Origin of the sequence: Cedecea sp. (assembly GCF_036500665.1) — a bacterium.
Taxonomy (GTDB): Bacteria; Pseudomonadota; Gammaproteobacteria; order Enterobacterales; family Enterobacteriaceae; genus Cedecea.
Genome location: NZ_DASYBS010000083.1, coordinates 57,672 through 111,448, shown reverse-complemented (window position 1 = coordinate 111,448; position 53,777 = coordinate 57,672). Strand labels below are relative to the sequence as shown.

Annotated in this window: 65 protein-coding genes (1 of these 65 only partly in view); 46 read left to right on the top strand and 19 right to left on the bottom strand. The window is 54.7% G+C overall.

Annotated elements, in window-relative coordinates; all coding sequences use genetic code 11:
* Positions 1-14 precede the first annotated feature (14 nt).
* The gene (gene opgB / locus VGM55_RS13320; RefSeq protein WP_331635734.1) at positions 15-2,303 is read right to left on the bottom strand and encodes a phosphatidylglycerol--membrane-oligosaccharide glycerophosphotransferase; all 2,289 of its coding nucleotides are present in this window, start codon (positions 2,301-2,303) and stop codon (positions 15-17) included.
* Between the two features lie 433 nt (positions 2,304-2,736).
* On the opposite strand from opgB, the gene ahpC reads away from it, so the two are divergent.
* Both ahpC and ahpF read left to right on the top strand, forming a co-directional pair.
* Positions 2,737-3,300 carry an alkyl hydroperoxide reductase subunit C gene (gene ahpC / locus VGM55_RS13315; RefSeq protein WP_331635713.1) on the top strand — a complete coding sequence of 188 codons (564 nt, stop codon included), beginning with the start codon at positions 2,737-2,739 and terminating at the stop codon, positions 3,298-3,300.
* Positions 3,301-3,380: 80 nt separating this feature from the next.
* Positions 3,381-4,949, top strand: a complete 1,569-nt coding sequence (ahpF, locus tag VGM55_RS13310; RefSeq protein WP_331635712.1) for an alkyl hydroperoxide reductase subunit F — start codon at positions 3,381-3,383, stop codon at positions 4,947-4,949.
* 246 nt (positions 4,950-5,195) lie between these two features.
* On the opposite strand, the gene cysS is transcribed toward ahpF, so the two are convergent.
* Positions 5,196-6,581 carry a cysteine--tRNA ligase gene (cysS, locus tag VGM55_RS13305; protein ID WP_154187817.1) on the bottom strand — a complete coding sequence of 462 codons (1,386 nt, stop codon included), beginning with the start codon at positions 6,579-6,581 and terminating at the stop codon, positions 5,196-5,198.
* Between the two features lie 175 nt (positions 6,582-6,756).
* On the opposite strand from cysS, the gene ppiB reads away from it, so the two are divergent.
* From ppiB to mnmH, 5 genes are all read left to right on the top strand, one after another.
* A complete protein-coding gene (gene ppiB / locus VGM55_RS13300) occupies positions 6,757-7,251 on the top strand; it encodes a peptidylprolyl isomerase B (RefSeq protein ID WP_038480312.1) in 495 nt (164 codons plus the stop codon).
* Positions 7,251-7,973, top strand: a complete 723-nt coding sequence (gene lpxH, locus VGM55_RS13295; RefSeq protein WP_331635711.1) for a UDP-2,3-diacylglucosamine diphosphatase — start codon at positions 7,251-7,253, stop codon at positions 7,971-7,973. The genes ppiB and lpxH overlap by 1 nt, the downstream gene beginning before the upstream one ends.
* A 139-nt stretch (positions 7,974-8,112) precedes the next feature.
* Positions 8,113-8,622: a 5-(carboxyamino)imidazole ribonucleotide mutase gene (gene purE, locus VGM55_RS13290; protein ID WP_038480306.1), complete on the top strand. Its 510-nt coding sequence runs from the start codon at positions 8,113-8,115 to the stop codon at positions 8,620-8,622.
* Positions 8,619-9,689 carry a 5-(carboxyamino)imidazole ribonucleotide synthase gene (purK, locus tag VGM55_RS13285; protein ID WP_331635710.1) on the top strand — a complete coding sequence of 357 codons (1,071 nt, stop codon included), beginning with the start codon at positions 8,619-8,621 and terminating at the stop codon, positions 9,687-9,689. Before purE ends, purK begins: the two co-directional genes overlap by 4 nt.
* Positions 9,690-9,816: 127 nt before the next feature.
* Entirely contained in the window at positions 9,817-10,914 is a 1,098-nt protein-coding gene (gene mnmH / locus VGM55_RS13280) for a tRNA 2-selenouridine(34) synthase MnmH (protein WP_331635709.1), read from the top strand.
* Here the strand turns inward: mnmH and VGM55_RS13275 are convergent.
* Positions 10,904-12,109: an MFS transporter gene (locus tag VGM55_RS13275; RefSeq protein ID WP_331635708.1), complete on the bottom strand. Its 1,206-nt coding sequence runs from the start codon at positions 12,107-12,109 to the stop codon at positions 10,904-10,906. The genes mnmH and VGM55_RS13275 overlap by 11 nt on opposite strands.
* Before the next feature lie 389 nt (positions 12,110-12,498).
* Here VGM55_RS13275 and VGM55_RS13270 point away from each other — a divergent pair, with 389 nt between their 5' ends.
* Both VGM55_RS13270 and VGM55_RS13265 read left to right on the top strand, forming a co-directional pair.
* Positions 12,499-12,969: a hypothetical protein gene (locus VGM55_RS13270; RefSeq protein ID WP_331635707.1), complete on the top strand. Its 471-nt coding sequence runs from the start codon at positions 12,499-12,501 to the stop codon at positions 12,967-12,969.
* Between the two features lie 158 nt (positions 12,970-13,127).
* Entirely contained in the window at positions 13,128-13,646 is a 519-nt protein-coding gene (locus tag VGM55_RS13265; RefSeq protein ID WP_227318778.1) for a CbrC family protein, read from the top strand.
* A 143-nt stretch (positions 13,647-13,789) separates the two neighbouring features.
* Here the strand turns inward: VGM55_RS13265 and VGM55_RS13260 are convergent, their stop codons facing one another.
* On the bottom strand, positions 13,790-14,323 hold the full coding sequence (locus VGM55_RS13260; protein ID WP_331635705.1) for a hypothetical protein: 534 nt from the start codon (positions 14,321-14,323) through the stop codon (positions 13,790-13,792).
* A 628-nt stretch (positions 14,324-14,951) separates the two neighbouring features.
* On the opposite strand from VGM55_RS13260, the gene VGM55_RS13255 reads away from it, so the two are divergent.
* Positions 14,952-16,655, top strand: a complete 1,704-nt coding sequence (locus VGM55_RS13255; protein WP_331635704.1) for an S-type pyocin domain-containing protein — start codon at positions 14,952-14,954, stop codon at positions 16,653-16,655.
* Positions 16,652-17,119: a DUF6392 family protein gene (locus VGM55_RS13250; protein WP_265439380.1), complete on the top strand. Its 468-nt coding sequence runs from the start codon at positions 16,652-16,654 to the stop codon at positions 17,117-17,119. Before VGM55_RS13255 ends, VGM55_RS13250 begins: the two co-directional genes overlap by 4 nt.
* Before the next feature lie 135 nt (positions 17,120-17,254).
* On the opposite strand, the gene VGM55_RS13245 is transcribed toward VGM55_RS13250, so the two are convergent.
* From VGM55_RS13245 to ybbA, 7 genes are all read right to left on the bottom strand, one after another.
* Complete coding sequence (locus VGM55_RS13245; protein ID WP_331635703.1) at positions 17,255-17,914, bottom strand: methionine ABC transporter permease; 660 nt, start codon at positions 17,912-17,914, stop codon at positions 17,255-17,257.
* On the bottom strand, positions 17,907-18,923 hold the full coding sequence (sfbB, locus tag VGM55_RS13240) for a virulence-associated ABC transporter ATP-binding protein SfbB (RefSeq protein WP_331635702.1): 1,017 nt from the start codon (positions 18,921-18,923) through the stop codon (positions 17,907-17,909). The genes VGM55_RS13245 and sfbB overlap by 8 nt, the downstream gene beginning before the upstream one ends.
* Positions 18,924-18,979: 56 nt before the next feature.
* Positions 18,980-19,816, bottom strand: a complete 837-nt coding sequence (locus VGM55_RS13235) for a MetQ/NlpA family ABC transporter substrate-binding protein (protein ID WP_061275251.1) — start codon at positions 19,814-19,816, stop codon at positions 18,980-18,982.
* Between the two features lie 50 nt (positions 19,817-19,866).
* Positions 19,867-20,094, bottom strand: coding sequence for a hypothetical protein (locus VGM55_RS13230; RefSeq protein ID WP_154187825.1), 228 nt, complete (start codon positions 20,092-20,094; stop codon positions 19,867-19,869).
* Positions 20,095-20,202: 108 nt separating this feature from the next.
* Entirely contained in the window at positions 20,203-21,354 is a 1,152-nt protein-coding gene (locus tag VGM55_RS13225; RefSeq protein ID WP_039295931.1) for a porin, read from the bottom strand.
* 220 nt (positions 21,355-21,574) lie between these two features.
* Positions 21,575-23,989, bottom strand: coding sequence for a putative ABC transporter permease subunit YbbP (gene ybbP, locus VGM55_RS13220; protein WP_154187827.1), 2,415 nt, complete (start codon positions 23,987-23,989; stop codon positions 21,575-21,577).
* Complete coding sequence (gene ybbA, locus VGM55_RS13215) at positions 23,986-24,672, bottom strand: putative ABC transporter ATP-binding protein YbbA (protein WP_154187828.1); 687 nt, start codon at positions 24,670-24,672, stop codon at positions 23,986-23,988. Before ybbA ends, ybbP begins: the two co-directional genes overlap by 4 nt.
* On the opposite strand from ybbA, the gene tesA reads away from it, so the two are divergent.
* The 3 genes from tesA (at position 24,640) to VGM55_RS13200 (ending at position 27,024) form a co-directional block, all read left to right on the top strand.
* Positions 24,640-25,263 carry a multifunctional acyl-CoA thioesterase I/protease I/lysophospholipase L1 gene (gene tesA, locus VGM55_RS13210; protein WP_061275339.1) on the top strand — a complete coding sequence of 208 codons (624 nt, stop codon included), beginning with the start codon at positions 24,640-24,642 and terminating at the stop codon, positions 25,261-25,263. The two genes, ybbA and tesA, sit on opposite strands and share 33 nt — an antisense overlap.
* A gap of 77 nt (positions 25,264-25,340) precedes the next feature.
* Positions 25,341-26,111, top strand: coding sequence for an SDR family oxidoreductase (locus VGM55_RS13205; protein ID WP_038480260.1), 771 nt, complete (start codon positions 25,341-25,343; stop codon positions 26,109-26,111).
* 58 nt (positions 26,112-26,169) lie between these two features.
* Positions 26,170-27,024, top strand: coding sequence for a co-chaperone YbbN (locus VGM55_RS13200; RefSeq protein WP_331635701.1), 855 nt, complete (start codon positions 26,170-26,172; stop codon positions 27,022-27,024).
* A 38-nt stretch (positions 27,025-27,062) separates the two neighbouring features.
* Here VGM55_RS13200 and cfa read toward each other — a convergent pair whose 3' ends face one another.
* Positions 27,063-28,214: a cyclopropane fatty acyl phospholipid synthase gene (gene cfa / locus VGM55_RS13195; RefSeq protein ID WP_331635733.1), complete on the bottom strand. Its 1,152-nt coding sequence runs from the start codon at positions 28,212-28,214 to the stop codon at positions 27,063-27,065.
* 243 nt (positions 28,215-28,457) lie between these two features.
* Between cfa and VGM55_RS13190 the strand changes: the two genes are divergently transcribed.
* Positions 28,458-29,372, top strand: coding sequence for an SPFH domain-containing protein (locus VGM55_RS13190; protein ID WP_061275269.1), 915 nt, complete (start codon positions 28,458-28,460; stop codon positions 29,370-29,372).
* Positions 29,369-29,815: an NfeD family protein gene (locus tag VGM55_RS13185; protein WP_331635700.1), complete on the top strand. Its 447-nt coding sequence runs from the start codon at positions 29,369-29,371 to the stop codon at positions 29,813-29,815. The genes VGM55_RS13190 and VGM55_RS13185 overlap by 4 nt, the downstream gene beginning before the upstream one ends.
* Here VGM55_RS13185 and cueR read toward each other — a convergent pair.
* The 3 genes from cueR to VGM55_RS13170 all read right to left on the bottom strand — a co-directional run bounded on the left by cueR (position 29,812) and on the right by VGM55_RS13170 (position 31,700).
* Positions 29,812-30,222, bottom strand: coding sequence for a Cu(I)-responsive transcriptional regulator (gene cueR, locus VGM55_RS13180; RefSeq protein WP_038480251.1), 411 nt, complete (start codon positions 30,220-30,222; stop codon positions 29,812-29,814). The genes VGM55_RS13185 and cueR overlap by 4 nt on opposite strands.
* A gap of 86 nt (positions 30,223-30,308) precedes the next feature.
* Positions 30,309-31,331, bottom strand: a complete 1,023-nt coding sequence (locus tag VGM55_RS13175; RefSeq protein ID WP_331635699.1) for a phage integrase — start codon at positions 31,329-31,331, stop codon at positions 30,309-30,311.
* A 69-nt stretch (positions 31,332-31,400) separates the two neighbouring features.
* Positions 31,401-31,700, bottom strand: a complete 300-nt coding sequence (locus VGM55_RS13170; protein WP_331635698.1) for a helix-turn-helix transcriptional regulator — start codon at positions 31,698-31,700, stop codon at positions 31,401-31,403.
* A gap of 101 nt (positions 31,701-31,801) precedes the next feature.
* Here VGM55_RS13170 and VGM55_RS13165 point away from each other — a divergent pair, with 101 nt between their 5' ends.
* The 14 genes from VGM55_RS13165 to VGM55_RS13100 all read left to right on the top strand — a co-directional run bounded on the left by VGM55_RS13165 (position 31,802) and on the right by VGM55_RS13100 (position 39,402).
* Positions 31,802-32,266 (top strand): hypothetical protein, encoded by a 465-nt coding sequence (locus VGM55_RS13165; RefSeq protein ID WP_331635697.1) that lies wholly within the window; start codon positions 31,802-31,804, stop codon positions 32,264-32,266.
* Between the two features lie 12 nt (positions 32,267-32,278).
* Entirely contained in the window at positions 32,279-32,539 is a 261-nt protein-coding gene (locus tag VGM55_RS13160) for a hypothetical protein (RefSeq protein WP_331635696.1), read from the top strand.
* Positions 32,529-32,702, top strand: coding sequence for a hypothetical protein (locus VGM55_RS13155; RefSeq protein WP_331635695.1), 174 nt, complete (start codon positions 32,529-32,531; stop codon positions 32,700-32,702). The genes VGM55_RS13160 and VGM55_RS13155 overlap by 11 nt, the downstream gene beginning before the upstream one ends.
* Positions 32,703-32,714: 12 nt before the next feature.
* Positions 32,715-32,942, top strand: coding sequence for a phage filamentation protein Fil family protein (locus VGM55_RS13150; protein ID WP_006117874.1), 228 nt, complete (start codon positions 32,715-32,717; stop codon positions 32,940-32,942).
* 86 nt (positions 32,943-33,028) lie between these two features.
* Positions 33,029-33,238 carry a hypothetical protein gene (locus tag VGM55_RS13145; RefSeq protein WP_331635694.1) on the top strand — a complete coding sequence of 70 codons (210 nt, stop codon included), beginning with the start codon at positions 33,029-33,031 and terminating at the stop codon, positions 33,236-33,238.
* An 87-nt stretch (positions 33,239-33,325) separates the two neighbouring features.
* Entirely contained in the window at positions 33,326-33,718 is a 393-nt protein-coding gene (locus VGM55_RS13140; RefSeq protein ID WP_202216853.1) for a hypothetical protein, read from the top strand.
* Positions 33,719-33,787: 69 nt separating this feature from the next.
* Positions 33,788-34,729 carry a Dam family site-specific DNA-(adenine-N6)-methyltransferase gene (locus VGM55_RS13135; protein WP_331635693.1) on the top strand — a complete coding sequence of 314 codons (942 nt, stop codon included), beginning with the start codon at positions 33,788-33,790 and terminating at the stop codon, positions 34,727-34,729.
* A complete protein-coding gene (locus VGM55_RS13130; RefSeq protein WP_331635692.1) occupies positions 34,729-34,971 on the top strand; it encodes a hypothetical protein in 243 nt (80 codons plus the stop codon). The genes VGM55_RS13135 and VGM55_RS13130 overlap by 1 nt, the downstream gene beginning before the upstream one ends.
* Positions 34,968-35,177 carry a hypothetical protein gene (locus VGM55_RS13125; protein WP_331635691.1) on the top strand — a complete coding sequence of 70 codons (210 nt, stop codon included), beginning with the start codon at positions 34,968-34,970 and terminating at the stop codon, positions 35,175-35,177. Before VGM55_RS13130 ends, VGM55_RS13125 begins: the two co-directional genes overlap by 4 nt.
* Positions 35,177-35,485: a DUF4406 domain-containing protein gene (locus VGM55_RS13120; protein ID WP_331635690.1), complete on the top strand. Its 309-nt coding sequence runs from the start codon at positions 35,177-35,179 to the stop codon at positions 35,483-35,485. The genes VGM55_RS13125 and VGM55_RS13120 overlap by 1 nt, the downstream gene beginning before the upstream one ends.
* Positions 35,482-38,091 (top strand): replication endonuclease, encoded by a 2,610-nt coding sequence (locus VGM55_RS13115; protein ID WP_331635689.1) that lies wholly within the window; start codon positions 35,482-35,484, stop codon positions 38,089-38,091. Before VGM55_RS13120 ends, VGM55_RS13115 begins: the two co-directional genes overlap by 4 nt.
* Positions 38,058-38,567, top strand: a complete 510-nt coding sequence (locus VGM55_RS13110) for a hypothetical protein (RefSeq protein ID WP_331635688.1) — start codon at positions 38,058-38,060, stop codon at positions 38,565-38,567. Before VGM55_RS13115 ends, VGM55_RS13110 begins: the two co-directional genes overlap by 34 nt.
* A gap of 227 nt (positions 38,568-38,794) precedes the next feature.
* On the top strand, positions 38,795-39,016 hold the full coding sequence (locus VGM55_RS13105; RefSeq protein ID WP_006117881.1) for a type II toxin-antitoxin system Phd/YefM family antitoxin: 222 nt from the start codon (positions 38,795-38,797) through the stop codon (positions 39,014-39,016).
* Positions 39,013-39,402 carry a type II toxin-antitoxin system death-on-curing family toxin gene (locus VGM55_RS13100; protein WP_331635687.1) on the top strand — a complete coding sequence of 130 codons (390 nt, stop codon included), beginning with the start codon at positions 39,013-39,015 and terminating at the stop codon, positions 39,400-39,402. Before VGM55_RS13105 ends, VGM55_RS13100 begins: the two co-directional genes overlap by 4 nt.
* Positions 39,403-39,849: 447 nt before the next feature.
* Here the strand turns inward: VGM55_RS13100 and VGM55_RS13095 are convergent, their stop codons facing one another.
* Together VGM55_RS13095 and VGM55_RS13090 are read right to left on the bottom strand one after the other, a co-directional pair.
* Positions 39,850-40,908 carry a phage portal protein gene (locus VGM55_RS13095; RefSeq protein WP_078001914.1) on the bottom strand — a complete coding sequence of 353 codons (1,059 nt, stop codon included), beginning with the start codon at positions 40,906-40,908 and terminating at the stop codon, positions 39,850-39,852.
* Positions 40,908-42,638 (bottom strand): terminase large subunit domain-containing protein, encoded by a 1,731-nt coding sequence (locus VGM55_RS13090; RefSeq protein ID WP_331635686.1) that lies wholly within the window; start codon positions 42,636-42,638, stop codon positions 40,908-40,910. Before VGM55_RS13090 ends, VGM55_RS13095 begins: the two co-directional genes overlap by 1 nt.
* A gap of 159 nt (positions 42,639-42,797) precedes the next feature.
* Here VGM55_RS13090 and VGM55_RS13085 point away from each other — a divergent pair, with 159 nt between their 5' ends.
* The 16 genes from VGM55_RS13085 to VGM55_RS13010 all read left to right on the top strand — a co-directional run bounded on the left by VGM55_RS13085 (position 42,798) and on the right by VGM55_RS13010 (position 52,837).
* Positions 42,798-43,634, top strand: a complete 837-nt coding sequence (locus VGM55_RS13085; protein ID WP_331635685.1) for a GPO family capsid scaffolding protein — start codon at positions 42,798-42,800, stop codon at positions 43,632-43,634.
* Between the two features lie 23 nt (positions 43,635-43,657).
* Positions 43,658-44,707, top strand: a complete 1,050-nt coding sequence (locus VGM55_RS13080) for a phage major capsid protein, P2 family (protein ID WP_063857867.1) — start codon at positions 43,658-43,660, stop codon at positions 44,705-44,707.
* A 45-nt stretch (positions 44,708-44,752) separates the two neighbouring features.
* Positions 44,753-45,610 (top strand): phage terminase small subunit, encoded by an 858-nt coding sequence (gene gpM, locus VGM55_RS13075; protein WP_331635684.1) that lies wholly within the window; start codon positions 44,753-44,755, stop codon positions 45,608-45,610.
* Between the two features lie 98 nt (positions 45,611-45,708).
* Entirely contained in the window at positions 45,709-46,233 is a 525-nt protein-coding gene (locus tag VGM55_RS13070) for a head completion/stabilization protein (RefSeq protein WP_331635683.1), read from the top strand.
* Positions 46,233-46,433 (top strand): tail protein X, encoded by a 201-nt coding sequence (locus VGM55_RS13065; RefSeq protein WP_058651652.1) that lies wholly within the window; start codon positions 46,233-46,235, stop codon positions 46,431-46,433. The genes VGM55_RS13070 and VGM55_RS13065 overlap by 1 nt, the downstream gene beginning before the upstream one ends.
* 9 nt (positions 46,434-46,442) lie before the next feature.
* Positions 46,443-46,772, top strand: a complete 330-nt coding sequence (locus VGM55_RS13060; RefSeq protein WP_001514729.1) for a phage holin, lambda family — start codon at positions 46,443-46,445, stop codon at positions 46,770-46,772.
* Positions 46,765-47,154 (top strand): M15 family metallopeptidase, encoded by a 390-nt coding sequence (locus tag VGM55_RS13055; RefSeq protein ID WP_109536486.1) that lies wholly within the window; start codon positions 46,765-46,767, stop codon positions 47,152-47,154. Before VGM55_RS13060 ends, VGM55_RS13055 begins: the two co-directional genes overlap by 8 nt.
* Entirely contained in the window at positions 47,151-47,681 is a 531-nt protein-coding gene (locus tag VGM55_RS13050; RefSeq protein ID WP_331635682.1) for a DUF2514 family protein, read from the top strand. Before VGM55_RS13055 ends, VGM55_RS13050 begins: the two co-directional genes overlap by 4 nt.
* Positions 47,682-47,685: 4 nt before the next feature.
* Entirely contained in the window at positions 47,686-48,156 is a 471-nt protein-coding gene (locus tag VGM55_RS13045) for a phage tail protein (protein WP_135495387.1), read from the top strand.
* A complete protein-coding gene (locus tag VGM55_RS13040) occupies positions 48,149-48,787 on the top strand; it encodes a phage virion morphogenesis protein (RefSeq protein WP_135495386.1) in 639 nt (212 codons plus the stop codon). The genes VGM55_RS13045 and VGM55_RS13040 overlap by 8 nt, the downstream gene beginning before the upstream one ends.
* The gene (locus tag VGM55_RS13035) at positions 48,784-49,377 is read left to right on the top strand and encodes a phage baseplate assembly protein V (RefSeq protein WP_331635681.1); all 594 of its coding nucleotides are present in this window, start codon (positions 48,784-48,786) and stop codon (positions 49,375-49,377) included. Before VGM55_RS13040 ends, VGM55_RS13035 begins: the two co-directional genes overlap by 4 nt.
* Entirely contained in the window at positions 49,374-49,742 is a 369-nt protein-coding gene (locus VGM55_RS13030) for a GPW/gp25 family protein (RefSeq protein ID WP_021312601.1), read from the top strand. The genes VGM55_RS13035 and VGM55_RS13030 overlap by 4 nt, the downstream gene beginning before the upstream one ends.
* Positions 49,729-50,625 (top strand): baseplate assembly protein, encoded by an 897-nt coding sequence (locus VGM55_RS13025; protein ID WP_331635680.1) that lies wholly within the window; start codon positions 49,729-49,731, stop codon positions 50,623-50,625. Before VGM55_RS13030 ends, VGM55_RS13025 begins: the two co-directional genes overlap by 14 nt.
* Positions 50,618-51,232 (top strand): phage tail protein I, encoded by a 615-nt coding sequence (locus VGM55_RS13020; RefSeq protein ID WP_331635679.1) that lies wholly within the window; start codon positions 50,618-50,620, stop codon positions 51,230-51,232. The genes VGM55_RS13025 and VGM55_RS13020 overlap by 8 nt, the downstream gene beginning before the upstream one ends.
* Positions 51,222-52,241, top strand: a complete 1,020-nt coding sequence (locus VGM55_RS13015; protein WP_331635678.1) for a phage tail protein — start codon at positions 51,222-51,224, stop codon at positions 52,239-52,241. Before VGM55_RS13020 ends, VGM55_RS13015 begins: the two co-directional genes overlap by 11 nt.
* A complete protein-coding gene (locus VGM55_RS13010) occupies positions 52,241-52,837 on the top strand; it encodes a tail fiber assembly protein (protein ID WP_331635677.1) in 597 nt (198 codons plus the stop codon). Before VGM55_RS13015 ends, VGM55_RS13010 begins: the two co-directional genes overlap by 1 nt.
* Positions 52,838-52,991: 154 nt before the next feature.
* On the opposite strand, the gene VGM55_RS13005 is transcribed toward VGM55_RS13010, so the two are convergent.
* Positions 52,992-53,480, bottom strand: a complete 489-nt coding sequence (locus VGM55_RS13005; protein WP_014072465.1) for a phage tail protein — start codon at positions 53,478-53,480, stop codon at positions 52,992-52,994.
* Between the two features lie 14 nt (positions 53,481-53,494).
* Positions 53,495-53,777: the final stretch of a phage tail tape measure protein gene (locus VGM55_RS13000; RefSeq protein ID WP_331635676.1), read on the bottom strand. Its footprint extends 2,684 nt past the window's final position; only the last 283 of its 2,967 coding nucleotides appear in the window; its start codon lies off the right edge, out of view; its stop codon occupies positions 53,495-53,497.

Below are 53,777 nucleotides of genomic sequence, written 5' to 3'. Positions count from 1 at the left end.
CTTCCGGGAGCGGGTTAGCCGCTCACCGGCACAATTTTCAGCTCAGCTAATCCCACGCCAAGCTTACGCGGATCGTGCCCCAGAATATTGCCCTCGTTGGACAGCTGCGGCTTCGGTGGCTCAATGGTCAGCACCCTGTTGCCTTCAGGGTTATCAAAGCGCAGCGTGACGGTAGAGAGCTGGTCGCCAAAGGTGATGGTCTGCTCTTCATCACCGACCTTCACCGAAACCGGCTCGCCGACGTTCGGGCCAAAGGCTTTCGCCACCAGCACCAGATCGAACGTTGTCGGCAGCGGATCCTGATACTCAATCGTTACCAAAGGTGCCATGTTGGCGTTTGACCAGCGGCCCCAGGCTTCCGGGCGCGAAATACCGCTGAACTGCTTCACGCTCTGCGGCGCGCCGGCCACGTTGAAGATAAAGCTGTCCGCCTGGTAGCGAATGCTGTTTTCATCCGCCTTCAGCAAGGCAACGTTGTTTTTAAAACGCGCATTGCTCAGCGTTTGCCCGTCAAACTGCACGTTGTATTCATCCAGCGGCTTGTCCACCAGCCGCACCGTGGGCTCGCCGCCAAGCTGCCCCTGCGCCACGCACAGCCCGGTGGAAAGCGCGAGCTGTGGCTCCCACAGGCGCGCCATTTTGTAGCAGCGGTCGGCCCAGATAAACCTATCGTCGCTTTTAAAATCGGCCAGCTGATAGCGCAGCGGCGCGGAATATTCGCTTTCCGGCAGCGGCTCAATTTTGCCTTTGCCGATTTTCAACAGCAGCGGCAGCTTGAAGTGGGCGCCCGAATAGCTGAACGTATTCTTCTTCTGGTCAATACTGTAGCGGCTGATGGTTTTCGGGAAGTTCCACAGGTCGATAACGTCCGGCTTCCACTCGGTGACCTTATCCTTCAGGTTGGTGAAGACCATCGACAGCGACTCGCCGGACAGGCTGCTGCGCCCCAGCCCGATGTAGTTTCCACCGCCGAGAATATCCAGCACCGTGGCACCGTTATCCATCGTGTTGCGCTTCACGGCTTTTATTTCCGCCTGCGGTTTGTCGCCGCGAATCACAAAGAACAGGTTCTGCCTGTCCTGCTTCGTCAGGTATTTATACGCCGTATTGTTCATCGCCAGATGGTCGGAAGAGACCACGATCACCGTGTTACGGAAATACGGCGAGGCTTTGATTTTGTCTATTAACGCCGCGATATGCTCCTGGCTACACGAAACGGCGCTAAATGAGCGGTTTTCTTTGCCATCGTAGCTGTAGCTGCGGCGGTTACATGTTCGCGAAATAAAGCCGTCCGGGTGATGAGTATCGACCGTCAGGGTAAACAGCGAGAAACGCTTCCCGGCCTTAGAAAGCTCGATAAACTTGTCATAAGCTTCGTCCAGCACCGTATCATCGTAAAAACCCCAGTTATTCTTGTAATTCGGATCGGCCACCATCCCCTTCAGCTCCTGCGCGCCGTACATATGCTCGAAGCCGTGGGACTGCAGGAAGATATCTTTGCCGGCAAAGCGCAGATCAGCGCCCTGAATAAAGTAGTTTTGATAGCCGGATGCCTTAAGAATATCGCCGAGGCAGATGTTCTTCGGGAAGAAGCTCGACATCGACGCCGAAGAGTTCCCCTCAAAAGGCGCAAACAGCGGGACACCGCACTGCGAAGCCACAATACCCGCGATGGTGTAGTCCATGCCCGCCATCTGCCCGGTGTGGCTGAAATCTATCGCCTGGCTTTTCAAAGCGTTCAGCTCGGGCGCTAAGTCGGGAAACGCCTGCTCATCAAAATAGGTGCGTTCCAGGCTTTCGCCGTAGATATAAACCAGGTTCAGCTTTGGCTGTTTAATGATGCCTTCCGGCACTTTATACCAGTCGGCAAAGTCAGACGTGCCGGTACGGGTCTGGGATTTAATCAGCGACACCACCTGCTGATACGCAGGCGTTGTTTTTATCGAAAACAGCGCCAGGAACAGCGCCAGGGCGCTGTAGCCCAAATGGTGAGGATGGTTCTTTCGGCGTAAAATCCAGGTCAGACCGCCAAAAATGGCAATCAACCCGACGGCCAGACCCAGCCCGGGCAGAATGTATTTACCGACGCCTGCGCCGGTCATACTGCTGGTGAGCGTATAGAGCACCGCATCGTTAATGCCTTCGCCGGTAAAATAGTTACTGGCCAGCAACGTGACGTTGAGCACGATAAACAGGCCGAGCATCAGCAGGATGATCGTCAGCCACCAGATATTTCGACCGCCTTTTACCGCATACACGGCAATAGCCGCCAAAAACAGCACCACAGAAAGCAATTCGGACAACGCCAGTACCTCAGCCATCGCGCACCTGGCGCGATTATTCATGCAGAAAAATAACAGCCGGTAATTTAACCTTGCCGTCATATTGCTGCAATTCTCCTGACACTACTTTGCGCACGGCATCGACTTTTCAGAATTTCCCCTCAAATTTAGGACTAACGGCCTTTAATAGCTTCTAACTATTACAACCATCGCTACTACAACGGACCGGGGAATTGACCTTTTTGGCGCTTAGATGCTGTAATTTCGCTGCTGTTATAATTTTTTAAAGTGGAATTGTAACGCGCAACACCGGCCACCCTCGCAACGGGTGGCCTTTTTTATGCCCGCAGAAAACGCTGTTAGGTATTACCTCTTGATTCAATAAAACCTACCCATTAGAGCCCCGGGCTAAAATTCGTTACCTTTCTCTCATCGCAAAACGGAGGAAGTTTAGATGTCTTTAATTAATACCAAAATCAAACCATTCAAAAATCAGGCTTTTAAAAACGGCGAATTCGTTGAAGTCACGGAAAAAGATACCGAAGGCCGCTGGAGCGTTTTCTTCTTCTACCCGGCTGACTTTACTTTCGTTTGCCCGACCGAACTGGGCGACGTGGCTGACCATTACGAAGAACTGCAGAAGCTGGGCGTAGACGTGTATTCCGTTTCTACCGACACCCACTTCACCCACAAAGCGTGGCACGGCAGCTCTGAAACCATCGCTAAAATCAAATACGCGATGATCGGCGACCCAACCGGGCTGCTTACCCGTAACTTCGAAAACATGCGTGAAGACGAAGGTCTGGCAGACCGCGCCACCTTCGTTGTTGACCCACAGGGCATCATCCAGGCAATCGAAGTGACCGCCGAAGGTATCGGCCGTGACGCTTCTGACCTGCTGCGCAAAGTGAAAGCGGCTCAGTACGTCGCTTCTCACCCAGGCGAAGTTTGCCCGGCTAAATGGAAAGAAGGCGAAGCGACTGTGGCTCCATCTCTGGACCTGGTCGGCAAAATCTAAGTTTTACCCGCGTTACCCTCTTTTATTTTACGGCTACTCCTTTTGGTAGCCGTTTTTTCTCGCCACCAGGGAGACTGACCATGCTCGACACAACAATGAAAACCCAGCTCAAAGCCTATCTTGAGAGACTAACCAAACCTGTTGAGTTGATTGCCACGCTGGACGACGGCGCGAAATCATCTGAAGTAAAAGAACTGCTGGCAGAAATAGCTGAGTTATCTGACAAAGTTTCTTTCACCATTAATAACGACCTGCCGGTGCGCAAGCCGTCGTTTTTAATCACCAACCCAGGCTCAAACCAGGGCCCGCGCTTTGCCGGCTCCCCGCTGGGTCACGAATTCACTTCCCTGGTGCTGGCCTTGCTCCAGGTCGGCGGTCACCCGTCCAAAGAGTCTCAGGATCTGCTGGCGCAAATCCGTGAGATCGACGGTGACTTCCACTTTGAAACCTATTATTCCCTCTCCTGCCACAACTGCCCGGACGTTGTGCAGGCGCTGAACCTGATGAGCGTGCTGAACCCGCGCATCACCCACACCGCTATCGACGGCGGCGTTTACCAGAATGAAATTCAGGCACGCAACGTGATGGGCGTGCCTGCCGTATATCTTAACGGCAAAGAGTTTGGCCAGGGCCGCATGACGCTGGCTGAAATCGTGGGCAAAATTGACACCGGCGCAGAAAAACGCGCGGCACAAGCGCTGAACCAGCGCGAAGCTTATGACGTGCTGATCGTCGGCAGCGGCCCTGCGGGCGCGGCGGCGGCGGTGTATGCGGCGCGTAAAGGCATCCGTACCGGTCTGATGGGCGAACGCTTCGGCGGCCAGGTGCTGGATACCGTGGATATCGAAAACTACATTTCCGTGCCAAAAACCGAAGGCCAGAAGCTGGCGGGCGCGCTGAAAGCCCACGTGGACGACTACGACGTGGACGTGATCGACACCCAAAGCGCCAGCAAGCTGATCCCGGCGAAAACCGAAGGCGGCCTGCATCAGATTCAAACCGCATCCGGCGCAACCCTGAAAGCGCGCAGTATTATCGTGGCCACCGGCGCCAAATGGCGCAACATGAACGTGCCGGGCGAAGATCAGTACCGTACCAAAGGCGTGACCTACTGCCCGCACTGCGACGGCCCGCTGTTTAAAGGCAAGCGCGTGGCGGTGATCGGCGGCGGGAACTCCGGCGTGGAAGCGGCCATTGACCTGGCAGGCATCGTCGAGCACGTTACCCTGCTGGAATTTGCCCCAGAAATGAAAGCCGACCAGGTGCTGCAGAACAAAGTTCGCAGCCTGAAAAACGTCGACATCGTACTGAACGCCCAGACGCTGGAAGTGAAAGGCGACGGCAGCAAAGTGACCGGCCTGCAGTACAAAGACCGCGTGACCGAAAGCGTGCATGACGTTGCCCTGGCCGGCATCTTCGTGCAAATCGGCCTGCTGCCGAACACCACCTGGCTGGAAGGCAGCGTGGAGCGCAACCGCATGGGTGAAATCATCATCGACGCGAAATGCGAAACCACCGTCAAAGGCGTATTCGCCGCGGGCGACTGCACCACCGTGCCTTACAAACAGATAATCATCGCCACCGGCGAAGGCGCTAAAGCTTCCCTGAGCGCGTTTGATTACCTGATTCGCACTTCAGCACCTGAATAAAGCACCTGCAAATAAGGCCGCGCTACAGCGGCCAGCCATAAAAAAAGCGGCTCATTGAGCCGCTTCATCGTGTCGAGAGATCCCAGACAACAGAATGATTGTCATAGGATTTAATTTCAGTAAATAAGGAAAATCAATTGATTGATTTTCGGCTGATAACCACAAAGAGGGAAAAACCACGCTTTTTCCCTCTTTGTTATCAACAAAAGCGGCTCATTGAGCCGCTTTCTCACATCTAAAATAAACTTACTTACGACGCCAGGTCGTGCCGGCCGCGCCGTCTTCCAGCACAATGCCCATCTCGTTCAGACGGTCACGCGCCTGGTCCGCCAGCGCCCAGTCTTTCGACTGACGTGCATCGTTACGCTGCTTGATCAGCGCTTCGATCTCCGCCACTTCGCCGTCGTCCGCCTGCGCGCCGCCCTGCAGGAACTGCTCCGGATCCTGCTCCAGCAGGCCCAGAATTGCGGAGAGCTTACGCAGCGCCGCCGCCAGTCCGTTGGCCGCCGCAGGATCTTCCGCTTTCAGGCGGTTCACTTCACGGGCCATATCAAACAGCACGGAGTAGGCTTCCGGGGTGTTGAAGTCGTCGTCCATCGCTTCGCGGAAGCGGGCTTCAAAGGCTTCGCCGCCAGCAGGAGCAACGCTGCTGTCGGTCCCGCGTAGCGCGGTGTAAAGACGCTCCAGCGCCGAGCGAGCCTGTTTCAGATTCTCTTCGCTGTAGTTGAGCTGGCTGCGGTAGTGGCCGGACATCAGGAAGTAACGCACGGTTTCCGCATCGTAATATTTCAGCACGTCACGCACGGTAAAGAAGTTGCCCAGCGATTTGGACATCTTCTCGCGGTCAACCATCACCATCCCGGAGTGCATCCAGGTGTTGACGTACTCGCCGTCGTGGGCACAGGTAGACTGCGCGATTTCGTTCTCGTGGTGCGGGAACATCAGGTCGGAGCCGCCGCCGTGAATGTCAAAGTGGTTGCCCAGCTCTTTGCAGTTCATGGCGGAACATTCGATGTGCCAGCCCGGGCGGCCTTCGCCCCACGGAGAAGTCCATGCAGGCTCGCCCGGCTTGGACATTTTCCACAGCACGAAGTCCATCGGGTTGCGCTTCACGTCAACCACGTCAACGCGCGCCCCGGCCTGGAGCTGATCCAGATCCTGGCGAGACAGCAGGCCGTAATTCGGGTCGGTCAGCACCGAGAACATCACGTCGCCGTTTTCCGCCACATAGGCGTGATCGCGGGCCAGAAGCTGTTCAACAATTTCGATGATTTCCGGGATATGTTGGGTCGCACGCGGCTCGCTGTTCGGGCGGGAAATGTTCAGCGCGTCGAAATCTTTGTGCATTTCCACGACCATGCGGTCGACCAGCGCCACAAAATCTTCGCCATTTTCCTGGGCGCGCTTAATGATTTTATCGTCGATATCGGTGATGTTACGCACGTAGTTCAGCTCATAGCCGAGGGAACGCAGGTAGCGCGCCACCACGTCAAACGCAACAAAAGTACGGCCGTGGCCGATGTGACAGAGATCGTAAACGGTGATACCACACACGTACATGCCTACCTTTCCGGCATGAATAGGTTTGAATTCCTCTTTTTGGCGAGTCAGGGTATTAAATATTTTTAACATCAGGGGATTCCATGTAAGCGTGTGGAAGAATACTCCCAGGTATCTTACCCGATAATTTTCCCCGACGGCAGTCTGCTTTGCATTACTGACTATGATGTAGCGTTATGCTATAACAGCGTGCTGGTACGATGGCACCGTTTGCCGCCGTACTCTCTGACACTCATAGGATGCAAGCATGGTTACTTTTCACACTAATCACGGCGACATCGTCATCAAAACTTTTGATGATAAAGCGCCTGTTACCGTTAAAAACTTCCTGGACTACTGCCGCGAAGGCTTCTACAACAACACCATTTTCCACCGTGTGATCAACGGCTTTATGATCCAGGGCGGCGGTTTCGAACCGGGTATGAAGCAGAAAGCGACCAAAGACACCATTCAGAACGAAGCGAATAACGGCCTGAAAAACACCCGTGGTACGCTGGCAATGGCGCGTACCCAGGCTCCGCACTCTGCCACCGCACAGTTCTTCATCAACGTGGCCGACAACGACTTCCTGAACTTCAGCGGCGAAAGCCTGCAGGGTTGGGGCTACTGCGTGTTCGCAGAAGTGGTTGAAGGAATGGACGTGGTTGAGAAAATCAAAGGCGTTTCCACCGGCCGCAGCGGTATGCACCAGGATGTACCGAAAGAAGACGTTATTATCGAAAGCGTAACCGTAAGCGAATAATGTCGACGCTGTTTATTGCAGATTTACACCTCTGCTCAGAAGAACCGGCGATCACCGCCGGTTTTCTGCGTTTTTTGGCCGGTGAAGCCCGCCAGGCGGATGCGCTTTACATCCTCGGGGACCTGTTCGAAGCGTGGATTGGCGATGACGCCCCGGAACCGCTGCACCAGCAAATCGCCACCGCGATCAAAGCGTTGGTTGATTCAGGCGTGCCCTGCTACTTCATTCACGGCAACCGCGACTTCCTGCTCGGCAAACGCTTTGCCAAAGCCAGCGGCATGACGCTGCTGCCGGAAGAAAAGCTGCTCGACCTGTATGGCCGCAAAGTGCTTATCATGCACGGCGACACGCTGTGTACCGACGACGAAGGCTATCAGGCGTTTCGCCGTAAGGTTCACCAGCCGTGGCTTCAGGCGCTGTTTCTTGCCTTCCCTCTGTTTATACGTAAACGCATTGCCGCCCGGATGCGCGCCGGCAGTAAGGCCGCCAACAGCAGCAAGTCTATGGCCATCATGGATGTTAATCCCCAGGCCGTGGTCGATACCCTCACCCGCCACAATGTTCAATGGCTGATTCACGGGCACACTCACCGCCCGGCAATCCATGAGCTTACCGCCAACGGGCAACCCGCTTTCCGTTGCGTATTAGGCGCATGGCATGAAGAAGGCTCGATGATCAAAGTGACGGCGGAAAACGTCGAGCTGATCCACTTTCCTTTCTAATAATAAAGCCCGCTTTTTTGCCGATTTGCTAACCACGCAACCGTTTTCCTTGCCCGAAGTTCGTGCTATTCTCTGAGCCCTTCTGAGCGGGCGCCCGACGCCCGATGATGTCTGCACACCCACAGGAGTTTTGAGACGCATGTCTTCTGAGCACACCCCGGCGCGTATCGCCATTGTTATGGGTTCCAAAAGTGACTGGGCCACCATGCAGTTCGCCGCTGAAATCCTTACCGCCCTGAATGTCCCTCACCATGTCGAAGTCGTCTCCGCCCACCGCACGCCGGATAAACTGTTCAGCTTCGCCGAGCAGGCCGAAGCCAATGGCTACCAGGTGATCATTGCCGGAGCCGGTGGCGCTGCGCACCTGCCGGGTATGCTGGCTGCAAAAACCCTGGTCCCGGTGCTGGGTGTGCCGGTCCAAAGCGCCGCCCTCAGCGGCGTGGACAGCCTTTATTCTATCGTCCAGATGCCGCGCGGCATTCCGGTCGGCACGCTGGCCATCGGTAAAGCCGGGGCAGCCAACGCCGCCCTGCTGGCCGCGCAGATCCTGGCCCTGCATGACGCAGACCTGAGCCAGCGCCTGGCGACCTGGCGTCAGACCCAGACCGACGAAGTGCTCGATAATCCGGACCCACGGAGCGAAGCATGAAGCGTGTCTGTGTATTAGGTAACGGCCAACTGGGGCGCATGCTCCGCCAGGCCGGTGAGCCGCTGGGCATCGCCGTTTACCCTGTCGGGCTGGACGCCGAGCCGGAAGCCGTGCCGTTCGCTCAAAGCGTGATCACCGCCGAGATTGAGCGCTGGCCGGAAACCGCGCTCACCCGCGAACTGGCGCGTCACAACGCCTTCGTTAACCGCGATATCTTCCCGATCATCGCCGACCGCCTGACGCAAAAGCAGCTGTTCGATAAGCTCGACCTGGCCACCGCGCCGTGGCAATTGCTCTCCGGTAGCCACGAATGGCAGGACGTGTTCAGCCAGCTCGGCTCTCTGGCGATTGTGAAGCGCCGTGTCGGCGGGTATGACGGCCGGGGCCAGTGGCGCTTACGTGCCGATGAAACCGACCAGCTGCCGGAAGAGTGCTACGGCGAATGTATCGTCGAGCAGGGCATTAATTTCTCCGGCGAAGTTTCTCTGGTGGGCGCACGCGGCCATGACGGCAGCACGGTGTTCTATCCGCTGACCCACAACCTGCATCAGGACGGCATTCTGCGCACCAGCGTTGCCTTCCCGCAGGCCAATGCCGAACAGCAGCGCCAGGCCGAAACCATGCTCACCGCCATCATGCACGAGCTGGGCTACGTCGGCGTGATGGCAATGGAGTGCTTCGTCACCCCAGCCGGCCTGCTGATCAACGAGCTGGCTCCGCGCGTGCACAACAGCGGCCACTGGACGCAAAACGGCGCCTCCATCAGCCAGTTCGAGCTGCACCTGCGCGCCATTGTGGATTTGCCGCTGCCACAGCCTGTGGTGAATGCGCCGTCGGTGATGGTGAACCTGATCGGCACCGACCTGAACTATGCCTGGCTGAAGCTGCCGCTGGTACACCTGCACTGGTACGACAAAGAAGTTCGTCCGGGCCGCAAAGTCGGTCACCTCAACCTGAACGACAGCGACACCGGCCGCCTGGGCGCCTCGCTGGAAGCCCTGGTTCCCCTGCTGCCGGTGGAATACGCCAGCGGTATTGCCTGGGCGCAGAGCAAGCTGGTGAAGTAAAACCGCGTCGCGTCTGACCCTCCTTTTGTTTTTAGAGGGTCAGACCAATTTCCCCCTTTCCCTTTCCTTTGCCCGACCAGAAGCGCACAATCCCCCACGTTACGCCGCTTCAGACTAAGGTTATGCCATGGAAAAACGCCCTAACGCGCAGGATTACGACCGCCTGCTGCTCAACGACATTCCGCTAATTGACGTTCGCGCCCCGGTAGAGTTCGCTCAGGGTTCAATGCCCGCGGCCCATAACTTACCGCTGATGCTGGACGAGGAACGCGCGCAGGTCGGGACATGCTATAAACAGCAGGGCCAACAGGCCGCCGTCGAACTGGGGCACCGGCTGGTCAGCGGCGAGCGAAAAGCCAGCCGGGTCGAACGCTGGCTGGAGAGCTGCCGCCGGCAGCCTGAAGGCTATTTATGCTGCGCCCGGGGCGGGATGCGTAGCCACATCGTGCAACAGTGGCTGCGGGAAAATGGCCTCGAGTACCCGCTGGTCACCGGCGGCTACAAAGCCCTGCGCCAGCATGCCATGCAGGTAATCGACACCCGTTCGCAGTGGCCGATGATTATCGTCAGCGGCAACACCGGCTGCGGCAAAACCATCCTTATCCGCTCACAACCAACGGGCGTTGACCTTGAAGGCCTGGCGCACCATCGCGGCTCGTCGTTTGGCCGCACGATTGTCGCGCAGCCTTCTCAGGCCAGCTTCGAAAACAACCTCGCCGTCACCCTGCTAAAAATCAGCCCGACCGGGCCCAAAACGCTGGTTGTGGAAGATGAAGGCCGGATGATTGGCTCCCGCCATATCCCCGAAGCCTTCAGAGAACAGATGCTGCGCTCGCGCATTGTGGCGATCGACGATCCGTTCGAACTGCGGCTGGAGCGCCTCAAAAACGAATACTTCGAGCAGATGATCGAGGCATTTTTATCCGTCAGCGATGAAGATACCGCCTGGCGCGATTACGCCGAGTACCTGCACCACGGCCTGTTTGCCATCCGCCGCCGCCTGGGCATGGAACGCTTCCAGCAGTTCACCGCCAGGCTGGACGAGGCGCTGCTCACCCAGCGGAAAACCGGCTCCTGCGAAGGCCATCTGGCCTGGCTGTCGCCGCTGCTGAAAGAGTATTACGACCCGATGTACCGCTATCAGCTCAGCCAGAAGGCCGACCAGATCGTCTTCCGGGGGGATTACCAGCAGGTCGAGTCCTGGCTGCGCAGCATTAACGGTTAGCCGATTTATCCCCTGCCGAGAGCGCCAGCCCCAACCCGGTTACCGCCAGCAAGACCAGAGGAATGCCCACCGCCCACGGCAGCGTAAACGAAAGCGCGAACAGTGCCGTGCCGGTAGCCGGCCCCACCGATCCCTGCAGATCGCTCACCACCGAAAGCGCGGCCATGTAGGTCGCGCGTAACCGCGCCGGGGCTAACTTGTTCACCGCCGTCGGGATCAGCGGGCCGGTCATCATCTGGGACAGCGAATAGAGGCAGACCGCCATCACCAGCGTCACAACGTGAGGATAAGCCAGCAGTAAAACAAAGGCAGTGATAAGCGCGGAGCCTGCGCTCAGGGTGATAAACAACGGCGAACGTCGGGCAAACAACTTCGTTAAGGCGAGCTGGCCAATCGTGTTAATCCCCGCCCCGAACGCGAACAAATAGCCGATGCTGGCGGCACTCATTCCCATCTGATTGCTGGCATACAGCGGCATAACGGCCTCCACCCAGCTCCCGGCCACGCCCAGCAGCAGCACCCACATTAGCAGGACGGCCAGGCGACTATCCCGGAACGCGGGCAGCAGCGCGCTAAACCCTTCTACGTCCTCCTCATCTTCCGCATCAGCGGCTAACGAACGCGTTTCAGACAGGCAAATCGCCAGTATCAGACCGCCCGCAACCATCACCGAACCTCCGGCCAGAAAGACGTAGCCCAGCCCCTCTTGCACCAGCACCGTGCCCAGCAGCGGCCCGGCTATAGCGCCCGCCCCCGAGCACACTCGCATCACGCTAAACTGGCGGCGGTGCTCCGAGGCTGGCGTGGCGTCCGCCACAATGGTGTAAATAGTTGGGTGCAGCACCGACTCAAACAGCCCGATAACGATCAGCACTGCGGCGGCAGCAAACACGCCGTGCGCAAAGAACAGCGCAATAAAGCCCGCCCCGACGCCGGTCGCCGAAATAATCAACACGGGCCTTCTGCCCACGCGGTCGGCAATGCCGCCGATAAACGGCGCGGCCAGCAGCTCGCCCCCGGCATAGCAGCCGAACAGCAGGCCAATAAACTCCACCGGAATAGCGGCAGACTGCTGCGCCCACAGCGGGAAAAAGGGCACAATCGCGCCGTCGACCAGGCCGACAATGAAATAGAGAATAAAGCCCAGAACGTGGGGCTTGCGGTACGAAACAAGGGGAGATGCGAATAGTGCCATGATATTACCCAAGTACAATTACCCCGAATGCCGGGGAGAATATGTACGTTGGATAACGTTAACGTTTACGACTTACTGGAAGCTGAAAGGATACTAGCCAATCGTTGGGGAAAGGGCAACTGTGGGTAGAATGATTGAAAAGTAGAAAAGTAGAAAAGTAGAAAAGTAGAAAAGTGGAATAGCCTCGCCTACGAATTTCTTTGCTTAAGACCTTACGTTTACTTCTGTATAGTTTTTCCTGCCAGCTGCCAGTCCCGGCCATTTGATAGTTGTCCGTGGGAAAGTATTTCAGCAGAATGAGAGCGCTTTAAACGTGACTATTGTTTATTTAGTCCTGGCTCCGGTAGGAGTTATCGACTCACAAAAGAAAGGATGCAGGAGCTCAAGCTATGCGAACTCATCAACTAAATAAGTCCCGTAAACTGTATCGCAGTGTCAACACGACTACACGACATCATTCTAATAATCCAGGTGCTGAGTATCGCCGGGAACGCAATCGTAAAAAAGTTGGAGACGAGCTACAGGCAAAGCGCGAGACAATGCATGGCAGGCAAAAACGTGGCCGGGACTATACGCCATTATTTCACTTTCTGATCAAACAGATTGGAAAACCGTGGGATGAAATATTCAGCGAAGTATGTGGGCGCCTTGATACCACTGAGCCTGTATTCTGGTTAGTTGCGCTGCATGAGCATCAGAGAAGGGATTTGATCTGCATTGGCGAAAGTAGCTTTTATCCGGGACTGTTTGTTGATGGGAATAGAATTCTGCAACAGGTAAATCCTTCGATTACGGGAAAGGATGTTAAGGTGGCTTGCCGCTGCTGCACACATACTTATATTGGTGAACCTGTGCCCTAGAAAGATTGAGTCACAACAGCCCTGTACTGATACGCGTACACCTGCCAGCACAGATGTATTTCGAAGATACTTTCGCATTCGAAGGTCACAAATCTTTATTTGTGTTATTTTTTCGAGGAAAGAGGTTAATAAGTGTATTGGTAACATAAGGGTTATATATGTCCAGATTTAACTATATGAGCGACAATTACTTAACGACAATATTTACTGAGGATTCATTTACTTGTGACTGCTGTAGGAAAGTTAGCGATTTAAAATATATTGGCCCCCAATATTCCTCGGTTACTAATGATGCCATGCTATGTACTCAATGCATTCAAACTGGCAAGGCTGTTGAATCCGGCTTAGTCAGTTTTTTTAATGAAATAGATCATGAATGTGTTGATGGTAATGTATCAAGTGAGATTTGTTACCGCACGCCAGGTTTCTTTACCTGGCAAGACCAGGAATGGGCAACGCATTGTAATGATGCTTGTGAATTTCATGGAGATGCTTCCGCTCAAGATATAATCGATGCAGATGAGAAAACCATCCACACCTGGATGGAGAGATATGACCAGAGCAGGAAAGACTGGGAAAGCTTTATGACTGGGTATGCACCCGGAGGTGATCAGGGTGTTTATAAATTCATTTGTAAACACTGTAACGCTATCGTTATTAACTGGGATTTCTCATAGCTCCGACTAAAGAAACAGTCAGTTGAATTGCTACAACTTCAGTCGTAATTTTTTGAGTTCGCGGAAAATTGTCAACTTCCACTTCTCGCTCATAGCAATCGCCTTCCCCCACCAGGGGGAAGGCAGCCATTCAACCTCAAAAATCAATGAACAGAAGGCACAGCCCCATCCTCGATCATCTTTAACTCACCTTCCGGGGAGCGAACAAACCTCGGCGCTTTTAAATCTTCGACCAGAACAACAAGCAACTCGTACAGCAGCCCGGTCATCTGCTCTTTTTGCTCCGGAGATTCCTGATGGTTCAGCAGGACGATGGTTAACGCCGCGCAGTATTCGCATAGTGTTTCGGAGTCCGTTGCTATCGGGTTACCGTAGCTGCCGGTTTCGCTCTCTTTTATCGTCAGCTTTTCTATCAGATAGTCCGGCATCGGGGCTTTTAAAACGCTTTTTAATACTTCCAGCCCGGCGAGCAGACGGCCGCATAGCGCCATACTTTCCGTGTGATTTTCGTTTTCAATCAAACTTCCTGCGTACTGCTCGCAAATATCGAGCACCTGGAAGAGATCCATCGCTGCCCCCTGCGGTTTTTCTAGCAGGGTTGCGATATTGCCCGCAAATGCGGGGTCTTGCGGGGTGATTTCAGGGCGAGCCTGTGTGTTACTATCGGCGTTAGCCACAGCGTGACTCCTACGAGGTTACGTTGTGGTTAGCCCCCGTCTGGTGTTCCACCACCATTCGGGGGCGCTTCTTTTTCCGGCCTTCACGGGTTTATCTCTTGCTCATCTCTCCGATCATACTGGATAGCCACACAGTGGCACAGCTTAAATTTCAGGCAAAACTGCAAACTTCGAGGCGGCTCGCAAGAATAAGGAAACGCTTTGGGGAATGACAAAGAGGAGATCGTCAAATCGCTGCCACCAATGCTGCCAGCCAAATAAATCCGCTCACGGATGCGTGATTCTTCTCTTTACCAATGGTGTTTTAAAATATCTCAACATATATTATTGCGTTATAAAAAAGCTCAGTGTGAGCGCACCACAGAAACATCATTACTCATTGATATTAAAGATAATAATAAAATTAAATTTATTGGAATATTGTACCTATAAACAAGGAGATAATAGTAAATATAAGTCAGTGGTTTGAATAACAGTAAATAGTTACCTGAATCAGTAAAAATAAAGTAATTTCATTTCAAAATAACAACCTGCTAATATCACGCCACAATAACTATTTAAATCACATGGAAATAATGGATAGTCAGGATAATGCAGGAAGCATTTACAGGGACTGGAGAAGACACTAATGGGTGCTATGGGATTTTATCTGCGAGTGGGTGACGCCACTACTTGCGGAGGAAAAATACTGACAGGAGACGAGACACTCAGCTGGTATGGCGTGGCTGGAGCGCGTGAAGGCGATCTCGTTACGTGCGGTAAGCATCCGGGAACCTATAAAATTCTGGGTGGTACATCTGATACATGGGATGAGGGTCGTAAGCTTGCGGGAACGTTGGAAAGCGAGAGTTCCTGTCCGTGTCGTGCGAAATTTATACAAACCATTTCGGATTGCTATATCAGGGACGATACACCGGAAGAGCAGGCAGAAAAAGAGCGATTGACCGCTCTTATACGACGTAAGCAAATGGAAAAAAAGCAGGAGGGAGAGGCAAAAGAGCTGGCGGAAGAAAGAGATAGCAACCGTGTCTTTGCCAAATCCTGCCTGCGTGGTGAGGGTTGTAATGATGCCGGAGAAGAGCGGGAACCCCATACCAATTTTGCTTCAATGGCATTTTATCAAGCCATTCCTCCTGCCGATCCTGCCTCTGATAATGATGCCCCGCAGCATGCGCAAACGGCCAGGAAAAAGAAACCTGTAGACGATATTCCCGAGCCCAGAAAGCGAAGCGCTCTGTACAAGTGGTGGTTTGGTAACCATGAGGAAATGGATTATCAGGCTGCAAAAGCTGCGGCCACGAGTGCCGTCAACGCACAAATGGCAGTGGAAGGCGCCAGCGTCCTTGGCCTGATTGGCGGAAGCGCGATTACGTCGGGGACGTGGGCGGTGAAACTGGGGGAAATGGCGACCGGGCTTGGGAGGGTCGCCACCAGCGGCCCCGGAGCCCCTGTCGCAGCGGTACTGGTGGGAATGATGCCCGGCAGGCTGAATAACGGTGAGCAGGATTTCATCGACCGTATGAGAGCGGAGCAAATGCGCGAAGCGCCAAGCCGGGTGCGTTATACATGGGAGCAGGACGATAAAGGCCATCCTGCTCCTCACGGCTGGCATACCCCTCCGGGAAAGGACATGGTTCGGGTGCGTAAAATGAAGTGGGATAGCGCCCGAAAGGCGTATACCTTCACCACAGAAGAAGAGCCGGGTATAACGATTATCTGGACACCAGATAACACGGGTGAAAATAAACCGTGGAATACAGGTAACCAGAACCCGGTCAGGATACCGAACCCGGTAGTGGTTGATCCACTGCCGGAAGATACTCGTATTGAGGCAACGACCACCCCGGCCCCGGAAGAAAAGAGTTTTGCGGATTATATTCTTATCCTGCCGTTGCCGAATATTCCGCCAATTTATGTTTATCTGAGTAAACCGCCGGTGGAGATACTGGAAGTTGAACTGTACAAAGATTTCACAAGGCGTTCAAGGCAAGGTAAGTATGAAGCGGATCATATGCCATCAAAAGCCGCCGTAAAGCGTTATATCCAAAAAGAATATCCTGGTTTAGATCGCGATATTATTGATTCAATGGCAAATAGCGTCGCAGCTGTTGTCATACCGAAAGAGGTACATCAAAAAATTAGCCAAACTTACGGTGGGCGCAATAATTCAGATCAAATATCAATGGACGCCAAGAACTTAAGGAGTGCGTTAGATATGAACTTTGACACAATAAAACCAGCACTCAAAGAATATGGTGTTACTGAGGAACAGCTTGAAACTGCAAGATCAAGGATGCACAAACTGAACTCTGAGCAAGGATTGTACAAATGACTGTGAATGTTGAAGCACTAATTCGTAGTTTGGGTAAAAGCTACAATGAGATATACGACGCTGGGTTGCTACCATACAAAACCCAACCGTCAGCATCCTCAGGAGATCCCGACCTCGGCTTAGAAATGGCAAAAGAAGGTATCTATCTATCCTTCAAACGTGATGGGCGCATATTTCAGGAGATGACGTTACGAATTCAATATGACAAAGTAAAAAACTGGTCATTCCCGAACATATTACCTGCACCACTCCAGAAAAGAATGTCTCGAAAGTGGATACATGAAAACTTTGGCCCTCCAGAAAAAAGCATCTCGCCAAGAGTCATCATGAAACACGAGATCGGCTGGATTGAACGATTCACAGTCGTAGACTTTCATATGCCGATTACAATGCAAATACGATACGACATGTCAGAGATGGTTGAAGCAGTAACATTCCTCCCAACTTCAGAACTCCGCTGGTAACTACCGTATTTCCGGCCTTCCCACAAGGCCGGAGCACTAATCCTTAGTGTGATTGATCCGCCGATGCCATTAAACAAAACATCTCCGGCAACTCAATCTAAAGCTGGCCGAACAAATATCCGGCCAGTAAAAGAGTTAATGCCTGTCGCGCTTATCGGCGCGTTTTGCCAGATAATCGCCAATCATCTGTACAACCTGCACCAGCACAATCAGCGCCGCAACCGTGACCACCATGACCTGGGTTTCGTAGCGGTAATAGCCGAAGCGGATCGCGAGGTCGCCCACGCCGCCGCCGCCGACAATCCCCGCCATCGCCGAGTAACCGATCAGGCTGACCAGGGTTATGGTTAACCCGCGCAGCAAACCGGCGCTGGCTTCCGGCAGCAGCACGGTGCAGATGATGCGCATCGGGCTGGCGCCAAAGGCCTCAGCCGCTTCAATAATGCCTTTATCCACTTCCCGCAGCGCGCCGTCCACCAGGCGGGCATAAAACGCAATTGCCGCCACCGACAGCGGCACGGAAGCCGCAATCGGCCCGATGGTGTTGCCGAGCAGGAACTGCGTCAGCGGCAACAACAGCACCAGCAGAATGACGAACGGCACCGAGCGCACGATGTTCACCACCACCGAGCTGAAGATGTTCAGCGCGCGGTTCTGCCAGAACAAATTACGGTCGGTAACGAAGATCAAAAAGCCCAGCGGCAGGCCGCCGATAATCGCCAGCAGCGTGGAAATGCCCAGCATCTGGAAGGTTTCGCCAAAGGCAATCGTCAGGTCCGCGACTAAATCATCCATTCAGCACCTCCACACAGGCCGTATTTTTCCGAATATGGTCGATGGCATCGCCCACCGCAGCCGGGTTGCCGGGGGCGGTAATCGCCACCACCAGGATGCCCAGCGCCCGGTCGCTGATGTACTCGATTTTGCCGTGCAGGATGTTCACGCCGACCCCGAACTTCACCGCCGCGAAGGAGAGCACCGGCTGCTCGGCCGAGTCGCCAACGAACATGATTTTCAGCAGCGCGCCGCGCATGTTGTCCAGCAGGCGCACCGGCAGCGTCAGGTTCAGCGTGTGGGACACCAGCTGGCGGGTAAATTCATGCTGCGGATGAGCAAAGATGTCGAACACCTCGCCGGACTCCACCACTTCCCCGCCGGACATCACCGCCACGCGGTCGCAAATCGTTTTGATCACGTTCATCTCGTGGGTGATCAGCACGATGGTGATCCCCAGTTGCTGGTTGATCTTCTTCAGCAGCGCCAGAATGGTGGCCGACGTTTCCAGATCCAGCGCGGAAGTCGGTTCATCACAGAGCAAAACATCCGGATGGTTAGCGATGGCTCGCGCAATACCCACGCGCTGTTTCTGCCCGCCGCTCAGCTGCACCGGGTAGCGGTTGGCTTTGTCGGCCAGGCCCACCAGCTCAAGAATTTCATCCACGCGCGGGCCGATTTTACTGCGTTCCCAGCCCGCTGCTTTGAGGCTGAAAGCCACGTTCTGCCTGACAGTCCGGGTATGCATCAAATTGAAGTGCTGGAAAATCATGCCGATGCGCTGACGCGCTTTGCGCAGCTCACTGTCCTGCAGTGCGGTTATCTCAGTTCCACCGATTTTTACGCTGCCCTCACTTGGGCGCTGGAGCGCGTTCAAGGTGCGTAATAAGGTACTTTTCCCGGCACCGCTGGTGCCAACAATGCCAAAAATCTCCCCCGCGCCAATGTGCAGCGAAACATCGTTCACCGCCCGGCTGGTCTGGCTCCGGCCCGTGGGGAAGTCCACGCAGACCTTTTCAATCTCAATCATGACAACCTCAAATCAGCGATAAAGAGCAGGCATCCCGCCTGCCCGCTTTGCTCTGGTTACTTTTTATCGGCGGCAACCATCCAGTCAGGTTTCTGGAAGGCGTTGAAAATATTCTGCGGATCGTCGATCGCTTTTTCGTAGGCCGGGGACTTCACGGTCTCCACGATGTCTTTGGCAAACGGTTTATCCGCATCTTCGGCACGCACCGCGATGATGTTTTTGAGGTTCTCGTCCAGGTGTTCCTGTTTGAGCGCAGAGGAGAGTTTCAGCCCGGCGGCAATGGCAAAGTTACCGTTGACCAGCGCGGCGCTGGCGCTATCCAGCGTGCGCGGCAGCTGTGCGGCTTCCAGCGATTTAAACACCAGGCCTTTCGGGTTGGTGGCGATGTCGCGCTCGGAGGCCTTGGTCGGGTCAATGTTGTCTTTGATGGTGATAAGCTCCATCGACTGCAGGAAGCGCAGCCCACGGGCGAGGTTGGTCGGGTCGTTAGACAGGGTGACAATGTCGCCTTTCTTCAGCTCGTCCAGGCTTTTGACTTTATGGGAATAAATGCCCATCCCGGCGGTTGGCACGGTAATCAGCTTCGCCAGCTTGAGGTTTTTGTCGGCGGTGAATTTGTCGAAGTACAGCGAGTGCTGGAACAGGTTGGCGTCGATGCTGCCGTTGGCCAGCGCCATGTTGGGCTGCACGTAGTCGCTGAACTCGCGCACCACGACTTTATAGCCTTTCTCTTTTAACGACGGGGCGATGGCCTGTTTGACCATATCGCCGTAAGGCCCCGGCGCCACGCCGAAGACGATGGTGTGCGGGTCGCTGTTGGCCTGAGCAAACTGCAGGCCGCTGGCCAGAAGTAAAGCGCCGGTCGCCACGCGCCAGCCGAAACGATTTCCCATGGGTATTCTCCCTTACAGAATGATGTGTGGTGTCCTGAGGCGAGCCTCTTTCACGGGCCGCTTACTAAGTCGTTGATCCAACTGGACAGAGTAAGATGGCACATTCCGTTAACAGGGTTAATTGAAAATATTTCATCTTGCGCGCGGGAGAAGGCGCGGCGGGCATAAAGCGGGCTTTTGCGAATAACAAAAAAGCAAAGCGGATTTTCCGCTTTGAGATTGATGACAAACACCCGAAAAGCGTGGTTTTCGGGTGTTTGGGGTAAATCATAGAACATAATTCATTGTTTTTATTAGGTCGCAGTTCGACCTTTTTCAGGACAACGAACTTTGTGAAAAGTACCCAAAGCGGAAATATCCGCTTTGGGTATTAAAAGAACGCTGACTTAGAAATCGTAGCGCAGACGAACCAGGTTCATGTCGCCCAGGTTGTCGGTGCTGGAGGTGAAGACGTGCTCGTAGTCCACCTGGAAGCCGTAATCCAGCTTGAAGCTCACGCCTACACCGTTGTCGATGCGCTGGTAGCTGCGGCCGGTCACGTACTGCAGACGGTCACCCATGAAGTATGGCTGTACGGATTTCACCGCGTACTGGCCAACCGGGATGGTGTAACCCGCAAAGTACTCGATGCCCCACGCGTCGCCGGAGAAGTAGTTGTTCACGTCTTTCAGCTTGGTGGTCAGGAAGTTCTGGTACCAGCCGCCGCCGAAGCTGAACGTCCAGTTGTCCGGTTTCCAGCTCAGCGCCGTCCCGTAGATGTTCTGGTTGTAAGACTTGCTGTCGCCGTCGTTCGGGTTACGCATATCGGCACGGGTGTAGTTCCATGCGGTACCCCAGGTCAGGTCTTTGGTGATGTGGTAATCCACGCCCAGAGAGCCGCCGCCTTTACGTTTGTAGCGCATGCCGTTGGTGGCACGGATGTCGTGATCTTCAAACAGGTAAGAAGCGTACACGTCCGCATCGCCGAAGGTGTTTTTGTACTTCAGCATGTTGCGGGAACGGTAAGAGCCGTCGTAGTCGCCGTTCATGCCGTTACCTGGAGCCTGACCGATCATGTCGTAGTCCCAGATATCGGTTTTCGCGCCAACCACATCATAGTAGATGCTGTTTTGCTGGCCGTAGGTCAGCTGACCCCAGGTTTTGCTTTTCAGACCGGTGTACAGCATACGGCGAGTGGTATTGTTCGCGCCTTCTGCATAGTGGTTATCCCACTCGAAGACCGCCGGAATATTCACGCCCAGCTCGTAATAGCTGATCCAGCTAATATCATCGAACAGATAATAATCAGCTGCGAAGCGGAAACGGGTGCCGCCGTCAAAGCCATTACGTTTGTAAGAGCCTTTATCGCCGTCGCCGGACATCATATTAAACTGTGGACGAATACTGCCGCCCACGGTGAAATTGAGGCGGCTGAGCGGGTTACCGGCCTGCGGATCTTGCTTCAGGACGGTGATTTCTGCGTTAGCAGCGAAAGATGCCATACCTGCAAGCAGGCCAGCCCCAATCAGTAATGGTAAAGCGCGCAAATTTGCTTTCATGTGGATCCCTGGTAAACGTATTTATTATAAGCGGGGGCATATTAACGCTTATTAAGTCCGATTTCTGAGGGATTTTTATTAATTCGTGCGGTTATCTATCAGTCTTTTCTTAATAGATATTAAAAAAACATCAATAAATGCAGAAAATATGTTCTAACGCAATAAATAGCGAAATATAACAAAGTTTATAGCGGTAGCCGGGCATCCCTGCCCGACCTCCTTAGACGACAAACTGGCGGAACAACGCCTTCCCTTTCAGCAGGCGAACGCCCAGCCAGCCGCCGCAAAGCGACAGCAATACCGCCCCGGTAACAGGCAGCACGATCCACAGACGCAAATCAGGCTCCCACGGGAAGTCGAACACCCGCGTTTGCAGCACGCCAAGCGCCGTTTCGGCCCCGATGGCCGCCACCAGGCCGGACACCAGCCCCAGCACGGCGAACTCGCACCATAGCGTGGTTCTGAGCAGCTTTTTGCCCGCGCCCAGCGTGCGGTAAACCACCAGTTCCTGATGGCGCTGGCGCATGCCAACCTGCACCTGAGCCAACAGCAGCAGCAGACCGCAGGCGGTCACCAGCACCACCATCACCTCCAGCGCGCGGCTAACCTGCTCCAGCACCTGACCGATTTGCTTCAGGATAGCCCCGATATCCAACAGGCTGACGGTCGGGAATTCGCGGTTAAGCTGGGTCAGCAGGCCGTTACTTCCCTCCCAGCGGAAGCTGGTGAGCCAGCTCTGCGGCTGCCCGTCGAGCGAGCCCGGCGGGAAGATAAAGTAGAAGTTTGGCCGCAGGCTTTCCCAGTCCACTTTGCGCAGGCTGGTCACCTTCGCGGTGAAGTCCTGGGTATCTCCCATGAAGGTCACGCTGTCGCCGAGCCTGATGTTCAGGCGTTTCGCCACGCCGTCGTCCATCGACACTTCCCCGGCCTTCGGCGGCCAGCTGCCCGCAAGGATCGGGTTATGATCCGGCTTCTGGCTCTGCCAGGTCAGATTCAGCTCGCGGTTCAGCGCTTCGTCCGGGTTGCCCTCGGTGGACTGGCCGTTAATCGCCGTCATGCGCGCCCGCACGATGGGGTAAAACGAATCCGGGATCACCTGATGGTCGGCGAGGAAGGTTTTCACCGGCTGAACCTGCTCCGGCGCAATGTTCACCAGGAAGTAGTTCGGGCTTTCCGGCGGCAACTGCTGCTGCCATCTGTCCAGCAAATCGCCCCGCAGCACGAGCAGCAGCGCCAGCAGCATAAAGGAGAGCGAGAACGCCGCCAGCTGGCTGAGCGTCGCCCACGGCTGGCGAAGCAGGCGGTTAACCGCCAGGCGCAGGGCCAGATTTTTCAGCGTCAGCTTCTTAAGCAGCTTCAGCACGCCCCAGCCAACGAGGCCGCACAGCGCCGCCAGCACCAGCGTGCCCGCCAGCACCGCCCAAAGTAGCGAACTTCCGCCCATGAGCAACGCCAGCAGCAGTACCACAACGACGCTAATCACCGGCAGATAAATTTTCAGCGGCCAGACGCTGGCCACGGCGTCACGGCGCAGCACGCGCAATGGCTGAGTCGCCAGCAAAAGTCGATACGGACGCAGCCCCACCAGCACGGAGATTGTTACCATCGCGCCGATAGCCCACACCCACGGCCAGAGGCTCGCTGGCGGCAGCGCGGCCGGCAGCACCGGCTTCAACAGCTGCATCAGTGCGGCTTCAAACAGCAGCCCGACGGCGCCCCCGGCAATCGCCGAAAGCAGCAGCACCATCAGCCACTGGCCGATAATCAGCTTACGCAGCGCCGCCCTGCCCGCCCCCAGCGTTTTCAGAATAGCCACCAGGTCGTAGCGGCTGCGGCAGTAGTGGCTCATCGCCACGGCAATCGCCGCCACGGCCAGCAGCAGCGTCAGCAGGGCAGAAAGCAGCAGGAACTGCTGAGAACGCTCCAGCGACTTGCCCAGCGCGCCTTCGTCCTGCTCCATGCCGATCCAGCGCTGCTCCGGCTTCAGCTTCGGCAGCAGGAAGTTTTCAAACTGCTGCAATTGCTGTGCGTCGCCGCCAAACTTGTAGCGCCAGCTAATGCGGCTGCCGGGCTGCACCGCCCCGGTTTTCTCGACGTCGGCCAGGTTCATCATCAGCCGGGGCGCAATCTGGAACGGGTTAAACCCGGCGTCCGGCTCCTGAATCACCTGCCCGGCAATACGCAGCGTGGCATCGCCCACATCTATGTTATCGCCGACTTTCAGGTTGAGTAGAGCCAGCAGGCGAGGCGCAAGCAGCGCGGTACCCGGCTCCGGTTTCAGTCCCGGCGGGTTAGTTTCCAGCTCGCCGTACATCGGGTAAACGCCGTCGACCGCTTTCACATCCGCCAGCTGCGGCGTGTCGCCGGCAAAGGTCATGGTGGCGAAGCTCAGCTGTTTGCCGACCTTTAAGCCATCGCTTTGCGCCTGAGTCAGCCATTCATCCGGCACGGCGCGGGCGCTGCGCAACGTCCTGTCGCCCGCCATATACTCGCGGCTTTGCTGGCTGAGGCCTTTTTCCATTCTGTCGCTGATGCTGCCGAGCGCCAGCACGCAGGCCACCGCCAGGCTCAGCGCCAGCCAGACAATCAGCAGCGAGGGAGAGCGCCACTCGCGCCAGAACCAGCGGGCTATCATGCTTCCTCCCACAGTTTGCCTTCGCGCAGCCGCAGGCGCCGGTCGCAGCGTGCCGCCAGCTGTTCGTCGTGGGTGACGAGGATCAGCGTGGTGGAGAAATCACGGTTGAGGGAAAACAGCAGGTCGGCAATGCGGTCGCCGGTTTGCCTGTCGAGATTACCGGTAGGCTCATCGGCAAACAGCACGCCCGGTTTGCCGTTAAACGCCCGAGCCAGCGCCACGCGCTGCTGTTCCCCGCCGGAGAGCTGTGCTGGCAGGTGATCCAGGCGTTTGCCTAAGCCCAACTGCTCCAGCAGCGCTTTGGCCTGAGCGCGGCTGGCCGAGCTGTTTTCACCGCGCAGCAGCGAAGGAAGCTCTACGTTTTCGAGGGCATTCAGGGTGGGCACCAGCATAAAGGACTGGAACACAAAGCCGACGTTCCTGGCACGCAAGGCCGCCCTCGCCTCTTCATCCATGCTGTGCAGCGGCTCGCCGCAAAGGTGGACTTCGCCGTCCGTGCCGTCATCAAGCCCGGCCAGAATCGCCAGCAGCGTGGACTTGCCCGAGCCTGACTCGCCAATCAGGGCGATGGTTTCGGCCGGTTTGACAACCAGCTCAACTCCGGTAAGGATGGAAAGCTCGTGTTCACCCTGACCCACGGACTTACTAAGATGATGAACTTCAACAATGTTTTCCGCTGGCATTTGCCCTTCCTGTTTCTGGCTTTGATGACCTTCCGCGCCGCCGCGGCGGACACGTTATTGATTTTAGGCGATAGCCTGAGCGCCGGTTACCGTATGGCAGCCACCAGCGCCTGGCCCGCTCTGCTGGATGCCAAATGGCAGCCGCAGAATACAAAAGTCGTGAATGCGAGCATCAGCGGTGATACCGCTGCGCAGGGCCTGTCCCGCCTGCCCGCGCTGTTAAAGCAGCATCAGCCTCGCTGGGTTTTAGTGGAGCTTGGCGGCAACGACGGCCTGCGTGGGTTCCAGCCTCAAGAGGTAGAAAAAACCCTTAAGCAGGTTATCACCGATGTGAAGGCCGCCAATGCCCAACCGCTGCTGATGCAAATTCGCCTGCCCGCCAACTACGGACGCCGCTATAATGAGGCGTTTAGCGCTATTTATCCGCAGCTTGCCAAACAGTTTGATATCCCTTTGCTCCCGTTCTTTATGGAGGAGGTGTATCTGAAACCGCAATGGATGCAGGATGACGGCATTCACCCTAACCGTGATGCTCAGCCGTTTATCGCCGACTGGATGGCGACGCGGCTGACTCCGTTACTCTCTAAATAACCGGCGCAGCAGCGCCAGGCATGACGAGATAGTTAAACACGACTGATAAATAATCGGGGCACCCTTCGGGTAAAGTTATGCAAAAATCCGTTTTAATTACAGGCTGCTCCAGCGGGATTGGCTTAGCCAGCGCGCAGGAGTTACAGAAGCTTGGCTACAACATTCTCGCCGCCTGCCGTAAACCGGAAGACGTAGAGCGCATGAATCAGCTCGGTTTTACCGGCGTTCAGCTCGATCTTGATGACCCGGAAAGCGTCAAACGTGCCGCCGCCGAAGTGATTGAAATTACCGGCAATCGCCTGTACGGGCTATTTAATAACGGCGGTTACGGCGTGTATGGCCCGCTGAACGCCATTTCCCGCGAACAGCTTGAACAGCAGTTTTCCACCAACTTCTTCGGCACGCACCAGTTGACCATGCTGCTGCTGCCCGCCATGCAGCCTCACCACGAAGGCCGCATCGTGATGACCAGCTCGGTGATGGGGCTGATTTCCACGCCGGGGCGCGGGGCCTATGCCGCCAGTAAATATGCGCTGGAAGCCTGGTCAGACGCGCTGCGCATGGAGCTTCGCCACAGCGGGATTAAAGTCAGCCTGATTGAACCCGGCCCGATCCGCACCCGCTTTACCGATAACGTCAATCAAACCCAGAGCGACAAGCCGGTAGAGAACCCTGGCATTGCCGCAAGGTTTACCCTCGGCCCGGAAGCGGTGGTGGCGAAAGTGCGCCATGCCTTTGAAAGCCCAAGGCCGAAGCTGCGCTACCCGGTGACCGTGGTGACCCACGTGATTACCGTGCTGCGCCGCCTGTTGCCGGCGTGCGCAATGGACAAAATTTTACGCAGCTGAGTTGAAGTCCCGGCCTCAGCCCCCATGTAAAAAACAAATGCTTAACAGAGAATCGCCCATGTCCGCAGAAAACATTATCAACATTACCGAAGCGAACCTGCACCAGACGCTGGAACAGTCCGTGGCTAAACCCGTGCTGTTTTATTTCTGGTCTGCCCGCAGCCAGCACTGCGAACAGTTAACGCCGGTACTGGACAAGCTTGCAGCCCAATACAACGGCCAGTTTATTCTCGCCAAAGTTGACTGCGACGCAGAGCAGATGGTGGCTTCGCAGTTTGGCCTGCGCTCCATTCCTACCGTGTACCTTTTCCAGAATGGTCAGCCGGTGGACGGCTTCCAGGGGCCGCAGCCGGAAGAAGCGATTCGCGCCCTGCTCGACAAAGTGCTGCCGCGTGAAGAAGAGCTGAAAGCCCAGCAGGCAGTGGAGCTGATGCAGGAAGGCAAACACGCCGAAGCGCTGCCGCTGCTGAAAGATGCGTGGCAGCTGTCCAGCCAGAACAGCGAAATCGGCCTGCTGCTGGCGGAAGTACAGATTGCCCTGAACCGCAGCGAAGACGCCGAAGCGGTGCTGAAAACCGTGCCTCTACAGGACCAGGACACCCGCTACCAGGCGCTGGTTTCCCAGATTGAATTGCTGAAGCAGGCTGCCGACACGCCGGAAATTCAGCAGCTGCAGCAGCAGGTACAAAACGAGCCGGACAACGCCCAGCTCGCCAGCCAGCTCGCATTGCAGCTTCATCAGGTTGGCCGGAACGAGGAAGCGCTGGAGCTGCTTTATACCCACCTGAAAAAAGACCTGGGCGCAGCAGACGGCCAGGCGCGTAAAATGATGATGGAAATTCTGGCCGCGCTGGGCACCGGTGACGCGCTGGCATCCAAATATCGCCGTCAGATTTACGCCCTGATGTATTAATCTGCTAAAAACAAAAGGCCGGATATTCCGGCCTTTTTTTATCGGTAAACGCGGATCCCGCCGTCAACGCCATTCGGGCTGAACAGCACCTGCCAAAGCTGAATATTCCGCGCGCGAAATGCGCCGGCACAGGCGTTCAGATAATAGGTAAACATCCGTTTGAAACGCTCGTCATAATTACGCGAGATATTAGGCCAGCAGCGGAGAAAATTATCGTACCAGGCCATCAGCGTTCTGTCGTAATCCGCCCCAATATTGTGCCAGTCTTCCATAATAAAATGTTTTTCGCTGGCGCTGGCAATATGGCGCACCGACGGTAAACAGCCGTTGGGGAAAATATACTTATTGATCCAGGGGTCGACGTTTAAATCCGTTTCATTCGAACCGATGGTGTGCAGCAGAAACAGGCCATCGTCTTTAATATTGCGGGCGGCAACCTCAAAATAGGTGCTGTAGTTTTTCGGCCCGACGTGCTCGAACATGCCCACGGAAACAATGCGATCAAATTTGCTGTTGAGGTCGCGATAATCCTGCAGCAGGATCTCGACGTCCAGGCCCCGGCAGCGATCCTGCGCCATTTTTTGCTGCTCCGCCGATATCGTTACGCCGACCACCGACACGCCGTATTCCTGTGCCGCATACTGCGCCAGACCGCCCCAGCCGCAGCCGATATCCAGCAGCGTCATGCCCGCTTTTAGCTGCAGTTTTTCGCAGATCATATGCAGCTTGTTACGCTGGGCCTCTGCCAGATTGCCCGCATCTTTCCAGTAGCCGCAGGAATACTGCATATACGGATCGAGCATCGCGGCAAACAGATCGTTACCAATATCGTAGTGCTCTTTGCCGACTATCCAGGCACGCTTACGGGACTGCAAATTAAACACTCTGGCCCCGGCGATACGCAGCAGGTCGGAGACATGCTTCGGCATTTTGCTGTCCAGACCGTGGCGCAAAATATGGGTAAACAAAATATCCAGCCGGTCGCAGTCCCACCAGCCGTCCATATAGCTTTCACCCAGGCCGAGAGAACCTTCCTGTAATATTCGCTTGAAGAAGTCTGGATTATTCACCCGAATATCCGCCGGGCCGTTGCCGTCAATATCAATCGCCATGGGTGAAATTAATTCTTCCACGATTTTCTGCCAGTGGCTGTTATTGGTCTGATGCTGCTCAGCTATTATTGTCCCCATTGCTTCCTCACCGGGATAAGTGCTCTTGCCAAATACCGCCCGCCCGATAGCGCGAGCCGCCGAAGCATCCGATATTACGCCTGCGCACAGCATGCGTGAAATGAACTTACCCAATGAAAATCATTCCATTTAGGAATAATAAAATAATAAGCAGCAATTAATTCTCAACGGGCGCCGGACTGTTGCTGAATGTTTCAGGTTAAGCAGTTAGACTGAATGCAAAACAAACAGGAGGTTTTTTTAATGCTTATCGTGATCCCCGTATTAATTCTCGTGGCGCTGGTGGTTGTAGCGGCCGGGGTAAAAATCGTGCCTCAGGGCTTTCAATGGACAGTCGAACGCTTTGGCCGCTATACCAACACCCTGATGCCGGGCCTGAATCTTGTGGTGCCGTTTATGGATCGCGTGGGCCGCAAAATCAACATGATGGAACAGGTGCTCGACATCCCTTCCCAGGAAGTCATTTCCAAAGATAACGCCAACGTCGCCATTGACGCCGTGTGCTTTATTCAGGTGGTTGACGCCCCGCGCGCGGCCTATGAAGTCAGCAACCTCGAGCTGGCAATCATCAACCTGACGATGACCAACATCCGTACCGTGCTCGGCTCAATGGAACTGGATGAAATGCTGTCCCAGCGCGACAACATCAACACCCGCCTGCTGCACATCGTGGATGAAGCCACCAACCCGTGGGGCATTAAAATCACCCGTATCGAAATCCGCGACGTGCGCCCGCCGGCCGAGCTGATTGATGCCATGAACGCCCAGATGAAAGCCGAACGTACCAAGCGCGCCTACATTCTTGAGGCCGAAGGGATCCGCCAGGCGGAAATCGTCAAAGCCGAAGGTGAGAAACAGTCGAAAATTCTGAAGGCCGAAGGGGAACGCCAGTCAGCCTTCCTTGAAGCCGAAGCCCGCGAACGTAGCGCCGAAGCGGAAGCCCGCGCCACGCAGATGGTGTCCGAAGCTATCGCCAAAGGGGATATTCAGGCGGTGAACTACTTCGTTGCCCAGAAATATACCGATGCGCTGCAGCAAATCGGCTCGGCCAATAACAGCAAAGTGGTGCTGATGCCGCTGGATGCCTCCAGCCTGATGGGCTCCATCGCCGGGATCAGCGAACTTATCGCCCAGAGCGGCAACGAGCGTAAAAAATGATCGACAGTATTCTCGCGCACCCACACGTCTTCTGGCTTGCGCTAGGCGGACTGCTGCTGGCGGCGGAGATGCTCGGCGCCAGCGGCTATTTGCTGTGGAGCGGCGTGGCGGCGGTCATCACCGGGCTGCTGGTCTGGGTACTGCCGATCGGCTGGGAAACGCAGGGCGTCTGTTTTGCCCTGCTGACGCTGGTCGCCGCCTTTCTCTGGTGGCGCTGGCTGTCCAGCCGCAAGCAGCAAATTCCAGGTGAAGTGCTCAACCAACGCGGCCAGCAACTGGTTGGCCGCCGTTTCCGTCTGGAAACCGCGCTGGTCAACGGCCGGGGGCATGTTCGCGTGGCAGACAGCAGCTGGCCGGTGACCGCCGATGAAGATTTACCGGCGGGCTGTGAGGTTGTGGTGCAGGCCGTGGAAGGCATTACGCTAAAAATTAAAGCGGTTTAGTTTATCTCGTGGCGATGGCAGCAGCCGGAAAGGTTGTCGATGATCGGGCAGTCGGCGCTTTCATCGCCAGGACAGGCTTCTGCCAGCGTCAGCAAATGCTGACGCATATTTTGTAGCTCAATAATATGCCTTTCGATATCCGCGACCTTCTGTAAGGTGCGGGCTTTTACATCCGCGCTGTGCCTCGCCGGATCGTTAAACAGGCTCACCAGCTCCTTGCACTCTTCCAGATTAAACCCGACCTGGCGGGCCTGGCGCAGCAGCGTCAGCTCATCGAGGTGCTTTTGCGTATAGCTCCGGTAGCCGTTGTCGGCGCGAAACGGCGGCGTGACCAGCCCTTTCTCTTCGTAAAAACGAATCGCCTTACTGGTTAGCCCGGTTTTTTTCGCCACATCGCTAATATTCATTTTTGCTCCTTGACCTTCCCCTTGATGGTGGGATTCTGAAAGGCGCAGCCCTGTAAGGTACTGCGCCGAATCAATATTTTAAAGACTCAACAAGCCTTTAAAACCCCCTCTTTGCCTCCAGAGTGTGGACACAATGTGGACATGCCGCTGAGAGGATTATAGCTCACAGCGTCCAGCAAATAGTCTGGTGCGAAGTGTGCGTAAACCATCGTTTGAGAAATATCCGCATGACCCAAAATTCGCTGTAAGGCAATAATGTTGCCCCCCTTCATCATGAAGTGCGTTGCGAAAGTGTGCCGCAAAGCATGGGCCGCCTGTCCATCTGGCAAGTTAGGTTTTGCAGCCTTCATCCGCAGGCGGAACGTTTTATAACTAACACGGAATAAACGCCCGGACTTGCGATTTTTAACAATGCTAGCCACCTCATCAGAGATCGGGACAACGCGCCGTTCACCATTTTTTGTGAGAGTGAACATTACCCGGTTCCCGACTATATTTTCAGCCTTAAGCTGATAAGCCTCACCCCAACGAGCACCGGTAGCCAAAAGTAAAACAGCTATACGGTAGTAATCACCTGCCGTCATCCCCAGCAAACATTCAACTTCTTCTTGTGTCAGATAGGTCATTTCGGTTTTAGGCTCTTTCAGAGCCTTGATCGCACTTACCGGGTTTTCTCCATGAAACTCGTCAATCTCTGCCATTGATTTGAATATGCCACTGAGGGCAAACAGATCATGGTTGATAGTGGATGCTTTGATCCCTTGTTCAAGTCGATAGGCCCGGTAATCAATCAGGCTCCTCGCATCAATCTGGTAAATCATTGGATCCCCCATGTCGGTGCATATGCAATTAACGGCACTGAGACGGCGATTTGCATAACTCTTGTTGCGTCCGATAAGTTGCCACCAAAGCGCTATAAATTCGCTTAAGCGTCGTTTATCTGCTGGCCGGTTCAGGTATTCATGATTCTGGTACTTCGCAATGATGCTACGCTCAAAAGCATGTGCATCGGCTTTGCGTTCAAACTTCCTACGGATGCGCTTTCCGTCGCGCCCCCGAGGTCTTACATCCACTTCATAGCGACCATCTTCGAGTTTCTTAACGGACATAAGAAATCCCTCCAATAGTCAGATCGCTATCCTGGTAACAAATAGTGAAAATGTAATGCTTATAGATTGTTAGCCAATCAGTTTCCCTGAGTGGTCTGATTGAGTTTCTCCAGGCCCATTGTGTGCGAGAGCCGGTGCTATTTGGCCTCGGCTCGGGTCAGTGCGGTCATATAAAAACCACTCCTGATACTTGTGAAACCTAGGATGCCCAAATATTTTGATAGCTGAATCTAGCGTCATCCGCGATTTACCACTCTCATACCCCAAATATGTTGTGTAGTTAATTCCTACCAAATCAACAAATTGCTGCTTATTTAGCTGTTCTGAGAAACGAATCAGCCGCAACTTCTCACCTTGATCAGTTGACATAACCTTGAGATCTCCAGATAATCGCATCTATTCAAGGTTTGCTGCATAGCAACAAACCGACTCAACAAGCCTCTATGGAGGCTAATCAAGGAGTCTAACAAATGACAGAATCACGAGAAATCGAATTAATCGCGGGATCTCAACATTTACGGCAGTTCCCGTTAGACAACGCCAGAGTAGCGCGCATCTGCAAAATGTCTCAAACGCAAGCCGATGCCATTCGCGACATGAACACCGAAGAACTACAAACACAGATCTTCGTCACCCCTGCCGAGTTTGCCTACCTCACCGGCCGCACACTCAAATCAGTTCGAAACCTGATGGATCGCGCGCAGCTTCCAGTTCACCGCGAAGGTATGCCAGGTTCAAAGCGCCCAAAACGTTTCATCATGCTTCAAGAATATTGGGAGGCTGTAGCGCATTGCCGCGCACTAGTCACTCCAGAAGAGAGGCATTACATCGACAGACTGATGCGCGACAAAGCCACTTATCGACGCACCACCGGAAACAAACACAATGTTTTGAAGCGTAATAGCCGCAATACACTATCTCATGGTCGGGCATAGGAAAACGCAGACATGAAAAAGCGCTATTCACAATATGGGGCACATGCCGGAAGCATTCCTGGATTGGTTCAGGTAAGCAAAAACATTTATGTCTTTAACGGCTTCACTATCCGCAAATCATCACGTAATGCTTTTAATCTAAGCAATTCGTATTTGATAAATAAGCGGGATGATAACGGCGGTATTGATAATTACTATGGCCGTGACTTTGCCTTAGCGGAAGCAATGCGAACCATTGAAAGGCTGAATAGTGGAAAAGGTTATGAAAACTGAAATGGTTATCGGGCTTTCTCTCTTTGCTGTTCTTGCATTGTATTTAATTCAATTTTTAATCCGCCTGCGGAGTAGAAAAGTAAAGCAGAAAAGAACTAAGGCGCTTGCTGAATATAAAGCCCGCCGTGAAGAAGTTGAACTAAAAGCCCGTAGGCAACTGTAACAGGTACACGATATGAACGATAACGCCCCATCACTTGCCAGCCTGTTAAAGCACGGTTGCCAAGTCACGCATTACCGCAATACACGCGGCTGGATTGAATGCCCGGACGGGCGTTTCTTTAAACCGGAACCAAATAAGGTGCGCTTTATTAAAGGTATGAGTAAGCCTTTTGTTTATACGAAGAAGATAAACAAAGGCTTATTTAGTGCCTTAGCAAGGTTATTCAAAAAACTGCTTTAGTAATTAAGTAACAGATAAAATTTTTTCTACCTGTCGTCACTTTATTAAGTGATGGCGCATTAACTCACCCAAAAAAAGGATAAGCCATGTTCACATTTAATTTAAATCAAGAGGTCGTAATTAAAGTCAGCGGTGAAAGAGGTCGTGTCGAGGGAAGAGCCGAGTATGTATCAGATGGCGATGGTTATTACATCCATTACCGCGCTGCTGATGGGCGTTCTGCATCACGCTGGTTTGCTGAGCACCAACTTGACTCTGTGAAATCCAGCATTACCGAAGAGCTTGCTGGCGAATAATACACCGCACCGGGAAACCGGTGCTTATCCGGGGCGTTACTTTCGAGTGGCGCGCCTGATAAGCGGCAGTGATGGGGGGATAAGGCTATGAGTATCGGGCAAGAAAAACCAGTATCCGGGCGTCAGATGTTCCTTGAACAGCGCGCGCGTTTGCAGTCGAGTATTTCGGTTTCCCGCACCAATGATACGGCGAGCCGTTTCAACCGCCTGGGCGAGACTCAGAAAAAGGCGATCATCTTGCTGGCAAACGAAGCCGCGCAGCGGTTTAAGGATCTGCCGTCCCTGACTCATTCCCATCTCACCATGCCTTTCGAACAGTTCAGCTCTCAGGACAAAGTGAGCCTGATGTTGGGCATTAAGCGCCTTGCCGAGCTGGCTGCGGCGTTGCCGTGGGAGTTTCCCGATTATGCCGCGCCACGCCTTGAAATTCAGGCGTTACGCGAATCACAACCACCCGCGCCGGATGGCGCAGTCAATTAGTCACTGAATGATTAACCAGTAGTCAGGCGCATCACCGCGCCGGGCTTCCTGCCCCCAGGAGAAAGCAAGATGATTCGATCACTACTCAAATGGCCCGGTGGCAAAAGCCGCGTGATGCCTGAATTACTGCCGCATTTACCAAAGGCTGGCTGCCTCGTTGAGCCTTTTGTTGGCGGCGCTTCCGTGTTCCTCAATACCGATTATCGCCGCTATATCCTTGCGGATATCAACCCAGACCTGATCCGCCTTTATCGTGAGGTCAAAAGCAACCCTGAGCTGGTGATTGATCTTGCCCGCCCGCTCTTTGCGACCGGCAATTCCAAAGAGGAGTACTTACAGAACCGCCGCATTTTCAACGGTACAAAAGGCTTGCTTGATGTGGCCCGCGCGGCTCTGTTTCTGTACCTCAACCGCCACGGCTACAACGGCGTGGTGCGTTACAACCAAAACGGCGGTTATAACGTGCCGTTTGGTCAGCACAAAACCGCGCCTTACTTCCCGGAAGCGGAGATCCGCCAGTTTGCTGAGAAGGCCAACGACACCAAAGCTATTTTCCTGTGCAGCTCGTTTCAAAACACCCTCAAAGTGATGGTTGGAACGGATGAAGCCATCTACTGCGATCCGCCGTACCTGCCTGCCAGCGAAACCGCCAATTTCACCCAATACCACACTGAGCCATTCACCGAGAAGCACCACCGCCAGTTAGCGGCGGAGCTGCTGGAAGTTAACCGCAAATATGGCGCGCCGGTTGTCATTTCCAACAGTGACACCGAAACCACCCGCGAGATTTACCACCGCTTCCGCCTGCATGAAATTGACGTGCAGCGCTCTGTTAGCACTGATGCCAGCAACCGCCAGAAGGCCAAAGAAGTGATTGGCGTTCTCAAGGTATGCGAAGGGTGCGGGCGCGCGGGCGGAGGCAACTGCCCGGACTGCGGGCCGTGCTGTGGTGATGCCACTTACAACGCGATGGTTGCAGCGGGCGCTTTTGATGAGCAAGGGGGTTTCTGATGGCGAGCTTAATTGAATTTTTAGAGGCGGTTGGTCTGGAAAACGTGACCGTTCAACCACTTCACCAGTGCCTTACGGGCGTAGCGATGGAAAGAAAAGGCGGTGCCGAAGTCAGCTTTTTGACAAATGAAATAACCCCATCTGATGCGTTCGGAAAGATGAAAAGAACGGCGTTCATCGTCTGGATGGACGCTGAGAAATTTGATGCTGCCCTTGAAAAAACGAAGGGGAAAGGAGCATGAAACAGAGTAAAAGCACGGTTTTATCATCAGTCCAAAATGTTGCTGTTTTCTTCAATTACGACGGTGAAACAGTAGCGTTAAAAATGACAGCCGAACAAAAGAGAGTGATCGGCCTGTTTGCTATTTCAGCCATTGAAGGTACTGCGGAACTGGTGCGGGTGCCTCATTTGTCATTACCAGCTGATCCAGAAATGGAGGCTCTGTAATGTCAAAAATCTATATCGCTGGCCCAATGAGCGGATTGCCTGGCTTTAATCGCCCGGCGTTTCACCGTGCTGCCGCGCACATTGTACGGCGTGGAAACGTTGCTCTTAATCCGGCGATTCTGCCGGATGGCTTAGAGCAAGCGGAGTATATGGATATCTGTCTTGCCATGCTTCGCTGCGCTGATGGCATCTTCATGTTGGACGGTTGGCAACAGTCTGCTGGGGCAAAGGCAGAATACGCGCTTGCTGAAAAGTTGGGGCTGGATATTCAGCACCAGGTGATTGATCGGTACATGGGCGCACGATGACCACCGCAGCAAGTGGGCGCGGCGCTCCAACGCCGCCCCCCCCGTATCCGGGTAGCGCACCAGACGCCACCCGGTACGCTTACGAATGGCAGAAGCCGAAAGCTGCCATTTGTGTTGATAAGACTCCCGTTGTTGATCTAGTCGAGCTGGGTCAAGAACAGGAGTTTTTGGCGTGGGTGAAAGTTACCCTTGCGCCGCTACCTCGCTTTATTCGTCTGCGTCTGGCTTCCCGCATTGACAGCATTCACACCATGAAGGGCAGACACATCGCCCGTCTGGCGCTGCGCGATATCATCCGCAGGGATCTGCCACCCATCAACATGGTTAATGAGCAATACGCTATTGCGATGACCGATGAGGCTAAATTTCAGGCTGATACAGCATTCAAAGGGGTAAACCCGCTTTACCACACGTTTAACACTCTTCACGGATTGGTTGAGCGCTTTAACCGCCTGCCGGACTTCACGCCGGAGGATGTTGAGCTGCTGGCGCAGGATATTGCTATCTATATGCGGTCTGTGTTGAGCGAAGTTCACGAAACGGTAGAGACGCAGAGTGATCGCAAATATGCCGAATACCTTTACACCGAAGCGGCTATCCTCGCGCGGCTTTTCTTCCTGACGCCTCCAAGCTGGGAAAAGTATTGCCGGGGCGCGCTGTTTATTGATGAAGCTACTACCGGCATCAGCAAGATGCTGGATGATCGCTATTGGCACCGTAACCTGAAAAAGTACGCTGCGCGCTGGCGCGAGCACCTGCACATTGCCTTTGGTGACGTGAAGCGGGGCGCTGCACCGTATTGCAGTAAGCACCATGTTGATGAGTGGGATGCCAGGCGTAAACGTAGCCGCGCGATCATGGCCCGTCTTGAACTGGAAGACCAGGACACCAAAGAGCGCATTTCACTGATTGAGCAGATCGATAAGAGCATTTCTAACCCGGCATTGCGCCGCGTTGAACTCATGACCCGCATTGGTGGTTTTGAGAAAGTAGCCACCGAAAGCGGCTATGCAGGCCAGTTTTTTACTCTGACAGCACCATCAAAATACCACGCCTATACCGTATTCGGTCATCGTAATGCCAAATGGAACGGTGCCAGCCCAAGAGCAACGCAGCGCTACCTTAACCGGGTATGGCAAAAGATTCGTGCTGAGCTTGCCCGCCGTGAAATTCCGGTCTTTGGCCTGCGGGTGGCTGAGTCACACCACGATGGTACGCCGCACTGGCACGGCCTGTTGTTCTCCCTGCCGGAACATTCCGCCGAGTTGCTGGAAGTTATGGAAGACTATGCCACCCGCGAGGATGCGGAAGAATTACAAGGTAAGCACGGCAACCAACCGCGCTTTGATATGAAGCCGATCGATCATGAAATCGGCAGCGCCACCGGCTACGTGGTGAAGTACATCAGTAAGAATATTGACGGCTACGCGCTAGACGGCGAAACGGACGACGAGAGCGGCAGGCCACTGAAAGAAACGTCAAAACATGCAACCGCCTGGGCATCGTGCTGGGGCATCCGTCAGTTTCAGTTTTTGGGCGGTGCGCCGGTATCTGTCTGGCGTGAGCTGCGCCGGTTCCGCAATCAGGAACAGGCTGACAAGATAAACCCGCTATTTGCTGAGCTGCACCGTGCTGCGGATGCTGGCGACTGGCAGCAATACACCCAATTGCAGGGCGGGGCACTGGTTGCCCGCCGTGATCTGCCGTTGCGCATCTGGTACCAGCAGAAAGACGAGCCAAATGATTACGGCGAGTATCTGGATCTTATCAAAGGTCTGATGATGCCAGCCGTTCACATCCCACCAATTGAAACCCGCCTGCATACCTACCGCATTGTGCGTAAGAAACCGGAGGTTTTAGACGACTCCGGGCAGGCCGTTGACTTTGATTTTGACCTTCGGGGCGCGTCCGCGCCCTCTAGGACTCGTGTCAATAACTGTACCGAGGTCAAAAAACATACAAATTCAGGGGGTGAAAATTCGCCTCCAGTTGAGCCTGAACAATATGAAATTGGTCAAATGACCCGCGAGCAGAAAAAAAGGCTCAACGAAAGCATCAGAAACTACAAACCGGAACGGCAAAAATCACCTGCTGATGAGTTTGAGGCGCTGGCTAATGCCATTACGGCATCAGATTGTGATGATATTGAGCAGGCCAGGGCCGAGAGCTATCTAAAAGTTGCTCAGGAATTGAGGCAGCAGGAAAGGGATATGCCTGCTGTTACCGGGCCAGTCCCTGTATCAGTCGATCGCATTGCGGCACTAGATGATTTTGCCAAATCTATAGGCATAGAACTGAGCACAGGTCAGTTAACGTTATTGCTACGCGGTGAGCGTTTGCGAATTGATGGCTTTATTGTCTCCGCAACCAGCAGCGGAGAGCTGAGACGCAGAAAAGATAACGGCGCTGACCGTAAGACTGCCGATTTGTGGCAGCATATGAAGCTAAGTCATAATGTTGACAGCAGAGATATTAGGCATGATCCCGTTGGCAGCTATGCGGAAATGTTGAAAAAAGCTGATCCGGCTGCGTGGGACAGGTTGTTTGGCACCAGGAATCAGGGGCAGCGCGTATGTTTGACGAAGAACAGCGAGAGCAGGAAGTAATTGATTTCATCAGTAACAAAATTAAGCGATGCCGTAAGTGTGGTAACGAGCTGCATTACAAGGAAAAGTATTATTTTAATGATCGCATTTGCTGCACTTGCAAGGGGTTAAAACCGTTTGACGCTCCCGAAGATATTGCTTTGTCTGAAAGCTGCGAGCCAGAACCAGCGCGGCTGGCAGATCAAGGCCATGATGCGCGAACCAGTACCGAGCGTGAGCTATTTAACCGATATCCCGAATGGCAGTTGATGAATGAGAGGGCGGCAAAGAAATGGCGTGAAGAGCATCCGCCTGAAGAAAGCTGTCTCCCATCTTCCCGTTCAGCGGTAAATTCCGCAGAGCCATTGTCTGTTGAGCGAATCAATGAGCTGATGGCTAAATATGACGCCAGTGAAGCCGTGGATATCAGGCAGGAAGAGCTGATATCGCTGCTGTGGGAAGTGCTCTACCACCGCAAAATTAATCCAGTTTTCTGAGATGGGTTTATCTCAGGTGTGCAAGACCACCGGAAAAGAATCAAATGGCAATCGTTATAACCTTCGCAACTTGTTGCGTAGGTTATAACGATTCTGCGGGCGCGGGCGGCAAAGAGTCCGCTAGTGCCACAACGTGGCGCTCAATGCAAATAGGTCTGGCTCAGGTGATAGCGTTGCTTGTTGTACGTTTGTGTTGTACATTTAATATGTACATCAAAGGAGGTCATATGCGAACCTATACCACATCTCAGGCCCGGCAAAACATTGCTGAGGTAATGGAAGCGGCTACGGCTGGCGAACCTGTAGAAATAACCCGCCGCGATGGTTCTGCCGCTGTGCTTATCAGCCGGGATGATTTCAATGCGTGGCAGGAAGCAAAGCTTGATGCTGAATTTGCCGAAATTATGGGGCGACACGGTCGTACCATTAAGGCGCTGGCCGACAGATGAAATGGATCAGCGCTCAGGAGGTGATAGCGTTCCATGATCGTCTGCTTGCAGCTTTGCCCGGCGTTCAGGGGATGCCAGAACCGGGAAGAGCAGAGGCGATCATTTATCGTGTTCAGAACCAGCTTTACTATGAAGGCGTTGAGGATATCCACGAACTCGCTGCGATGTATCTCGTCGCCATTTCGCGTGGTCATATCTTTAATGATGGCAACAAGCGAACCGCCTTTTTCGTTGCGATGGCTTTTTTAAAGCGCAATGGTATTGATATCCGTGATGAAGGTAACGAACTGGAAGAACTAACCGTATCCGCAGCGACGGGGTCACTAAGCAGCGGTGATGTTGCTGCTGTTTTGCGCCGACTATCCATCAATCCCTTACTAATCTGAAAAGCTACCTTTTAAAGGTGGCTTTTCTTTCTTCCTGGCCTTCTTTCCCTGTTGCACAATAGTGCACAAATTTGCACAATTTTTTTGAAGCTATTTATATCCTTTCCGCCCTGTGGCGGCGCGGTCTGCCCCCGGATCGGCAAATGCACAAAAAACGAAGCAAATGTCGCGCGCAGGTGACGGGGGAACAGCCCACGCGGCGGAGGGTCGGGAGGTGATGCCTTTAATTGCCATTCTCCGGCCTTTTTCGCCTTCTCCGCGCGTTTTCTCACGTCTGGATGTGTACGGGGGTAAGTTGCAGATTGCACCTGCCAGAATGGCGTTCATGCGCTCTGAGTGAGGGGTGTTAAAGGTCGTGCCGAGTGGTGCTCAGGTGGTGGCCGGTCATGCTAGGATTGAAAATTATTGAAGGAGAACCGCCGCATGATGTGCGGCGGGTAGGTCGGGTTACTCGTCTTTGAGCAGTGCGTAGGGATTAAAGCGGATCACTTCCTGACCGAGCCAGTCATTGACGCCTTTCATTGCTTCCATCACAGGCAACATTTCGTTGATGGCAAAGACGCGCGCCGCTTTCTCAACATCACCGAGCGATCCGTTGCCTTCCGGCATTGCGCCCATCAGTTGCGGCGGGATGCGGTGAGCGTCGCGCAGATCGTTGCGCGTTGCTGATTTGATGTTAAGAAACTCATCCTTTGCCGATATCTGGCTGAACGGCAACAGTTGCACGCCGTCTTTGCCGCCGCCCGGCGCGTGGATCAGCACGTTTTTGAAGGAGCCTTTCCCTCTGGCCTGTGACAGAGTCTTTTGCACCACCTTTATGCTTTCCTGATCCACCTTCTCCGAACCTACATAGAGAATACATCCGGCATGGGAGCCGTTGTCGTAATAGAGTTTGCGGAACTTATCGGCGGAATGTGACAGGCTGGCGGACAGAAGCGCCCCCATGTATTCCGGCATACCGTAGATTTCCTGATGAATATCCGGGTTCATGATGTGGCAGACCTCGCCCGCCTTGAACTCGTATTCATCTTTCCACTGCCGGATAAACCAGTAGGTATCAAGATCGCTTCCCCGTCGCGTGTTCAGCGCCGGAACATGCTTAAGTTTTAGCGGCTCTCCCAGGCGATTAGACCGACGCTCAAGATAGGCATTGCCGAAGACAAACCAGTCCAACGCAAACGCAGAGAAGGCCTGCCGCGAGAGTAACGGATGAGGGATATAGCACCCGGTCAGCACATTGCGTTTGAAGTAAAGCGCCGACTGATGTAGCGGGGACTGCGCGAACGCACGGGTTAACCCCTTCCAGTCTATTGGCGTCTCGTAGTACCGGCCGTTATCGACGCAGCACATGCTGTCCAGCAGATCATAGCCGTCTGTTACCGAATATGGCCCGTCAAACGTGAACGCGCTGAGCGCCGGATCGCTTCTGAGCGCGTCAGATATATCAGGCTGTCCGGCACTGCCACTGCTGGCGGTGTGTTTGTTTTTATAGGTGCGCTTCTTCATCAGAACTCCATAGCAAACCCGCCGCTGCCACTCTCCTGGCCCAGCGGTTCGTTAATGATGGCGAGCATATTCGCCCAGGCTAAATCCCCGTGGCTGACGCCGCGCGAGCGGTCAGTGTCATAGGTGATGAATCCGCCAGGTGTCTTTACCTTGCGAACAGAGTTAAAGGCGTTGATCAGGGCACGCTCACTGCGATCATATTCCCAGCGACCGGCGCGGATCAGCTGTAGCATTTTCAGCACAAGGGCGCGCTTTGACGTCATTGACATGGTGTAGGGCATTGCCATCGGGAAGAACTTCTTCACTATCTGGTAAACGGCCTCACCGTTGCCGCCCGTCACGTCGATGCCGACATGCTGAACGTTGTATTTGAAGGTGAGGTTTTCGATAACTTTCGCCTGCTCTTCAAATTCAAGGCCGCGCACCTGTTCCGTTTCCACCGTGCGGAATTTACCGCCCGGCACCAGTGGCGGAACCACAACGCAAATCGCGCCGCTGTCACCGTTGCCGCTGCTGCCGTTGGCGTCATAACCTATCCACACCGGGCGGTTACCCATCGGCCTGGACGCAAAAGGTTTCCAGTCCGGCCATTCGTCGTAACCATCTGCCCCGCAGCCAATCAGGGCGTTAAGGTTGAAGGCTGACTCGCCATCGCGCACGAACTCGCACATGTACAGGTTGCGGAATTCATCCTCACTGTTTTCATCCTGAATTTCTTCAAGGTCGGTATATTCCCAGCCGTGGTCTATCACGTCCTTCAAAGTGACAATCTGACGCCAGGTTTTATCCGGGCATAGCAGGCCGCTGTTCAGCGTTTTCCAGCCCACATCAAACGCTTTGCGCTGTGCCTTCGGGCGTTTCTCATTCCAGCGATCGCCCGTCCAGAACGGGTAGGCCTCATGGGTCTCGCCTGACGGCGTGGAAAAGTAGGTACGCGTCAGCCCCTTCAGCGTTGCCATCGCACCTGCAACCTTTCGCAGGTTGGTGAAGTTGCTGACCCAGAAGAATTCGTCAAACTTCAGGTTGCCCGTATATGACTGCGCTGTTGCAGCGGACGTGCCGAGGAAATGCAGCTCTGCGCCGTTACTCAGTACGATTTTGTCACCGCCCTTAAGCTCAACGTCCACCTCTTCCGCCATCTTCTGAATGAATCCCCTGAACTGGTGCGCCTGACGGCGGGATGCAGACAGAAATATCTGGTTGCGCTGGTACGGGTATTTCACATCATCGCGCAGCGCATCAAGCAACGCCTCGCGTGCAAAGTACCAGGTTGCGCCAATCTGGCGGGACTTCAGTATCATGCGGTTTCGGTGGTGGCGTTGCTCATACCAGCCGCGTTGATGCCACGAAAGGGAATCAAGTATTTTCTCCCGCAGCGCGACGATCTGTTCTTCGGTGAAGTGGTTTTTCAGCTTGCGCTTGCGCGGCTTTTTGCCCGCGCCAGCCCCTGCCGGTTGTCCGTCAGACAGCTTTTTCAGTTGCCGGGTCAGCAGGTCAATCTCCTTGAAGTCTCCCCCGGTCTTGTCTTTCTTGTCCGTAAGCTGGATGAGGCGCGCATCCATCGACTGGCTGACGCGCTGGACGGGCGGTGTTTCATCCCATTCATCGCGTTTCTTCCAGGCGTAAATTGTGTTCTGATTAATCCCCATCAGGCGCGCGATCTCCGCTGGCGGGTAGCCCTGCCAGTAAAGTTGTTTTGCCCTCTGACGTACAAAAGCGTCCTGTATCATCTGCCCTCCACCGTTTATGGAGTGAAGATTACCCCGCGCGCGATCCCGCTATCGCCCCCTTTATGGTCTGGCCTTCCTCCGACAACAAAACCTCGTTGAGACAGCAAGTTACGCTCTGCCATCATGGCCGTACAGAAACCACTCAACAGGATTATCGACATGGCTAGCGCAGCTAAACCAGCCCGTAAGAAATTCCGCGTTGCTGTCTCCGGTGCCACCGTTGACGGGCGTGAAATTCGCCCTGAGCACCTTCGTGATGCAGCAGCAAACTACAGCCCGGACGTGTACGGCGCACGCGTCAACGTGGAGCACTACCTTTCGCCGTTCCCCGGCAGTGATTTCGGCGCGATGGGTGATGTGACGGCGCTGAGTGCTGAAGATATCAGCGAAGGCCCGCTCGCCGGGCGCACCGCGCTTTACGCCGAGATCGAACCTTCTGAGCGCATGAAGAAGTTGACGGAAGAAGGTAAGAAAATTTACTCCAGCATTGAACTGCATCCGCAGTTTGCGCTTAACGGCAAGGCGTATGTCATGGGGCTGGCGATGACCGATACCCCGGCCAGCCTCGGCACCGAGCGCCTGAAATTTGCCGCGCAGCAGCGTCAGCAGGTTATGTCCTTCAACAATCAGCAAGGTGAAGCCCCGCTGTTCACCGATGCCATTGAGGCAGAAATCATCGAACTGGCCGAGCAGCGCAGCGATGAAGGTAAGCAGTGGTTCGGGCGCGTCATGGGGATTATCGGCAAAGGCCGTAAATCTGACGGTGAGCAGTTCAGCCAGGTGCGTGACGCCGTGGAGAACGTCGCCCAATCCCATGCCGATCTGCTGGACAGTTTTAATGACCTGAGCCGCGCCCGCGAGCAGGACAGCCATGCCATCCAGAAGCTGACCTCCGATCTTGCCGCGCTGACCAGCAAGCTGGGAAGCACAGACGCCAATTTCAGCCAGCGGGAACCCGCGAGCGGTGGCGCTAACGCGCAACTGGCTGATTACTGATATTCACAAAGAGAGCAGAGAACATGGATAACAATACCCGCCAGCTGTTTGATCAGTACATCGCCCGGCAGGCACAGCTTAACGGCGTATCAACCGCCGCTATTGCTGCAAAATTCGCTGTAGACCCGACGCGTCAGCAGCGCCTGGAGCAGGCCGCACAGGAAAATGATTCCTTCCTGAGCAAAATTAACGTGTTTGGCGTCAACCAGCAGATCGGCCAGAAAGTCCTGATCGGCAGCAAAGGCCCGATGGCTGGCGTAAACAACAGTGTTACCAGTCGTCGCAACCCTGGCTCAAATCATTCAATGGAGCCGTTCGACTACATGTGTCGCAAGGTCAACTATGACTACGGCATCAGCTATGAACAGCTTGATGCGTGGGCGCACATGCCGGAGTTCCAGCCGCTGATCAGTAAGGCAATGGCCCGCCAGATGTCGCTTGACCGCATCATGATTGGCTTTAACGGCGTGAAGTACAGCGACCCGTCTGACCGTGCCGCTAACCCGCTGTTGCAGGACTGTGGCATTGGCTGGCTGGAAAAAATCCGCCAGGAAGCGCCGCACCGCGTCATTTCCAATGTGACGATCACCTCGCGCGATGAAGATAACAAGATTGTCGCAAAAGGCACCTACGGCAACATTGGCGCTGCGGTGTACGACGCCAAAAACAGCCTGATGGATGAATGGCACAAGCGTAACCCGGATAACGTAGTAATTCTGGCGGGTGACCTGCTGACGAGCAGCAATTTCTCGGCCATCAACGCCTTAAGCCAGACCAACCCGAATACTGAAATGCTGGCCGGTCAGCTGATTGTCGCGCAGGAGCGCGTAGGCAATATGCCGACCTTTATCGCGCCTTACTTCCCGGTAAATGGCGTGCTGATCACGCCGTTCAAAAACCTGTCGGTGTACTACCAGCGTGGCGGTCTGCGCCGGACGATCAAAGAAGAGCCGGAATACAACCGTGTCGCAACGTATCAGTCGTCAAACGATGACTTCGTCATTGAAGACTACGGCAATGTTGCGTTCATTGACGGCATTCAGTTCGCCCAGGCCGAACCGGCAGGCGAGTGACAGAAGCGGCGGGGCATTGCCCCGCCATGACGGGGAGAAGTGACGATGTTAACACCGGCACAACGACATTTTCAGAAGGTCATGGCAGAACGCCGGGGCCAGGCGGATGAAGAATCCGATATCCAGCGCACCGCGCATGAGCAAATTCTGCATCGCCTGCGTATGGACTTGTCCCGCCTCAGCGGCGTGCAGTCCGAAGAAACCAAAGCCGAAATGAAAAAATCCATGCTGCCTGAATACGAGGGATGGATTGAAGGCACGCTCGACGGCGACAGCGGGCGGCAGGATGAAGTCATTACCAGGCTGATGGTCTGGGCGATTGACTGTCGTGACTATGCGCTTGCGTTGAGGCTGGGGCGCTACGTGGTACGCCACGGGTTGACGCTGCCGGATAACTTCAACCGCACGGCAGCGACCTTCCTGACTGAAGAAATGAGCAAGCCACTGTTGACGCTCGCGGCTGCTGATGCCGACGCTGATTTGTCGTCCGGTATCGCAGTGCTTGACGAAGTGGCGGAAATTGTCGCCGACAGTGATATGCCGGATGTGGTGCGCGCCAAGTTGTGTAAGGCCCGTGCACTTGCCCGCCGTAGTGCGACTGATATCACGACCAAAGCGGAAGCGCTGGCGCTGTTCCGTGAGGCGCTGACGCGCAACCCCAACGCCGGGGTGAAAAAAGAGATTGCCACGCTTGCCCGTGAAGTTAAGAAGCTGTCTGCGGATAGCGGCACGGGTGAATGCGATACGGCCAGCACCGACAAAACTGACGGTACTGCAGAGCCTGTTCCTGAAAAGACCACCACCGCCAGCGCAGCAGGTACAGCAACGGCGCGTAAAACCACGACTAAGACGGCAACAGGCAAAGCGACAAAACGCAAGCCTGCCAGCCAGAAAAAGAATTAACGACTTCGGCCCCGTCCGACAGGCGGCGCGGGTGGATATCTGCCCATTTACGGTCTTTTAACCACCCGCCCACCGCCTGATTTATGGGAGATAAGTGCATGAGCAGCCTTGTGGCTAATAAGCGCGTGTTGCCTGCCGACAGCGATACCCCCGATGTTGATGATGGTGATACCACCGTCAGTGCCGGGGACTTCTGGCCGGTGATTAAACTCGCCGATCTCCGTCTGGCCGCGCGCATCACAGGTGGTATCACCACGTCCAGGCTGATGCACGTCACCACGGAAGCGGTCGCCCATGTTACCGCGCAGTTGCTGGACTGGCGCGCCGGTCAGCTCAAAGCAGGTTTTCAGACTCTGGAAGATGTGCCTTCAGCCCTGCCGTCAGGTGAAACGGAAAAGCTGGTTATCAACGGTGAAAACGTGAAGGTGTACCGCTTCCGGCGTGCAGTCTATTCGATTGCCAGGGCGCTGGTACTCGAAGGCTATCGCGACGTTGATACCACGGCGAAAGGCGACAAAGACGCCGCCGCGCTTGACCTGCAACGGGATGATCTCTGGCGGGATGCCCGCTGGAGTATTGCTGACATTCGCGACACGCCGCGACTCTATGCGGAGCTTTGCTGATGAAAGTAAAGGCATTGCAGGGGGATACGGTGGATTTGCTTTGCTGGCGTCACTACGGCACCACTCAGGGCGTGACCGAAAAAGTGTTATCTGCCAATCCCGGACTGAGCCAGCAGGTTTTTCTTGATGCCGGTCAGGAGATTGAACTGCCGGAAATCGCGAGCAAAGCGCAGCGGGAGATGGTGCAGCTTTGGGATTGAGAGGTTGCCATGAGCGACGTACCTACGGGGATGCTGGAACAAACAATGAAATGGATTGCTACATATCTGCCGACGCTCTACGCGGCAGGTGCAGCGTTGAGCATATCGGCGCTGATGAGTCTGTATGACGGCCAGTCAATGCTGAAAACCGCTACCGGTTCACTGGTCTGCGGGATTGTCACGCTGGCGGTTGCCGGATCGCTTGAATATCTGGGCCTGCCATCCAATGCCGTCACCTTCGTGGGCGCGTCAATCGGATTTATGGGGGCTGACAAGGTACGCAACAAAGTGACCGGCTTTATTGAAACCCGTATCGGGGGAGCGAAAGGAAATGAGTGAATTTAAATTCAGTCAGAGAAGTGAAAATAACCTGAAAGGTGTTAACGCTGACCTTGTGAAAATCGTCCGTCGTGCCCTTCAGATTTCAGCCGTCGATTTTGGTATCACCGAAGGGTTGCGCTCTGTTGAGCGGCAAAAACAGCTTGTTGCTGAGGGGAAAAGCCAGACGATGAACAGCAGGCATATTTCAGGCCATGCGGTGGATGTGTTTGCGTACCCCACTCCGGCAGGCTCATGGGACTGGAAATATTACCAGCAGATTTCCGACGCCTTCAAACAGGCAGGCAAAGAGCTGAATATTCCCGTTGAATGGGGCGGCGACTGGAAGACCCTGAAAGATGGGCCGCACTTCCAGCTACCTTATGCGGTTTACCCTGCATGATTCCGGCATGGTTCAGGTCACACTGGCGCGTCCTTCTGGTTGCGCTAATTCTGGGGGGCGCGTTCTTTTCTGGTTCATGGCACGGCACCCGTCAGGCTAATACGGCCTGGGCGCTGAAATGGAAACAGCGTGATGCTGACGATGCTACAGAACTGGCTAAGCGTCAGGTAGAGGCCAGGGAAGAAGAACAACGCCGACAGGGGGAAGTTGATGAGATCAGAAAACAAGCCCGCCAGCAGCTTGCTGGCGTCCAGGCTGATGCCGATCGTGCCCGTGCTGCTTCTCGTGGGCTGCACGACAGGGCCGATAAACTCGCCAGGCAACTGGCAGAACGTGAACGCGCCTGCGGTGCCGGTACTACCGGCAGAGGCGAGACAGAAACCAGCGGAGCCGTATTGCTCGCCGACCTGTTCCGCCGCGCTGACGAGCGAGCGGGAGAGCTGGCAAGAGAGGCTGATGAGGCAAGAGCCAGAGGGCTGGCCTGTGAAGCCGCATACGGTTCAATAGCGACTCCGCCTAAGAGGTAGCGCCATGTTAAAAGCTGATTCACTACGCGAGACCCTGACCAGCGCTAACAAATGGTGCAGGGCCAACCCTGAAGCCTTCACCGTTTTTGTGGAAGAAGGGAACATCGAGACGACCGGCGAAACACCATCGTTTATGTACCGTTATACCCTGGTGCTGTTTGTGATGAATTTTGCCGGTGATATTGATGATTTCACGTTGCCGTTAATGGCATGGCTCTGGCACAACCAGCCCGATCTGCTGCTGAACCCTGAGAAAAACCGGGACATTAAATTTACGACCCTTATCAACAACGACGATACCGCCGACATTCTTTTTGAAATGCCGCTGCGCGAGCGCGTGAAGGTCACTCTGGATGCAAACGGCATTCCGCGCGCGGAACATTTGCCGGAGCCTAAGCCGCGCATCCCGTCAGCGGACGGTGACTGGAGCGCCATCTTTGAGGATGTGACATGGGAGGCTGACGCCCATGAGTAACGATCTCTTCCGTGAGCTGGATCAGGTCTTCAGCGACATACTGGCGGGCACCTCTCAGGCCGGACGTATTCGCACCGCCCGCGCGGTTGGTCAGGCACTGCGAAAGAGCCAGCAACAGCGCATTAAAGCCCAGCAAAACCCGGAAGGCTCGCCATATCCTGCCCGCCGTCGCCGGGTGCTACGTTCTCAACAGGGCATTGTGTTTGTCTGGCAGGGCGAGATACGCCGCCTCAAAAACTGGCACGGTGGCCGGGGAAAATACGGGCGAACCATTACCGGCTTTGACGAAGAGCGCAACGATATTCGCACCTTTTACCGCAGCGACATTGAGCGTTACATCGAGATCAATACACGCTCAGTGCGCCGCAGCACCGCAAAGAAAGTGCCGATGTTTCAGCGGCTGCGCAGCTATCGCTTTCTCAAAATGCGCGCTGATGCTGGCGGCACTTCCGTGGGTTATGACGGTGTGGTGGCACGCATTGCGCGTGTGCACCAGTACGGCCAGCGCGATCAGGTCGGGCCGGGTGCCTTTGCTAAATATCCTGTGCGTGAGCTGCTGGGCTTTACCGCTGGCGATGAGCGGATGATTACGGAACAGGTGGTTAACAGCCTGGGGAGTGCCGCACGATGAGCGCTGAACTGATCCGCCTGCTGGAAAATATCCTCCGCGTCGGCGTCGTTATTGCTGTTGATGAAGAGAGCTGGCGCGTGCGCGTGCAAAGCGGCGAGCTTCAGACCGACTGGCTGCGCTGGAACACCACGCGCGCCGGGGCATTCAGTATCTGGGTGCCGCCTTCCATGGGTGAGCAGGTCTGGCTGGGCTGTATCGGTGGCAACCCTGAAACAGCGGTCATTATCGGCAGTCTCTACAGCAGTGACAACCCTGCGCCGGGCAGCAGCCTGAAAGAGATTGTGCTGACAGCGCCAGACGGAGCCTCTTTCCGCTATGACGCAGAAGCCAGTGCGCTGGAAGCGCAGGGCATGAAGACAGCACATATCAAAGCCTCTGCCAGCGTCACGCTTGAAACACCGATTGTGGAATGCACCAACCATCTGAAAGCGCGGACGTTCGAACTGTCGGAGGGTGGCACGATGAAGGGCAATGTTACCCATTCTGGCGGATCGCTTTCGTCTAACGGGGTGACGGTTCATTCGCACGTGCATGGTGGTGTGCAGGGTGGTGTGCAGGGTGGCAGCAGCAACACCGGGGGGCCGAAATGACAGTCCGCTATACCGGGATGAACCCGGACGGCACGGGCCAGCTTACCGATACCGATCAGCTGTGGAATTCAGTACGCGACATACTGACCACGCCGCTGGCAAGCCGGGTTATGCGGAGGGACTACGGCAGCATGATCCCTGATCTGTTGGATGAACCACAGAACGAAGTGACGCGCCTGCAATGTATGAGTGCGGCGGTGATCGCCCTGACGATGTGGGAGCCGCGTATTGCCCTGAACGGCATCAATATCAGTTATTCAAAGGATGGCGCTGTTACCGCTGAACTGGTCGGCATTATCACCGAAACCATGCAGACGGCAGGCAGTGCGCTGACGCTAAGGAGTGGCAGCAATGGCAACAGTTGATTTATCGCAGCTACCGCAGCCGCAAATTATCGAAGTGCTGGACTTTGAAGTCATTCTCAGCAAGGTCAAAGCCGTCATGCTGGCGGCATTCCCGCAGGAACAGCAGGCTTCTGTTGCCGCCGCGCTGGAGCTGGAATCCGAACCGCTGAACGTGATCGCCCAGGTAGTTGCTTACCGTGAAATGATGCTCAGGCAGCGGATTAATGACGGTGCGGCGGCGTGCATGTTGAGCCATGCCGTATCGTCCGATCTTGATAATCTCGCGGGCAACCTGAACACCGAACGCCTGATCATCACCCCAGAGACGGCAACTACTGACGCGGTAACGGAAAGTGATACCGCACTGCGTTTGCGGGCGCAGGCTGCGTTTGAAGGGCTAAGCGTGGCGGGGCCAACTGGCGCATATGAATATTTTGCCAAAAGTGCCAGCGGAAAAGTGGCGGACGCCAAAGCGATCAGCCCGTCGCCTGCCGTGGTGGTGGTCTCTGTGCTGTCCACCGAAGGCGACGGCACTGCCAGTGCGGAATTGCTGGCGACGGTGGATAAAGCGCTGTCTGCTGACGATAAGCGCCCCGTTGCCGATCGTCTGACCGTTCAGGCAGCGGAGATAGTGAATTATCAGATCAATGCGCTGCTGTATTTCTACCCCGGCCCGGAGTCTGAACCAATCCATACCGCCGCACAGGACGCGCTTCAGTCCTGGCTGAATCAACAGGGAAAGATTGGCCGTGATGTTGCCCGCTCAGCCATTATGGCGGCGCTGCATGTTCAGGGCGTGCAGAGGGTGGAGCTGCTGGAGCCTGACAGCGATATTGTGATCGCCGATACGCAGGCGGCGCGGTGTGAGTCTTTCACGATTGAGACCGGGGGCACCGATGAATAACAACATGCTGCCGCCTTCGGCCAGCAGCTTTATGCGCAGTACGGAGAAGGTGACGGAACGGCTTACCGATATTCCTGTTGACCTGCGTAAGCTGTGGAACCCGGACGAATGCCCCGCAGATCTTCTGCCTTATCTCGCCTGGGCGTTGTCAGTTGACCGCTGGGATAAGAACTGGTCAGAACAGACCAAGCGGCAGGTGATTAAAGCCTCCTGGCTGGTTCACCGTCAGAAAGGCACTATTTCCGCTTTGCGCCGTGTCGTTGAACCTTTCGGCTTTCTGCTGCGCGTGATCGAATGGTGGCAAAGCGATGGAGAGCCAGGAACCTTCAGGCTTGAAATCGGTATTCAGGAACAGGGGATTACGGAGGAAACCTATCTTGAGCTTGAGCGCCTTATTGACGATGCCAAGCCGAGAAGCCGCCACCTGACTGGCCTGTCCCTTTCGCTTCAGTCGCAGGGGTATATCGAAGCCGGGGCGGGATGTTATATCGGCGATACGCTGACCGTTTACCCCTATTTTCCTGAAACCATATCCGTGGGCGGTGGTGACTACACCGGCGCGGCAGTCCATTTAATTGATACCGTGGAGATTGCAAGTGGCGACTAAATATTTTGCCCTGTTAACCAATATCGGGGCGGCAAAACTGGCAAACGCCACGGCATTGGGTGCGCAGGTTGAGATCACCCAGATGGCCGTAGGTGATGGCAATGGTGCGCTACCGACACCGAACCCGGCACAAACCGCGCTGACGCATGAGCTGCGCCGCGCGCAACTTAACATGCTGACTATCGACCCGGTAAATACCAATCAGATCATTGCGGAACAGGTCATACCGGAAGACGTGGGCGGATGGTGGATCCGTGAAATCGGCCTGTTTGATAAAGACGGCGATATGATTGCAGTTGCCAACTGCGCAGAGACCTATAAACCGCAGTTGCAGGAAGGCAGCGGACGTGTGCAGGTTATTCGCGTGATCCTGATTGTCAGCAGTACCGAAGCGGTAACGCTGAAAATCGATCCGTCCGTGGTGCTGGCAACCCGTAAATATGTTGATGATGCTGTTATTGAAGTTAAGGCATATGTAGATCAGAAGCTGGCCGCGCATCTTGCCGCCGCTGACCCACATCCCCAATATCTCAAAACAGCGGATATTGATAAATATATTCCAGTGGGCTTCCCACTTCCGTGGCCGCAGCCAACGCCGCCAGGCGGTTGGCTTAAGTGCAATGGTGCAACCTTCGATAAAGTCAAATATCCGAAGCTGGCGACGGCTTACCCCTCTGGCGTATTACCAGATTTGCGCGGTGAGTTCATGAGAGGTTGGGATGATGGTAGGGGCGTGGACTCCGGGCGTAGTCTGCTATCGGCGCAGGCCGATGCTATTCAGAATATCGTCGGTACATTCGGAAGAACTCAGCTTTTTAAGGATACAATGTATACCGGGCCGTTTAATCAAATCGATCAGATAGGATCAGTTGGTTTATCTCCTGCACCAGGCCCTGATGTTGGGTATGGTGCCTGCAACTGGTCGTTTGATGCTTCCCGCGCGGTACGAACGGCGACGGAAACCCGCCCTCGCAGCGTGGCGTTTAACTTTATCGTGAGGGCAGCATAATGGCGAAGGCAAAATTAAACAGTGAGTTTATCGCCACTGTGGCGGGTGATGTTACCGTATTTAACTACGATGGTGAGACGTACGAGTATCTTTCTTCATCGGTTGAGTATCTGGCTGTAGGCGTCGGTCTTCCCGCAAATTCCTGTACTGATGCACCAGGCGAAGCTAAAGCCGGTTCGGCCATTTGCCGGACAGCAGATTTTACCGCCTGGGAATACGTCGCCGATCATCGGGGTGAAACGGTATACAGCACTGAAACAGGTGAGGCGGTTATCGTTTCTTTGCCCGGGGATTACCCGGAAGGCACTACAACTCTGGCACCGTCTACGCCTTACGATACATGGAGCGGTAGCGAGTGGGTGACGGATAACGAAGCACAGCACAAGGCAGACGTGGAGGCAGCAGAACAACAGAAATCTGCGTTACTTGCAGAGGCACAAACGACGATCAGCTTGTGGCAGACGGAATTACAGTTAGGCATTATCAGCGATGAAGACAAAGCCAGTCTGATCGCCTGGATGAAATACATCAAAGCTGTGCAGGCGGTGGACACGTCGAAAGCGCCGGATATCACTTGGCCGGATAAGCCTGAATAAGTTTTCATTCCGTCACGTATGGCCGGTTCTAACCGTGCTGGCCATGTGTATCGAGTACAGTCATTTTTAACGGTGCTGCAGCACTGTCAGTTATGGCGGTGTGTTCCGGAAGGTGAAGCGGGCAAATGCCCGCTTTAGTTTTATGTGGATACCGTCAGAACAGGCCAGACAGCGTACTACTGGCAGAGTTGTAGGCAGACGTGGCTTTATCCTTCAGCCCTGAAAGCAGATCGCCAACGGACGATGCTTGCAGGCGTTCGCGAAGGTCTTCATCGCAGCGCTGGAAGCTGATCGAAAACTCTATTTTTTTCGCCTTTCCGTAGCGGTCAAACTCTGTATGCGTGGCCTGTAGTCCGGTCAGCACATACATGCCGTAAATCTGCCCTGCGCCGCTGATTAAAGGCCACGGACGCCCGGTGTATGCCTGCGTTGCCAGCACGGTAAGAGATACGTCTCCGCCCGTAATTTCCGGGTAAAGCACCCCGTCAAGGTTGATCTGCGTCTCACCAGCGCCTATGTACTGCCATTTTGCTGATCGGTTGATGCGATCATTCTTCACATGACGCCAGTTCAGTGAGTGCCGCAGTTGCTGGTAAGGCAGTGTCTTCAGTTCAAAAACGAACATCCCGTATATCATCATCATAATGTTGCCTCCCCTTAATCTCTGTCTTTGAAGCTGCCGCGATTGAGCCGCGCAAGGCGGGCCATTTCGGCATTCACTGCGTCGGCGGCAATCCGGCCAATTTCGCGCGCGTCCTGCCGGTCAACGCCGTGCAGATGTACGTGGATTTCGCCCGTAAAGCCTCCAGTGGCAACCGGTATACTGCTGGCGTTGCGGCTGACTGGCAGAAGTTCCGCTTGTTTAACGGGAAGCGATGCAGCCACCACTGCGGGGCGTGCGCTTAACCCGTTGTTCCTGACCGTGCTGGCCAGTTGCGAT

Excerpts from the sequence above, each read along its gene's own strand:
- ahpC (WP_331635713.1), top strand. The coding sequence starts at position 2,737 with ATGTCTTTAATTAATACCAAAATCAAACCATTCAAAAATCAGGCTTTT.
- ahpF (WP_331635712.1), top strand. The coding sequence starts at position 3,381 with ATGCTCGACACAACAATGAAAACCCAGCTCAAAGCCTATCTTGAGAGA.
- cysS (WP_154187817.1), bottom strand. The coding sequence starts at position 6,581 with ATGTTAAAAATATTTAATACCCTGACTCGCCAAAAAGAGGAATTCAAA.
- ppiB (WP_038480312.1), top strand. The coding sequence starts at position 6,757 with ATGGTTACTTTTCACACTAATCACGGCGACATCGTCATCAAAACTTTT.
- lpxH (WP_331635711.1), top strand. The coding sequence starts at position 7,251 with ATGTCGACGCTGTTTATTGCAGATTTACACCTCTGCTCAGAAGAACCG.
- purE (WP_038480306.1), top strand. The coding sequence starts at position 8,113 with ATGTCTTCTGAGCACACCCCGGCGCGTATCGCCATTGTTATGGGTTCC.
- purK (WP_331635710.1), top strand. The coding sequence starts at position 8,619 with ATGAAGCGTGTCTGTGTATTAGGTAACGGCCAACTGGGGCGCATGCTC.
- mnmH (WP_331635709.1), top strand. The coding sequence starts at position 9,817 with ATGGAAAAACGCCCTAACGCGCAGGATTACGACCGCCTGCTGCTCAAC.
- VGM55_RS13275 (WP_331635708.1), bottom strand. The coding sequence starts at position 12,109 with ATGGCACTATTCGCATCTCCCCTTGTTTCGTACCGCAAGCCCCACGTT.
- VGM55_RS13270 (WP_331635707.1), top strand. The coding sequence starts at position 12,499 with ATGCGAACTCATCAACTAAATAAGTCCCGTAAACTGTATCGCAGTGTC.
- VGM55_RS13265 (WP_227318778.1), top strand. The coding sequence starts at position 13,128 with ATGTCCAGATTTAACTATATGAGCGACAATTACTTAACGACAATATTT.
- VGM55_RS13255 (WP_331635704.1), top strand. The coding sequence starts at position 14,952 with ATGGGTGCTATGGGATTTTATCTGCGAGTGGGTGACGCCACTACTTGC.
- VGM55_RS13250 (WP_265439380.1), top strand. The coding sequence starts at position 16,652 with ATGACTGTGAATGTTGAAGCACTAATTCGTAGTTTGGGTAAAAGCTAC.
- VGM55_RS13245 (WP_331635703.1), bottom strand. The coding sequence starts at position 17,914 with ATGGATGATTTAGTCGCGGACCTGACGATTGCCTTTGGCGAAACCTTC.
- sfbB (WP_331635702.1), bottom strand. The coding sequence starts at position 18,923 with ATGATTGAGATTGAAAAGGTCTGCGTGGACTTCCCCACGGGCCGGAGC.
- VGM55_RS13235 (WP_061275251.1), bottom strand. The coding sequence starts at position 19,816 with ATGGGAAATCGTTTCGGCTGGCGCGTGGCGACCGGCGCTTTACTTCTG.
- VGM55_RS13230 (WP_154187825.1), bottom strand. The coding sequence starts at position 20,094 with ATGTTCTATGATTTACCCCAAACACCCGAAAACCACGCTTTTCGGGTG.
- VGM55_RS13225 (WP_039295931.1), bottom strand. The coding sequence starts at position 21,354 with ATGAAAGCAAATTTGCGCGCTTTACCATTACTGATTGGGGCTGGCCTG.
- ybbP (WP_154187827.1), bottom strand. The coding sequence starts at position 23,989 with ATGATAGCCCGCTGGTTCTGGCGCGAGTGGCGCTCTCCCTCGCTGCTG.
- tesA (WP_061275339.1), top strand. The coding sequence starts at position 24,640 with ATGATGAACTTCAACAATGTTTTCCGCTGGCATTTGCCCTTCCTGTTT.
- ybbA (WP_154187828.1), bottom strand. The coding sequence starts at position 24,672 with ATGCCAGCGGAAAACATTGTTGAAGTTCATCATCTTAGTAAGTCCGTG.
- VGM55_RS13205 (WP_038480260.1), top strand. The coding sequence starts at position 25,341 with ATGCAAAAATCCGTTTTAATTACAGGCTGCTCCAGCGGGATTGGCTTA.
- VGM55_RS13200 (WP_331635701.1), top strand. The coding sequence starts at position 26,170 with ATGTCCGCAGAAAACATTATCAACATTACCGAAGCGAACCTGCACCAG.
- cfa (WP_331635733.1), bottom strand. The coding sequence starts at position 28,214 with ATGGGGACAATAATAGCTGAGCAGCATCAGACCAATAACAGCCACTGG.
- VGM55_RS13190 (WP_061275269.1), top strand. The coding sequence starts at position 28,458 with ATGCTTATCGTGATCCCCGTATTAATTCTCGTGGCGCTGGTGGTTGTA.
- VGM55_RS13185 (WP_331635700.1), top strand. The coding sequence starts at position 29,369 with ATGATCGACAGTATTCTCGCGCACCCACACGTCTTCTGGCTTGCGCTA.
- cueR (WP_038480251.1), bottom strand. The coding sequence starts at position 30,222 with ATGAATATTAGCGATGTGGCGAAAAAAACCGGGCTAACCAGTAAGGCG.
- VGM55_RS13175 (WP_331635699.1), bottom strand. The coding sequence starts at position 31,331 with ATGTCCGTTAAGAAACTCGAAGATGGTCGCTATGAAGTGGATGTAAGA.
- VGM55_RS13170 (WP_331635698.1), bottom strand. The coding sequence starts at position 31,700 with ATGTCAACTGATCAAGGTGAGAAGTTGCGGCTGATTCGTTTCTCAGAA.
- VGM55_RS13165 (WP_331635697.1), top strand. The coding sequence starts at position 31,802 with ATGACAGAATCACGAGAAATCGAATTAATCGCGGGATCTCAACATTTA.
- VGM55_RS13160 (WP_331635696.1), top strand. The coding sequence starts at position 32,279 with ATGAAAAAGCGCTATTCACAATATGGGGCACATGCCGGAAGCATTCCT.
- VGM55_RS13155 (WP_331635695.1), top strand. The coding sequence starts at position 32,529 with ATGAAAACTGAAATGGTTATCGGGCTTTCTCTCTTTGCTGTTCTTGCA.
- VGM55_RS13150 (WP_006117874.1), top strand. The coding sequence starts at position 32,715 with ATGAACGATAACGCCCCATCACTTGCCAGCCTGTTAAAGCACGGTTGC.
- VGM55_RS13145 (WP_331635694.1), top strand. The coding sequence starts at position 33,029 with ATGTTCACATTTAATTTAAATCAAGAGGTCGTAATTAAAGTCAGCGGT.
- VGM55_RS13140 (WP_202216853.1), top strand. The coding sequence starts at position 33,326 with ATGAGTATCGGGCAAGAAAAACCAGTATCCGGGCGTCAGATGTTCCTT.
- VGM55_RS13135 (WP_331635693.1), top strand. The coding sequence starts at position 33,788 with ATGATTCGATCACTACTCAAATGGCCCGGTGGCAAAAGCCGCGTGATG.
- VGM55_RS13130 (WP_331635692.1), top strand. The coding sequence starts at position 34,729 with ATGGCGAGCTTAATTGAATTTTTAGAGGCGGTTGGTCTGGAAAACGTG.
- VGM55_RS13125 (WP_331635691.1), top strand. The coding sequence starts at position 34,968 with ATGAAACAGAGTAAAAGCACGGTTTTATCATCAGTCCAAAATGTTGCT.
- VGM55_RS13120 (WP_331635690.1), top strand. The coding sequence starts at position 35,177 with ATGTCAAAAATCTATATCGCTGGCCCAATGAGCGGATTGCCTGGCTTT.
- VGM55_RS13115 (WP_331635689.1), top strand. The coding sequence starts at position 35,482 with ATGACCACCGCAGCAAGTGGGCGCGGCGCTCCAACGCCGCCCCCCCCG.
- VGM55_RS13110 (WP_331635688.1), top strand. The coding sequence starts at position 38,058 with ATGTTTGACGAAGAACAGCGAGAGCAGGAAGTAATTGATTTCATCAGT.
- VGM55_RS13105 (WP_006117881.1), top strand. The coding sequence starts at position 38,795 with ATGCGAACCTATACCACATCTCAGGCCCGGCAAAACATTGCTGAGGTA.
- VGM55_RS13100 (WP_331635687.1), top strand. The coding sequence starts at position 39,013 with ATGAAATGGATCAGCGCTCAGGAGGTGATAGCGTTCCATGATCGTCTG.
- VGM55_RS13095 (WP_078001914.1), bottom strand. The coding sequence starts at position 40,908 with ATGAAGAAGCGCACCTATAAAAACAAACACACCGCCAGCAGTGGCAGT.
- VGM55_RS13090 (WP_331635686.1), bottom strand. The coding sequence starts at position 42,638 with ATGATACAGGACGCTTTTGTACGTCAGAGGGCAAAACAACTTTACTGG.
- VGM55_RS13085 (WP_331635685.1), top strand. The coding sequence starts at position 42,798 with ATGGCTAGCGCAGCTAAACCAGCCCGTAAGAAATTCCGCGTTGCTGTC.
- VGM55_RS13080 (WP_063857867.1), top strand. The coding sequence starts at position 43,658 with ATGGATAACAATACCCGCCAGCTGTTTGATCAGTACATCGCCCGGCAG.
- gpM (WP_331635684.1), top strand. The coding sequence starts at position 44,753 with ATGTTAACACCGGCACAACGACATTTTCAGAAGGTCATGGCAGAACGC.
- VGM55_RS13070 (WP_331635683.1), top strand. The coding sequence starts at position 45,709 with ATGAGCAGCCTTGTGGCTAATAAGCGCGTGTTGCCTGCCGACAGCGAT.
- VGM55_RS13065 (WP_058651652.1), top strand. The coding sequence starts at position 46,233 with ATGAAAGTAAAGGCATTGCAGGGGGATACGGTGGATTTGCTTTGCTGG.
- VGM55_RS13060 (WP_001514729.1), top strand. The coding sequence starts at position 46,443 with ATGAGCGACGTACCTACGGGGATGCTGGAACAAACAATGAAATGGATT.
- VGM55_RS13055 (WP_109536486.1), top strand. The coding sequence starts at position 46,765 with ATGAGTGAATTTAAATTCAGTCAGAGAAGTGAAAATAACCTGAAAGGT.
- VGM55_RS13050 (WP_331635682.1), top strand. The coding sequence starts at position 47,151 with ATGATTCCGGCATGGTTCAGGTCACACTGGCGCGTCCTTCTGGTTGCG.
- VGM55_RS13045 (WP_135495387.1), top strand. The coding sequence starts at position 47,686 with ATGTTAAAAGCTGATTCACTACGCGAGACCCTGACCAGCGCTAACAAA.
- VGM55_RS13040 (WP_135495386.1), top strand. The coding sequence starts at position 48,149 with ATGAGTAACGATCTCTTCCGTGAGCTGGATCAGGTCTTCAGCGACATA.
- VGM55_RS13035 (WP_331635681.1), top strand. The coding sequence starts at position 48,784 with ATGAGCGCTGAACTGATCCGCCTGCTGGAAAATATCCTCCGCGTCGGC.
- VGM55_RS13030 (WP_021312601.1), top strand. The coding sequence starts at position 49,374 with ATGACAGTCCGCTATACCGGGATGAACCCGGACGGCACGGGCCAGCTT.
- VGM55_RS13025 (WP_331635680.1), top strand. The coding sequence starts at position 49,729 with ATGGCAACAGTTGATTTATCGCAGCTACCGCAGCCGCAAATTATCGAA.
- VGM55_RS13020 (WP_331635679.1), top strand. The coding sequence starts at position 50,618 with ATGAATAACAACATGCTGCCGCCTTCGGCCAGCAGCTTTATGCGCAGT.
- VGM55_RS13010 (WP_331635677.1), top strand. The coding sequence starts at position 52,241 with ATGGCGAAGGCAAAATTAAACAGTGAGTTTATCGCCACTGTGGCGGGT.
- VGM55_RS13005 (WP_014072465.1), bottom strand. The coding sequence starts at position 53,480 with ATGATGATGATATACGGGATGTTCGTTTTTGAACTGAAGACACTGCCT.